The organism is Gelidibacter algens (assembly GCF_001678675.1).
GTDB lineage: Bacteria > Bacteroidota > Bacteroidia > Flavobacteriales > Flavobacteriaceae > Gelidibacter > Gelidibacter algens.
In genome coordinates this window covers 1-57,671 of sequence record NZ_LZRN01000003.1, presented here as the reverse complement: position 1 = coordinate 57,671, position 57,671 = coordinate 1, and the positions used below count along the sequence as shown (strand labels likewise).

51 protein-coding genes and 6 tRNA genes (1 of these 57 running past the window's edge) are annotated in these 57,671 nt (G+C 37.4%); 17 read left to right on the top strand and 40 right to left on the bottom strand.

Annotation, left to right across the window (positions count from 1 at the left end; genetic code table 11):
* Positions 1 to 2,421: the 5' portion of an ABC transporter permease/M1 family aminopeptidase gene (locus A9996_RS02075; RefSeq protein ID WP_066430343.1), read on the bottom strand. It extends 1,185 nt beyond the left edge of the window; 2,421 of the gene's 3,606 nt are visible here — the first part of the coding sequence; its start codon is at positions 2,419 to 2,421; its stop codon lies beyond the left edge, outside the window.
* Between the two features lie 2 nt (positions 2,422 to 2,423).
* The gene (locus tag A9996_RS02070; RefSeq protein WP_066430339.1) at positions 2,424 to 3,299 is read right to left on the bottom strand and encodes an ABC transporter ATP-binding protein; all 876 of its coding nucleotides are present in this window, start codon (positions 3,297 to 3,299) and stop codon (positions 2,424 to 2,426) included.
* Between the two features lie 709 nt (positions 3,300 to 4,008).
* Here A9996_RS02070 and A9996_RS02065 point away from each other — a divergent pair.
* Positions 4,009 to 7,257 carry a T9SS type B sorting domain-containing protein gene (locus A9996_RS02065; protein WP_245905252.1) on the top strand — a complete coding sequence of 1,083 codons (3,249 nt, stop codon included), beginning with the start codon at positions 4,009 to 4,011 and terminating at the stop codon, positions 7,255 to 7,257.
* Between the two features lie 278 nt (positions 7,258 to 7,535).
* Here A9996_RS02065 and A9996_RS20800 read toward each other — a convergent pair whose 3' ends face one another.
* The 10 genes from A9996_RS20800 to A9996_RS02030 all read right to left on the bottom strand — a co-directional run bounded on the left by A9996_RS20800 (position 7,536) and on the right by A9996_RS02030 (position 17,460).
* A complete protein-coding gene (locus A9996_RS20800; RefSeq protein ID WP_262510699.1) occupies positions 7,536 to 7,667 on the bottom strand; it encodes a hypothetical protein in 132 nt (43 codons plus the stop codon).
* 54 nt (positions 7,668 to 7,721) lie between these two features.
* Positions 7,722 to 7,874 carry a glycoside hydrolase family 130 protein gene (locus A9996_RS20795; RefSeq protein WP_282955920.1) on the bottom strand — a complete coding sequence of 51 codons (153 nt, stop codon included), beginning with the start codon at positions 7,872 to 7,874 and terminating at the stop codon, positions 7,722 to 7,724.
* The gene (locus A9996_RS02060) at positions 7,819 to 8,772 is read right to left on the bottom strand and encodes a glycoside hydrolase family 130 protein (protein WP_282955919.1); all 954 of its coding nucleotides are present in this window, start codon (positions 8,770 to 8,772) and stop codon (positions 7,819 to 7,821) included. The genes A9996_RS20795 and A9996_RS02060 overlap by 56 nt, the downstream gene beginning before the upstream one ends.
* A 437-nt stretch (positions 8,773 to 9,209) precedes the next feature.
* Positions 9,210 to 10,325, bottom strand: a complete 1,116-nt coding sequence (locus tag A9996_RS02055; RefSeq protein WP_066430336.1) for a GTP-binding protein — start codon at positions 10,323 to 10,325, stop codon at positions 9,210 to 9,212.
* 174 nt (positions 10,326 to 10,499) lie between these two features.
* Entirely contained in the window at positions 10,500 to 11,720 is a 1,221-nt protein-coding gene (locus A9996_RS02050) for an exo-beta-N-acetylmuramidase NamZ family protein (RefSeq protein WP_111625770.1), read from the bottom strand.
* Positions 11,721 to 11,904: 184 nt separating this feature from the next.
* A complete protein-coding gene (locus A9996_RS02045) occupies positions 11,905 to 13,593 on the bottom strand; it encodes a glycoside hydrolase family 3 protein (protein ID WP_066430332.1) in 1,689 nt (562 codons plus the stop codon).
* Positions 13,590 to 14,411, bottom strand: a complete 822-nt coding sequence (gene murQ / locus A9996_RS02040) for an N-acetylmuramic acid 6-phosphate etherase (protein WP_066430329.1) — start codon at positions 14,409 to 14,411, stop codon at positions 13,590 to 13,592. Before murQ ends, A9996_RS02045 begins: the two co-directional genes overlap by 4 nt.
* A gap of 20 nt (positions 14,412 to 14,431) precedes the next feature.
* The gene (locus A9996_RS02035; protein WP_346210581.1) at positions 14,432 to 15,544 is read right to left on the bottom strand and encodes a sodium:solute symporter family transporter; all 1,113 of its coding nucleotides are present in this window, start codon (positions 15,542 to 15,544) and stop codon (positions 14,432 to 14,434) included.
* Positions 15,495 to 15,914, bottom strand: coding sequence for a sodium:solute symporter family transporter (locus A9996_RS20910; protein WP_346210580.1), 420 nt, complete (start codon positions 15,912 to 15,914; stop codon positions 15,495 to 15,497). The genes A9996_RS02035 and A9996_RS20910 overlap by 50 nt, the downstream gene beginning before the upstream one ends.
* Before the next feature lie 436 nt (positions 15,915 to 16,350).
* A complete protein-coding gene (locus A9996_RS02030) occupies positions 16,351 to 17,460 on the bottom strand; it encodes an acyltransferase family protein (protein WP_066430528.1) in 1,110 nt (369 codons plus the stop codon).
* Positions 17,461 to 17,617: 157 nt separating this feature from the next.
* Here A9996_RS02030 and A9996_RS02025 point away from each other — a divergent pair, with 157 nt between their 5' ends.
* Together A9996_RS02025 and A9996_RS02020 are read left to right on the top strand one after the other, a co-directional pair.
* On the top strand, positions 17,618 to 18,367 hold the full coding sequence (locus A9996_RS02025) for a DeoR/GlpR family DNA-binding transcription regulator (protein WP_066430327.1): 750 nt from the start codon (positions 17,618 to 17,620) through the stop codon (positions 18,365 to 18,367).
* A 69-nt stretch (positions 18,368 to 18,436) separates the two neighbouring features.
* Complete coding sequence (locus A9996_RS02020; protein WP_066430325.1) at positions 18,437 to 19,378, top strand: N-acetylmuramoyl-L-alanine amidase; 942 nt, start codon at positions 18,437 to 18,439, stop codon at positions 19,376 to 19,378.
* Positions 19,379 to 19,691: 313 nt separating this feature from the next.
* Here the strand turns inward: A9996_RS02020 and A9996_RS02015 are convergent, their stop codons facing one another.
* Positions 19,692 to 21,323, bottom strand: a complete 1,632-nt coding sequence (locus A9996_RS02015) for a glycoside hydrolase family 10-like protein (RefSeq protein ID WP_066430324.1) — start codon at positions 21,321 to 21,323, stop codon at positions 19,692 to 19,694.
* Positions 21,324 to 22,143: 820 nt separating this feature from the next.
* Between A9996_RS02015 and A9996_RS02010 the strand changes: the two genes are divergently transcribed.
* Both A9996_RS02010 and A9996_RS02005 read left to right on the top strand, forming a co-directional pair.
* Positions 22,144 to 23,046: an IS1595-like element ISGal1 family transposase gene (locus A9996_RS02010; protein ID WP_066430526.1), complete on the top strand. Its 903-nt coding sequence runs from the start codon at positions 22,144 to 22,146 to the stop codon at positions 23,044 to 23,046.
* A 27-nt stretch (positions 23,047 to 23,073) separates the two neighbouring features.
* Entirely contained in the window at positions 23,074 to 23,400 is a 327-nt protein-coding gene (locus A9996_RS02005; protein ID WP_066430323.1) for a DMT family transporter, read from the top strand.
* Here A9996_RS02005 and A9996_RS02000 read toward each other — a convergent pair.
* Together A9996_RS02000 and A9996_RS01995 are read right to left on the bottom strand one after the other, a co-directional pair.
* Entirely contained in the window at positions 23,397 to 23,810 is a 414-nt protein-coding gene (locus A9996_RS02000; RefSeq protein WP_066430322.1) for a hypothetical protein, read from the bottom strand. The two genes, A9996_RS02005 and A9996_RS02000, sit on opposite strands and share 4 nt — an antisense overlap.
* Positions 23,791 to 24,381 carry an RNA polymerase sigma factor gene (locus A9996_RS01995; protein WP_066430321.1) on the bottom strand — a complete coding sequence of 197 codons (591 nt, stop codon included), beginning with the start codon at positions 24,379 to 24,381 and terminating at the stop codon, positions 23,791 to 23,793. Before A9996_RS01995 ends, A9996_RS02000 begins: the two co-directional genes overlap by 20 nt.
* 322 nt (positions 24,382 to 24,703) lie before the next feature.
* Between A9996_RS01995 and A9996_RS01990 the strand changes: the two genes are divergently transcribed.
* The 4 genes from A9996_RS01990 to A9996_RS01975 all read left to right on the top strand — a co-directional run bounded on the left by A9996_RS01990 (position 24,704) and on the right by A9996_RS01975 (position 28,510).
* Positions 24,704 to 25,048, top strand: coding sequence for a DUF6249 domain-containing protein (locus A9996_RS01990; RefSeq protein WP_066430320.1), 345 nt, complete (start codon positions 24,704 to 24,706; stop codon positions 25,046 to 25,048).
* Between the two features lie 192 nt (positions 25,049 to 25,240).
* The gene (locus tag A9996_RS01985; RefSeq protein WP_066430319.1) at positions 25,241 to 26,224 is read left to right on the top strand and encodes a hypothetical protein; all 984 of its coding nucleotides are present in this window, start codon (positions 25,241 to 25,243) and stop codon (positions 26,222 to 26,224) included.
* A gap of 5 nt (positions 26,225 to 26,229) precedes the next feature.
* Positions 26,230 to 26,589 (top strand): DoxX family protein, encoded by a 360-nt coding sequence (locus A9996_RS01980; RefSeq protein ID WP_066430318.1) that lies wholly within the window; start codon positions 26,230 to 26,232, stop codon positions 26,587 to 26,589.
* 49 nt (positions 26,590 to 26,638) lie between these two features.
* Entirely contained in the window at positions 26,639 to 28,510 is a 1,872-nt protein-coding gene (locus A9996_RS01975) for a M1 family metallopeptidase (RefSeq protein ID WP_066430316.1), read from the top strand.
* A 14-nt stretch (positions 28,511 to 28,524) separates the two neighbouring features.
* Here A9996_RS01975 and A9996_RS01970 read toward each other — a convergent pair whose 3' ends face one another.
* Complete coding sequence (locus A9996_RS01970; protein WP_083993815.1) at positions 28,525 to 29,208, bottom strand: M15 family metallopeptidase; 684 nt, start codon at positions 29,206 to 29,208, stop codon at positions 28,525 to 28,527.
* A gap of 30 nt (positions 29,209 to 29,238) precedes the next feature.
* Here A9996_RS01970 and A9996_RS01965 point away from each other — a divergent pair, with 30 nt between their 5' ends.
* The 6 genes from A9996_RS01965 (at position 29,239) to A9996_RS01940 (ending at position 36,267) form a co-directional block, all read left to right on the top strand.
* Positions 29,239 to 29,835 carry an alpha-ketoglutarate-dependent dioxygenase AlkB family protein gene (locus A9996_RS01965; RefSeq protein ID WP_066430314.1) on the top strand — a complete coding sequence of 199 codons (597 nt, stop codon included), beginning with the start codon at positions 29,239 to 29,241 and terminating at the stop codon, positions 29,833 to 29,835.
* Between the two features lie 366 nt (positions 29,836 to 30,201).
* Positions 30,202 to 31,122, top strand: a complete 921-nt coding sequence (locus A9996_RS01960) for an alpha/beta hydrolase (RefSeq protein WP_066430312.1) — start codon at positions 30,202 to 30,204, stop codon at positions 31,120 to 31,122.
* A 213-nt stretch (positions 31,123 to 31,335) separates the two neighbouring features.
* Positions 31,336 to 31,803, top strand: a complete 468-nt coding sequence (locus A9996_RS01955; protein ID WP_066430308.1) for a hypothetical protein — start codon at positions 31,336 to 31,338, stop codon at positions 31,801 to 31,803.
* Between the two features lie 28 nt (positions 31,804 to 31,831).
* Positions 31,832 to 33,046, top strand: a complete 1,215-nt coding sequence (locus A9996_RS01950) for a DUF819 family protein (protein WP_066430306.1) — start codon at positions 31,832 to 31,834, stop codon at positions 33,044 to 33,046.
* A gap of 100 nt (positions 33,047 to 33,146) precedes the next feature.
* A complete protein-coding gene (locus A9996_RS01945; RefSeq protein ID WP_066430516.1) occupies positions 33,147 to 33,839 on the top strand; it encodes a DUF4369 domain-containing protein in 693 nt (230 codons plus the stop codon).
* Positions 33,840 to 33,945: 106 nt separating this feature from the next.
* Entirely contained in the window at positions 33,946 to 36,267 is a 2,322-nt protein-coding gene (locus A9996_RS01940; protein WP_066430305.1) for a transglycosylase domain-containing protein, read from the top strand.
* 239 nt (positions 36,268 to 36,506) lie between these two features.
* On the opposite strand, the gene A9996_RS01935 is transcribed toward A9996_RS01940, so the two are convergent.
* From A9996_RS01935 to idi, 5 genes are all read right to left on the bottom strand, one after another.
* Positions 36,507 to 36,580, bottom strand: a tRNA-Thr gene (locus A9996_RS01935).
* A 58-nt stretch (positions 36,581 to 36,638) separates the two neighbouring features.
* On the bottom strand, positions 36,639 to 36,908 hold the full coding sequence (locus A9996_RS01930) for a hypothetical protein (RefSeq protein ID WP_066430514.1): 270 nt from the start codon (positions 36,906 to 36,908) through the stop codon (positions 36,639 to 36,641).
* A gap of 75 nt (positions 36,909 to 36,983) precedes the next feature.
* Positions 36,984 to 37,955 carry a type I phosphomannose isomerase catalytic subunit gene (locus A9996_RS01925; RefSeq protein WP_066430304.1) on the bottom strand — a complete coding sequence of 324 codons (972 nt, stop codon included), beginning with the start codon at positions 37,953 to 37,955 and terminating at the stop codon, positions 36,984 to 36,986.
* A 25-nt stretch (positions 37,956 to 37,980) separates the two neighbouring features.
* On the bottom strand, positions 37,981 to 38,391 hold the full coding sequence (locus A9996_RS01920) for a 6-pyruvoyl trahydropterin synthase family protein (protein WP_066430303.1): 411 nt from the start codon (positions 38,389 to 38,391) through the stop codon (positions 37,981 to 37,983).
* Complete coding sequence (gene idi, locus A9996_RS01915; protein WP_066430302.1) at positions 38,388 to 38,915, bottom strand: isopentenyl-diphosphate Delta-isomerase; 528 nt, start codon at positions 38,913 to 38,915, stop codon at positions 38,388 to 38,390. The genes A9996_RS01920 and idi overlap by 4 nt, the downstream gene beginning before the upstream one ends.
* Positions 38,916 to 39,042: 127 nt before the next feature.
* Here idi and A9996_RS01910 point away from each other — a divergent pair, with 127 nt between their 5' ends.
* Positions 39,043 to 40,632, top strand: a complete 1,590-nt coding sequence (locus A9996_RS01910; protein ID WP_066430300.1) for a peptide chain release factor 3 — start codon at positions 39,043 to 39,045, stop codon at positions 40,630 to 40,632.
* Positions 40,633 to 40,834: 202 nt separating this feature from the next.
* Positions 40,835 to 41,062: a (4Fe-4S)-binding protein gene (locus A9996_RS01905; RefSeq protein WP_066430512.1), complete on the top strand. Its 228-nt coding sequence runs from the start codon at positions 40,835 to 40,837 to the stop codon at positions 41,060 to 41,062.
* Positions 41,063 to 41,307: 245 nt separating this feature from the next.
* On the opposite strand, the gene A9996_RS01900 is transcribed toward A9996_RS01905, so the two are convergent.
* The 19 genes from A9996_RS01900 to A9996_RS20190 form a co-directional block, all read right to left on the bottom strand.
* Positions 41,308 to 41,625: a DUF3467 domain-containing protein gene (locus A9996_RS01900; protein WP_066430295.1), complete on the bottom strand. Its 318-nt coding sequence runs from the start codon at positions 41,623 to 41,625 to the stop codon at positions 41,308 to 41,310.
* 78 nt (positions 41,626 to 41,703) lie between these two features.
* Positions 41,704 to 46,005 carry a DNA-directed RNA polymerase subunit beta' gene (gene rpoC / locus A9996_RS01895; protein ID WP_066430293.1) on the bottom strand — a complete coding sequence of 1,434 codons (4,302 nt, stop codon included), beginning with the start codon at positions 46,003 to 46,005 and terminating at the stop codon, positions 41,704 to 41,706.
* Between the two features lie 112 nt (positions 46,006 to 46,117).
* Entirely contained in the window at positions 46,118 to 49,930 is a 3,813-nt protein-coding gene (gene rpoB, locus A9996_RS01890) for a DNA-directed RNA polymerase subunit beta (protein ID WP_066430291.1), read from the bottom strand.
* Between the two features lie 126 nt (positions 49,931 to 50,056).
* Positions 50,057 to 50,431 (bottom strand): 50S ribosomal protein L7/L12, encoded by a 375-nt coding sequence (gene rplL / locus A9996_RS01885; protein WP_066430290.1) that lies wholly within the window; start codon positions 50,429 to 50,431, stop codon positions 50,057 to 50,059.
* A 59-nt stretch (positions 50,432 to 50,490) separates the two neighbouring features.
* Positions 50,491 to 51,012, bottom strand: coding sequence for a 50S ribosomal protein L10 (gene rplJ, locus A9996_RS01880; RefSeq protein WP_066430288.1), 522 nt, complete (start codon positions 51,010 to 51,012; stop codon positions 50,491 to 50,493).
* An 18-nt stretch (positions 51,013 to 51,030) separates the two neighbouring features.
* Positions 51,031 to 51,720 (bottom strand): 50S ribosomal protein L1, encoded by a 690-nt coding sequence (gene rplA, locus A9996_RS01875; RefSeq protein ID WP_066430286.1) that lies wholly within the window; start codon positions 51,718 to 51,720, stop codon positions 51,031 to 51,033.
* 12 nt (positions 51,721 to 51,732) lie between these two features.
* Positions 51,733 to 52,170, bottom strand: a complete 438-nt coding sequence (rplK, locus tag A9996_RS01870) for a 50S ribosomal protein L11 (RefSeq protein WP_066430510.1) — start codon at positions 52,168 to 52,170, stop codon at positions 51,733 to 51,735.
* A gap of 68 nt (positions 52,171 to 52,238) precedes the next feature.
* Positions 52,239 to 52,796 (bottom strand): transcription termination/antitermination protein NusG, encoded by a 558-nt coding sequence (gene nusG, locus A9996_RS01865; RefSeq protein ID WP_066430284.1) that lies wholly within the window; start codon positions 52,794 to 52,796, stop codon positions 52,239 to 52,241.
* Positions 52,797 to 52,811: 15 nt separating this feature from the next.
* Positions 52,812 to 53,006 carry a preprotein translocase subunit SecE gene (gene secE / locus A9996_RS01860; RefSeq protein WP_066430282.1) on the bottom strand — a complete coding sequence of 65 codons (195 nt, stop codon included), beginning with the start codon at positions 53,004 to 53,006 and terminating at the stop codon, positions 52,812 to 52,814.
* A gap of 87 nt (positions 53,007 to 53,093) precedes the next feature.
* Positions 53,094 to 53,166 (bottom strand) — tRNA-Trp (locus A9996_RS01855).
* A gap of 60 nt (positions 53,167 to 53,226) precedes the next feature.
* Complete coding sequence (gene tuf, locus A9996_RS01850; protein WP_066430280.1) at positions 53,227 to 54,414, bottom strand: elongation factor Tu; 1,188 nt, start codon at positions 54,412 to 54,414, stop codon at positions 53,227 to 53,229.
* Positions 54,415 to 54,481: 67 nt separating this feature from the next.
* Positions 54,482 to 54,553: transfer RNA gene (locus A9996_RS01845), tRNA-Thr, on the bottom strand.
* Between the two features lie 203 nt (positions 54,554 to 54,756).
* Positions 54,757 to 54,829, bottom strand: a tRNA-Gly gene (locus A9996_RS01840).
* A 269-nt stretch (positions 54,830 to 55,098) separates the two neighbouring features.
* Positions 55,099 to 55,180: transfer RNA gene (locus tag A9996_RS01835), tRNA-Tyr, on the bottom strand.
* Between the two features lie 108 nt (positions 55,181 to 55,288).
* A tRNA-Thr gene (locus A9996_RS01830) sits at positions 55,289 to 55,362 on the bottom strand.
* 102 nt (positions 55,363 to 55,464) lie between these two features.
* Positions 55,465 to 55,767: a ribosome hibernation-promoting factor, HPF/YfiA family gene (gene hpf / locus A9996_RS01825; RefSeq protein WP_066430277.1), complete on the bottom strand. Its 303-nt coding sequence runs from the start codon at positions 55,765 to 55,767 to the stop codon at positions 55,465 to 55,467.
* An 84-nt stretch (positions 55,768 to 55,851) separates the two neighbouring features.
* Positions 55,852 to 56,763: a tyrosine-type recombinase/integrase gene (locus A9996_RS01820; RefSeq protein WP_066430275.1), complete on the bottom strand. Its 912-nt coding sequence runs from the start codon at positions 56,761 to 56,763 to the stop codon at positions 55,852 to 55,854.
* A 93-nt stretch (positions 56,764 to 56,856) separates the two neighbouring features.
* Entirely contained in the window at positions 56,857 to 57,051 is a 195-nt protein-coding gene (rpsU, locus tag A9996_RS01815) for a 30S ribosomal protein S21 (protein ID WP_066430273.1), read from the bottom strand.
* Between the two features lie 439 nt (positions 57,052 to 57,490).
* The coding region (locus tag A9996_RS20190; RefSeq protein WP_211272622.1) for a hypothetical protein at positions 57,491 to 57,671 on the bottom strand (181 nt) is incomplete at its 5' end.

The window sequence follows — 57,671 nt, the reverse complement described above, 5'->3', positions numbered from 1 at the left end:
CTTAATTAATGTTCCTGGGGCTATTGCTGTTTGTCCTTTGGATGTACTTACCGTGGCTTCAAAATGTAGATAGTCGCCATCCTCATTAAATAGATTTTTCTTTAAAGCGGTACTATCTGTTCTTGGTGGGAACAAATAATCAAGCTCCTCTAACCCATATTTTTTACGCACCCCGTTATCAAACAAAACCCGTTCATAATGGAAAGACGGAAAAATAGCGTCTCTGAAAAAGGTACCGTTGGTCAATATGGCGGTTTCAGTATCTGAAGAGAAGCCATGCGTCGTGGCCTTTGTTTCAATCACTAAAGACGCGGTTTCTTCTGGCTGTAGACTTGTTGGCAATTGGTAGATGAACATCCGATAAGCATCATCTGCTAAAAAAGGTTTTAATTCCGTTCCGTTATAGATGACTTTGGTGATTTCGGTATCGGCTATCGGAAAGCCTACGTTCAATAAAAGCGTATCAATGGGCACCTCAAAGTTATTGACCACCTTAAATTCGCCTTTTGCAGCAACACGCCTATCTTCAGGAAAAATATCAACAAATGCTTTTAGATCAATGACTTGCACATGTGGCTTATCAATATATTTACTGTATTTTTTTTCAGCATCAGCATTGAGTTTTTCACTGTAATTACTGTTTTCCAACTGATTCAAAACTTTTAAATTGTAGTAACTATAGGCGCCCACAGAGACAAATGCCACTATAAAAAACAGCATCATGCCTAGCGTTTTTCCACTAAAACGTTGTTTTGCAATGGTCAAGCGTTCCTTCCCCGAAGCAATGAAACCACGGTTCCAAAACACGATCCCGATGGTTGCCAGAATACAGGTGAGTAAAATCCAATACAGATTCAACCAAAATTGACCGTATAGATAATGTCCAAAGCCATTCAAATCACTTAAAAATGATCCAGGAGTGCCACCAAGAATAATCAATGGATTGGATGTTTTTAGAACTAACACTGAAAGAATAGGCAAGCCCACATAAAGGAGAATGACCATAAAATGACCTAAGAATTTATTATTGACCAACACATGAATAAAAAATGCCAACAGCACAGTCATCAGAAAGCTAGGGAAGATCGTCGTGAAATTATAGGTCAGGTACATACCCAGTTCATAGTTGAAATAGCCATTAAAGGTTTGATACAAGATACCGACCACAACATTGAGCAAGGTCAACACCACCGCAACGCCAATTAAAGCAATTATTTTTGAAAGGTACAAGGTGCTATTGCTAACAGGCAAAGCATCATAAAACTCGAAAGTTTTATTTTGTCTGGTTCTGTGCACAGCTTCCCCTGCATAAATGACCAAAATGATGATAGAGAATAAGGAGATGCCACCTGAAATTTGGGTCACCATATAGCGTGTTAACGGTAGTGATGGTGTGCCAAAAGTTTGATTGGATTGGTAGGTTGCAAACGCTGCCACCATGATTCCAAGAACGATCAAAATCGCAAAAGCATTTTCCTTTACAATAGACAGAAATTCAATTTTACTTAACGATAACAGGTTTTCTCTACGTGCTTTTGAGTTGAACTGCTGTACAACTTTCGGAACAAATGCAGCGGGCACATACGCCTCTTTTGATTCTTTGGCCGATTTCTTTTTTGAGGACATTAAAAAGCCCTTATAAGAGAATTTAAATAACGTAAAAAAGAAAATGAGAAAGGAAACACCAAGCCACAATAAGCGGTTGAGCGCGAATTTTCCAGAAAGCGCTAATTGGGTAGTATTTAATTCGTTAACGGTCCAATACTTTGTTATAAAACTATGGGCTGTTTCACCGAATGGATCCACATAAACACTCAACCACTCGGTATCTAAATTAGCTAACAATTGCCCAGAAACGCTGGTTAAAATAAGAATGACGATACCGCCCAAATACAAGATGGACATGCGTTTGAAAAAAGTCATCACACAAAAGAACAAGCTGCCAATAAAAAACGAATTGAATGTCAATAAATAGATAAATGGTAAGGCATAGGACGTGAAATTAAAGGAGGTATATGTTCCGTAATCAGGCCTGTCCAGGAAAGCGCCAATACCAAAACCGATCATAGCACCAATAACCGCTGCAATATTCATCACGGTAACAATGGTGAAACTGCCAAAAAACCGACCTAGAATGTAATTTTTTTCAGTAATAGGAAACGTAAAATAGGTCTGTGCTGTTTTATGCTCCTCATCCCTATAGACTGCAACGCCCATAATAGCGGCATAAAAAAACAAACTTATAACACTCATCCCACCCAAAATACCAACAATGGCGTTTGGACTATTGGTATATTGCGCCGTTGCTGAATCTGCAAAAACACTCAATAAAAGGGGAATGATAAACATCAAGAAAATATAGATGTAGGTTACTGGGCGTCTTAAACGGTATTTCAGTTCAAATAAGAAAATCTCCTTCATAATTATACGGTTTGAGGTTGGTTAATACTATAGAAGTAAAAATCTTCCAAGGTGTTGTTCACAACCTCAAAGCCCTCCTCAGGATGGGTATCACTAAATACATTGACGTTCATATTGCCACTACGTAAGTAGGTGGAAAGCACGGTATATTCAGCTTGGTATCTTTCAATGTCATCCTTTTCAATCCGTTTGCGAAATATTCTGTTGTTTAAAGAGTTGGTCAATTCTTGGGGATGGCCTTGTACAACGACGCCTCCATCATTAAATACTGCCATATTTGTGCATAAATTCACCACATCATCAACAATATGCGTTGATAAAATAACCACGGCATCTTCACCCAATTCACTTAACAAATTATGAAAACGATTTCGCTCTAATGGATCTAAACCCGCGGTAGGTTCATCTACTATTATCAATTTAGGATTGCCTATTAAGGCTTGTGCAATACCAAAGCGTTGGCGCATCCCACCGGAATAATCACCCAAATTCCGTTTTCTGAATTGGTATAAATTCACTTGATTCAAAAGATCCGCCACGTAAGCCTTTCGGTCATTGACACTGTGGATGCCTTTAATTTTTGCGATGTGGTTGAGCATCATTTCTGCAGAAACTTTAGGATAAACCCCAAAATCCTGAGGTAAATAACCCAATACTTTTCGTAATTCTTCAGGTTGATTGAACACATCTATCCCATTAAAGTCAATGGTGCCACTATCAGCAATTTGTAGGGTTGCAATGGTGCGCATTAAGGTAGATTTACCAGCACCATTGGGTCCCAGCAGTCCGAACATACCTTTATCGATTTCGAGATTTACATTGTTTAAGGCCTTTGTGCCGTTGGGATAGGTTTTATTCAGGTTTTGGATAGAAAGCATAGATATAGTTTAGAAGGTTGTTGGTTTCATAGCATTAGTAGCAGCTTTTTGGATATTGTTACAATCGTAATACTAGATATTTTAAACAAATAGTACTAAACAAAAATCCGATGCAGTAAATAACACCACACTAGATAACCGCCTTTTAGATGTTCGAGGTGTAATTAAGGACTAAGGCTAATTATAACTTACCAATTCACTTATTTCTGGGATTCTTCGCTTTAGACAGGAATCATAATATCAATAGGATTTTCAACGATTTTTGATCCGTTTGTACGTCAATTCGTAAATATTCCACTCGGCCATTCTACACAAGATGCTCACGCTCGCATCTCTCATTATATAACGTTCTCCAAATTTTATTATAAATTTCTACTGAATTTCCAGGTCTACTTTCATCATGTTTCTTCTCTGTGAAATGGTGAACGGAAATTTGGGAGGACGAAAGTGTTTCGTTTTCTGACCAAGAGCAATTATAATATAAATTTTGGTGTCATAACAAACAAGTTCATAAGTTCATTACTATTAATGATCAAATCAATCATTCGGAAATCTTCCTTAAAATCTCAATCATAAAAAATATAGTAGAATCCTCTCAAGAATATTTTATTATATTTAAAAACGATTAGATTTACAGAAATATAAAGCAGCTCCTACGCTGGTTTACATACCTGTATATTGATCAAAGCTCCAAACCCGACAGCTAAGTATGACGAAAAACTACTCAAAAATTATAATTAAATACCTTGCTTTTCTTCTATTTATTCTAAGTTTTCAATACGTAAAAGCTCAAATTACACTTACCCACAATGTAGGAAATACGCCCATTGCGACAGACATGTTCTCTTGTGATGTTTCAGAATCCTGGGCAAGAACATTTACGCTTTCTGATTTCGGAATATCAAATAATGATAAATTTGTTATTAACTCAGGACAGGTTGCTCTTTATAACGCTTTAGGAGGATCAAGTTTACGGTTTGACATTTATAAAATAGATTCCAATTTCCCAACGTCCTCCTCAATTACACACCTTATCGGAAGTAGTCAGATCGTTCCCATTCCGATTATAGGAGCAACACCGGAAATAATAAATGTAGTTTTTGATATTCCTGTTGTCGTCCCAGAAGGCACGCAGCAGATTTTGGTTCAGGTCAGAAAATTGTTTGATATCAATACTATGGATACGGCTATTGCTTATATAGCAGGAACCGAAGAAGACACTGATATGTCATGGTATTGGGGCTGTCATGTGGTCTATAATCATACACCCACAGTTGCTCTTGACCCTCCCGTAAATGATGCTAATTTTTTTATTAATGTGACTGGAGAATTACGCACCACAGCTGATTTGGGCGCCCCCACCCTTTTAACCCATAATGTGTGTGATGACGTTATAAAAGTCAACCAATATAGTTGTAAATGGGGCGGATTAAAATATGCGAGAACATTCGTTCTAGACGATTTTGGAGTTTCTAACAATGAGGAATTTATAATTGACAGAGGTCAAGTAGCCTTTGCCAGCGTTGGTGTTTATGACGTCAAAATTCAGTTCAATATCTATAAGATTGATGCTAATTTTCCGAGCTCGTATTCAAATGCCGATTTAATTGGCAGCAGCCAAATTATTGGGGTGCCATACTTCGGTTCGGCAAGACCACAAGTTTTTGAAATTATATTTGGAACTCCTATTGTCATTCCCCCCGATGTTGATAGAATATTGGTTGAAGTTAATAGCGCAGGTCTAGCGTTTATAGCGGGTGGCGCACAGAGCAGTGATGTCTCTTGGATACGGTCAGAAAATGGCGGCTGCCCTCCTTTTCAGGAATACAAAGCGGTTACAAACCCAAATATTAATTTCTTTATCAATGTCACCGGAAGAACGAATCATGTCACCAATAATTTTGAAATGAATATTTCAAATAATTGTTCTGAGTTTTTAAAGGAGTTTCGGGTAGAAAATAGTGCCAATGTCGCTTCGGTGCTATGGGATTTTGGGGATCCTGCCTCAGGGACTGACAACAATTCTACGGACATATCACCCTTTCACGATTTTTCAGCAGATGGCAGTCATACAATTACTGCAACAATTACGTCTAAAGATGGCAGTATTGTGGTGATCAGCAAAACCATTGATGTTAAGGAGCCCCCAAATGCCTATGGCATTAATAACGTTTATGCTTGTGAAACCGTTTACAATACTGGAATTTCATCCAGTTTTGATCTCTCAACAGTTACCCAGCAAGTTTTAGGTGGACAGACAAATAAAGTGGTGACCTTTGTGGATGGTAGGGGCCAAAAATACACTACACTGCCTATGCCATTTACAAACAGCGTTAAGAATAAGGAAACCATTACAGTAAGAGTAGCGCATGCTAATAATACGTGTTGCTATTCTGAAACCACTTTCGATGTCATTGTGAATCCTCTGCCGAAATTAAGCCCTATTCCAAATTTTACCAACTGTGAAACTAACTCCAATGGCTTTGCCAATTTTGATTTAAGCACTGTTGAAAACATCGTACTTGGGGGTCAAACCGGGATGTCAGTGACGTATTTTGATGGCGATGGGAATCAGCTCCAAAGTCCGCTGCCAAACCCTTATGTCAACCAAATTCCAAACGAAGAAATCATTACGGTGAGAGTCACGAATGATGCGACAGAATGTTATAACGAAACCAAATTTACCTTATTTGTCAATGAACAACCCATGGCAAATCCATTGGACACCTTAGTAGGTTGTGACACTAACGCCGACGGTTTTTCAGAATATTTTGATACTTCAACTATTGAAAGTCAAGTTGTAGGTTCTCAGACTGGAATGGCAGTTACATATTTTGATGCCTCAGGAAATACATTGCCAAATCCTTTGCCAAATCCTTTTACCAATACCGAAGCTTACACACAGCAAATTACAGTCAGGGTTACAACTCAACAAACTGAGTGTTACGCGGAGACCCTATTAAATCTAGAAACAGCAACCCAACCTCATATTAATCAACCGGACAATTTGTATGCTTGTGATGCAGGTGATGGTTTTGCATATTTTAACACCTCTTCCGTTGCGTCAACGCTTCTAGGCGCTCAATCAGGATTGGAAGTGTTCTATTCTGATGGTGAAGGAAATAGTCTGCCAAGTCCATTACCAACGTCTCTATTAAATACGATGGCCTACAGTCAAACCATAAATGTTAGGGTTGAAAACAGATTGAATCGTCTTTGTTATTCTGAGACTTCTTTTGACCTTATCGTAAACCGTTTACCAGAAATTAATTTAGAAGCCGCTTATTTCATTTGTAATTTAGAGCCTTCCATGAATTTAGCTGTCAATCCAAATTTCCTCAGTTATGAATGGATTTCGCAAGATGGTGCTTTAATTTCATCAACACCAAATGCCGAAATAGTAAACGAAGGAACCTATCTGTTAACCGTCACCCAAGTAGAAAATGGGATCATTTGTGAAAACACCTTTTCATTTGATTTAATTCGGTCTGTCTTACCGCAAATAGAGCAGGTCAACTATGGCCAATTAGGGGCTAATTTTATTGAGATCATAGCTTCGGGTGATGGTCATTTTGCATATTCGACAGATGGCATAAACTATCAAGACAGCAACTATTTTTCAAATGTACAAGGCGGCATTTATACGGTGTACGTAAGAGATAAAGATGGCTGTGGCGAAGATTCGCGAAACGTTATAATTGTAGACTACCCAAGATTCTTTACACCAAATAATGATGGTTATCATGACTATTGGCACATAAAAGGAATCACTGCATTTCCAAATGCCACAATAATGATATTTGACCGATATGGGAAATTATTGAGCCAATTGGCATCAAATGATGTTGGTTGGAACGGACTTTATAACGGCAATCCCTTAATAGCAAATGATTATTGGTTTACTGCTGATCTTGGCAATGGGACTCATTTCTCGGGGCACTTTACGCTGAAACGTTGAAAAAATTGTTAAACAAGACTAAATACAATGTGGTTACTAAATTATAAAGTTTGTAAAGCGGAAACTGCTATTTTCATAAACTACTTATTAGAAAAACCGTCCTGATGGGTAAAGCTAATCTACACAGTCTTACTCCCGATGCTGCCGATACTATTTTCATTTCGAAGGATAGCATCATGCTCAAATGGCTTATGAGCTACTTCTTAAATACCACCTTAACGCCACTGGATCTCTAAGAAAAGATCGGCTTTGTCGTTTATGTTTTGACCAATGTTATGCTATTTCAAGCCGCTGGAAATGGCAATAATATCCCCAAAAGCATTTTTAAAAATTGCGTGTGGATAGCCAATGGTTACCCCTGTGCGGGCTGGCATGGTCAGTTCATTATAGATAACCGCTGTGATTATCATTACTATTTGCAATACTTGTAAAATCCTTTAGTCTTACCCTAATTGAATTTATTGTTATTGTCCTAATGTTTGTAAGATGTCCTCAATTGAAAACTCGGCCATGCAAACATATTGGTCAGACGCGCCATAATACATCGTAATGGTGTCACCATCAACCCTGTGACCATTTGTGAAAACAACATTTCCAAAAAAACCATTTTTCTTCATAGGCAGCGATTGGTTCCATAATAGGGGCTTCTGAACGGGCAATTAGTTTTGTGGGATCATCTAAATCCAAAAGTAGCGCCCCTAAACAATATCTATTTTTTTCTGTGGCACCGTGGTAGATTTCCAACCAGCCCTTTTTTGTTTTTATAGGCGCTGCCCCAGCTCCCAAACGTTTACTGTCAAACTTCCCTTGACGTGTTTTGGCAATACACTTATGATTCCCCCAATGGACGGCATCCGGCGATTCTGCAAGCCAGATATAATTGCCCCCTAATTGGGGACTACTAGGGCGGTGAAGCGCGTAATATTTGCCATTGATTTTCTCTTCAAAAATAGCGCAGTCTTTATTGTGAGGGCTGAAAATCATTCCTTTCCGCTCAAAAGTCTTCCAATCTTTGGTAGTTCTAAGCCCAACGCCCACACCGTTTGGCGAGACCATGGTATAGGTTAGATAGTAGATATCGTCAATTTGTGCGACCCTGCAATCTTCAATTCCGTAAGATTCATAGGCGCCTTCACCAAAAAGGGAAGGATAGGATTCGTCCTCTGAAAAATGTATGCCGTCAGTACTAGAAACCAGCCTCAAATGTGATATGGTAGTGAGATAATCAACGCCATCATAAGTAATTACTCTGGCATCTGAAGCCTCCAGACTAGGATCTTTTAAATCAAAATTTAAAATTTCCACCTTTCCGTTCTCGTTGTAAATAGGTACTGAAAGCGATCCTTCGTCCTGAACCGTGCGCTCAGCCACACGGACAAGCAACCAGGTTTTTCCATTGAATTTGAAGACACCAGGATTCAGGAGACACTCAATGATCATAAGTGCATCGCTAGACTTCAACATTTCTGTAGAAAGTATAGGGTTTTGTTTATTTCGAACTGCAATGTCGCTCATACGTATATTGGAATTAATCACTGTCTGATAAGATACTTAAAACCGTCTTGCTATTAGCTTCAAGAACTAAGACTGGTTTTTATCTAACATTCACATTTTTACTAACATATAACATATTAATTGTATGGTCTATTTCCAAAAAATGTTTATGTTGAAAAAGCAAGGTGACCCAAAAAACTTGGTATGCCATTGCGAGTCCCCCTGGGCGGTGCGTTATTGAGAGGACGAAGGACGAAGCAATCTGTAAGTTGCATAATTTTTTTTTTTCTTTAATCCCTGGTAAGATTTCTTCGTTCGTCTATTCCCTCATCAGATTGCTTCGTCGTGCCTCCTCGCAATGACGCTTTGGGAAAGGGTATATTTTTTATATCGACTATTTATCGCAACGATAAAAGATCATCACAAATTGAGATCTTCAATTATTAGGGAAGCGACTCTTACATCGCATCGCGTTTTATTTTGATAGATTTTAGTGCCTCATAATTTTCTGTAGCAATTGACTCAGCATCTGTCACCATCTCTTTCCCTATGGAAGAGGTCAGAAAAAAACCCACCGTTGATGAAATGGCCAGCCCAATAAAGGGGAAATATTTAGAAGCAGATTTTGCGGCTACCGTCGCCCCTGCCCTTTTTAAAAGTAGAATCACGGCTTCTTTTCCCAGATACTTGGAGCCAAATTGCACTGCTTTTGCAGCCAATACTTTTGAGTTCTTTTTATCGAGAAGTTCCGTGATAAAATTCTGTTGCTCTTCTCCCAAACAGTAAATATCCCTGACATGAACCCCCATTCGCATTAACAGGGAGATATCTACCCCAATATCAAGTCCGGGTATTGGGTTGACTCCATTGACCGCTGCAAGGGCGGCGTGCATGCCTACAATTTTATTGGCGAGTTCTTTTTTTTTTGCTAAGATTTTGTTGCTCGTGATATTGATATCCGCTATAAACCGTTCCTGTTTAATTTTACCCAGACTGGAATAAATGTCATCCAAAAGTTGACTTAAGTCGTATTCTTGGGGATAATCGGCAGAGGTTAAATAAATACCTTTCAGACTGTAGCCTTCGAGATTTTTTTTGAGGTTATCGAGAACCGTGTTATAGGTTTCTTCTTCGGAGATATTCCGTTTTAAAGCTCTGTCAATTGAAAAGTCTATTTTAGATCTGACCGCAAAAACAGGCATTTTTATTTTTAAAAGTTCGTTGATTAAGTATAAGTCATCTTCATAAAACCGATCCGAGGTCACTAAAATGACGCAATCAAAATTGCTGATATGAAATTCTTCTAGATATTTTTCCTTTGGAAAATTTATGGTAGAGCATCCCGGAAGATCATAAAAGTTTAAGCCGCGATGTTCGATTGGTTTACCCACTTCCATGGTGGTTTCTACTTCGCCAACTTCTGCAATATACTCGCCAACAATGGCATTGATCAATGACGATTTCCCAACACCGCTACGACCAATGATGCCGCATTTTATTTTTGCAGATTCAAAGGTATCGAGATCAGCTTTAAGTTTTTTCTCGAGATTCGTAATGTCTTGGTTCTTGCTCATTTTTAGTTAAGGGTACTTGGAGTGATTTCGTCTGGAATTATTCGTATCGTTCAAGGTACTAATTTAAGACATTAAAACCGAGTGACAAATCTGAGCTCCTGCTCTTTTTAGCTTGAAGAAAATACTTGGGCGAAAGCTTTTCCATTTGAAGAAATAGCGCCGCCTTTCTTGTTTCTATTCGTTATACAACAAATACTTTTCTCTGGTTTTGCTAAAGGATTCCAATCCAGGTTTCCAGGATTCTTTAATGGCTGCCTCAGACATCCCTTTTTCTATCTGTTTCTGTAATTTTTTAGTTCCCGCCAGTTTTGGAAAAAAGTCATTGAAAAACGATTTTTGATCCGGTGCTGAATTGTAAGCTTCTATCAACCAATCCAACCGCACTTCACTAAGGCGTTCCACAGCTCTTAAATCTCTTCCATAACAAACTTCTCCTTGATGCTTTGGAGTTTTAGCTCCAAAATTTGGTTGTGGTGTAAAGCTGAAATCGAATGTTTCTTTTGGTAAAAAAGGCGCACCAAACACCTGAAATTGCATTTCTGTACCCCGCCCACAACTTAACGTCGTGCCTTCAAAAAAGCAGACACTAGGATATAAATTAATTGACTGGGCATTGGGAAGGTTTGGGGAGGGTTTTATGGGCAGATCATATGCTGAATTATAGGTATAATTCTTAAGAGGCACTACCGTAAGGTCATTTTGAATACCATTTTCCAACCATTTTTCGCCATTGATCATCTTGCCATATTCTCCAATAGTCATCCCATAAACAATAGGCACCGGATGCATGCCTACAAAACTTTTAACATCGTTTTCCAAAATAGGGCCATCGATATAATGTCCGTTAGGATTTGGACGATCTAAAATAATGAGGGGAATATTAAGTTCTGCCGCAGTTTCCATCACATAATGAAGCGTGGAGATATAGGTATAAAAACGAACGCCAACATCCTGAATATCAAAAAGCATAACGTCAATGTCCTTTAAAATTTCTTTTGGTGGTTTTCTATTTTTCCCATAAAGAGAAAAAATTGGCAGACCTGTTTTTTCATCAATACCATTCTCTATATGTTCGCCAGCATCTGCAGTACCACGGAAACCATGCTCAGGTGAAAAGACTTTGGTAACCTTGATGTTTAACGCCAGTAACGAATCAACAAGATGGGTGTAGCTCTGTTCGCTTTCATCTTTAAAAATGACGCTGGTTTGATTGGCCACTACGCCCACGTTTTTACCTTTCAGAAGATTAAGATACGCCTCTGTTCGATTGGCGCCTACAACAATCTCTGGCTTTTCAACAGTAGGTTCTGTTCCAATGTTTTCGCTAATTTGGTTGTTCTTAGGATTGGAGTTACAAGCTAAGAAAGTCATAAAGCATACTAAAACGTATTTCATAAGTCCTAATTTTTTTAATTGATTAATAATAGCCACTGTTGTATTCTATAGAATCAAGACCGCTGCGCTAATAGAATCAAGAACAAAGACTTGATTGTAACTAACTATTTAGACTTTTTTTTATTTAGTCTTGTGTGAATTCATCGGTTTTTGAACTATCCTCTCATCTTTTACAGCGTCAATATTAGGGTTTCAAAACCCCAAAATGCACTGGATAGCTTTTTGAAATTGAAGCGGGTAAGGTGCCCTTCGCTTCTACTTCACCAAAAATGATTTCAGCAGAAATTCTGTTTGCAACGTCCGTATTTTCATAGGAAATGATGATGCTTTCAAGGCTTTTTAAATCGGTTTCCTTCAAACTATATTGGCTTGCAAATACAGTCAGTATCGTTTTATTGTCTTTTGCGATGGTTTCAATGATTTTTTTATCCTCCTCTGAAATGGCGTTCGTGATCCGACTATTTTTACGATGATAGCCTATAATAATCCGATCGTATTGTTTTAGCTCTTTGATAAGTTTTTCTTTTGAAAGATTGGAAATATCAGTAATCGCACCTCTCAATTGCAGAGCCTTCAAAAATGGATCAGCAGAACCATCCCCCAACTTCAAAAAAGCCAACTTTTCTTTCGTATTTTTATTTAAAGGCAATTGGGAATCAAGATTTTGAATGACCGTTATGGCATTCTGAATGGCCTCCTTATACAAAACAGCATTCTCATTTTTATTTAGGTCCTCCAAAAGATTTTCCGTTTCAATAGGTTTATAGTCGTTTAGGCCCGCATCAAATTTTGCCATAAGGATTTTCTTTACAGAATGTGACAAACGTGCCTCTGTAACATCATTTTTATCATAAGATTCCATAATTTTTGAAATGGCTCTGGGGGCATCTTCAGTAAAAAGAAGCACGTCATTACCAGCCTTGAATGCTGCCAAATCAATATCGCCAGGTTGTCCATAATTTGAGGCACCTTTCATATTTAAAGCATCTGTAAAAATGAGGCCATCATAGCCTAATTTTTCTTTAAGGAGTTCTGTCACTATTTTGTAAGACAGCGACGACGGTAGACCTTCCTGACTTTCTAAATTGGGCACGTTTAAATGCGCCACCATAACACCTGCAATCCCTTTGCGGAAGAGTTCTTTATAAGGATAGAGTTCTACCGAGTCAATTCTTTCTTTTGAAAATGAAACCGTTGGCAGTGTTTTGTGCGAATCTGAATCTGTGTCTCCATGTCCCGGAAAGTGTTTTGCACAAGCTAAAACCCCTGTACTTTGCAGGCCTTCTGTAAATGCCCATGCTTTTTCCGTAACGTTCACTTTATCCTCCCCATAAGAGCGGACCCCAATGACAGGATTTTTGGAATTTGTATTGATATCCACAACAGGCGCAAAATTGATATGGATGCCCATGCGGTTGCAATCTTCACCAATTTGTTTTCCGATGTTTTCAATGATCTCATTATCACTAATGGCACCAAGCGTCATATTATACGGATATCTTGCAGTGCTATCCAACCTCATGTTCAGTCCCCATTCGCCATCCACCCCTATAAACAAAGGGATTTTGGAAATGGAATGGTACTGATTGGTTTGCTGTGCTTGACGCATAGGTCCGCCTTGAAAAAATATAAGGCCTCCTATGTGAAATTCCTTGATAAGATTTTGAATGGAATCTGAATGGGCAGCATCCCGGTTGGAATATGTACTTACCATAAACAACTGTCCAACTTTTTCGTTGAGCGACATGGTGTTGTAAATACTATCAACCCATACCGTTCGCTCATCCACTGGAATGGGGCGCTTGGTTGTAATTTTGGCACAAGATCCTAGGGTAAGAATCACAATAATGATTAGCGTTAAACTTTTTTTCATTTCTTATTCGAATTATAAGTGTCAATAGCCTTTCGGATGCTTTTGTGCTCCATTAGGAGTTTTTCGGCCATAGCTTCATCCACGTGGGTTTCGTTCATGATCATTTGAACGCCTCTCGTGACCAACTTTTTGTTTGACAGTTGCATGTCTACCATTTTATTGCCTCTTACCCTTCCCAGTTTAATCATAACCGTGGTTGAAATCATATTCAAGGCTAGTTTTTGGGCGGTTCCCGCTTTCATTCTGGTGCTTCCGGTAACAAATTCAGGCCCCACGACCAATTCTATGGGATGATCAACTACCAATGACAATGGCGAGTTCTTGTTACACGTAATGCAACCGGTTATAATCCCTTGTTTCCTTGCTTCCTTAACGCCACCAATCACATAGGGCGTGGTCCCAGAAGCCGCAATCCCAATAAGAACGTCATTTTTGGTAATGTTATGTTTTTTTAAATCTTCCCAGGCCAGTTCGGTATTATCTTCGGCATTTTCAACCGCCTTTCTAAGTGCGGTATCGCCTCCTGCAATAATCCCAACCACTAAAGTGTCTGGTACCCCATAAGTTGGTGGACATTCTGACGCATCCAACACTCCCAAACGGCCACTGGTTCCTGCACCTATATAAAACAGCCGTCCACCATCTTTCATTTTAGAATATAGGGCTTCTATTAATTTTTCAATTTGAGGAATGGCTTTTTCAATGGCTAGAGGCACCGATTTATCTTCGGTATTCATATTTGACAGCAGCTCTAAAGTGTCCATTTTTTCTAAATCATTATAATCTGAGGCTTGTTCGGTAGTCAATTTATGTTTCATACGATTAAAATTTTTATTGGCTATTTTGAAATAGTGTTAGGATTAAGAGCAGTATCTTTCTTTTTAACAAGTAAAAGACAAATTATGGTAAGCAACGCGTTCACAAAGATATTCATGAATCCGAAATCAAAGTTATACCAATTAATAAAAGAGTAATTTAAAATATAAGTAACTAAGGGCGTTAAAATACAGATGTACGGAACAGCGCTGTCATAAATTTTTATTTTGGTGAAAATACCTAATAGAAACAAACCCAACAACGGTCCGTACGTGTATCCCGCCACTTTGAATATGGTTGAAATCACGTCGCCCTTACTTTCTGAAAAAAGCATGATAATCAGAAAAATGAATGCTGAAAACCCAAATAAGGTACGATTTTTTAATTTTACTTTTTCCTTCGAAGTTTTTGATTGAATGTTTAAAAAATCATATGTAAACGAGGTAGTTAAGGCAGTTAAGGCAGAATCCGCACTTGAAAAAGATGCTGCCGTTATCCCTAAAATAAAGCTGATTCCTGCAATGATACCGAAATGGTTTAAAGAAAGCATTGGGAATAAATTATCTGTGTTGATAAAATTTCCATTTTCCATATCCAGTTGAATACCAAATTTTTCAGCATATAAATAAAGCATGACTCCCAAACCTAAAAACAAAAATTGGGCAACTGCCAAAAAAACACTAAACGTTAGGATGTTTTTCTGAGCTTCTTTTTTACTCTTGCAGGTCAAGGTTTTTTGCATCATATTTTGATCTAGGCCAATCATTGCCACTGCAATTAGAATTCCTGAAATAAATTGTTTAAAGAAGTTGTTCCCAGAATTAAAATCCCAATCAAAAATTTTGAAATACTCATGATTGGTGACTGAGGTAATGGTTTCTGAAACACTAAAACTCAAAGAATCCTTTACCACATATATAGAAACCATAACGGCCAAGAGCAAAAAGAACGTCTGCAAAGTATCTGTCCAGACAATGGTTTTAATACCTGATTTATGTGTGTATAGCCAAATGAGTGCCAGTATAATAATAACCGTAGCAAAAAACGGAATTTGGAACGCATCAAAAACGGCATATTGTAAAATTTTAGCAGCGAGCAGCAGTCTTAAAGCAGCGCCAAAGGATTGTGAAATCAAGAAAAAACATAGAACCGGTTTTATATGTTTTGATACCAAAACGGGTTTCTAGATAATTGTAAATTGAAACCAATTTTAAATCATAATAAATAGGAACAAGAACATAAGTTATAAAAACGTACCCTACAATATTTCCAAAAACGAACTGTAAATAGTAAAAATAATTATTACTGACCATGCCAGGGATAGATACGAAAGTGACCCCTGATAACACGGCACCAATCATCCCGAAGGCAACAATTTGCCATGGGGATTTTCTATCACCAGTATAATAGGATTCTTCACTTGAATTTTTGGAAACGATGTGTGAGATCAGCATCAATATTCCAAAATAGATGGCTATGATTATTAGAATTAAAGTAGCACTCATTTGTGTAGTTAGGTTTTATGTAAATCTTTCGATCTGGTTTTTTTTATATTTTTCAAATATAACGCCACTAGTCAATCCATGGAACTATAATTGATCAAAAATTCTTTAGTAGATTTTAATAGCTTCAAGCTGTAACTTAAACGTTTTAAAGTCCTCAAAGGTATCCCACATTTCTAGAGAAATATGTAGAATGCCCCTATTCATATTGTAGTTACAGCCATTCAAAATCATCGCCAAGCTAATGATAAAAGGCCCTTAACAAGAATTGGCCAACACGCCACGGCTTGTATTTTGATCGATCTATAATTTTTCATAGCGTTGAGATTGTTGGTTTTAGTTATCGTTTATAAAAGACGCACTTTTTTGCAATATATTGCATTCTTAAGGCTAATACTTAGAAAATGCAGAATGAATTGACCGACACGTGCTTCATCGTCTATATTTTTATAAAGATTTTTTTCTTATACAGCACATAGCATAGCAGCCAAAACATAATGATATGACTTATAGCGAACAGCAAGGAACCATTCATGTTACCAAATATAGGAGCGAATCCCTTAACAAAGAGATACTTATATAAAGAAATTTTATCTAGATTTCCCTCAACTGGAATTTTGATCAGATAGCTGATTGTTTTTGCATACAAGCCGGAAAACACAAAAATGAACAACGGATTCGATCCGAAATGGACAAATGGTTTTGACCACACTGCATACTTTTTATAATCGATGATAAAAATCAGAACAGCCAAAAATAGAGTCCCCAAACCTGCCGTAAAAAGCACATAAGAACTCGTCCATAAAGGCTTGTTAATAGGGAAGACGAGTGCCCAGATGCTGCCCAATACAACCATCAATACACCATAAAGCAACAATTTTCTAATTTTTAATACAATGGAGTTTTCGGTGCTCATCACCTGGCCAATGAGATACCCAATAATCACGGTTCCAATTGCAGGGATGGAAGACAGCAAGCCCTCTGGGTCAAAAGGAATCCCAAATCCTTTGTAGATGTGATGCTCACCAAAAAGAAACAAGTCAAAACGTCTTACCAGGTTCTGCTCCAAAGAATAAGGATCAGAATGGGCCCCATAAAATAGCAACGCCCAGTATCCTAATAAGATAGCTGCCAGCACGATCAACAACCTGTACCCTTTAAATATGAAACACAGCAAGGCACCGGCGCCGTAGGCTAAAGCTATTCTTTGTAGAACGCCCATAACTCGCACTTCCGAAAAATTAAAAAACGGATATAAATTCAGACAAAAACCTATTAAAAATATAATTAACGTCCGCTTAAGGATTTTGATCACTATTTTTTGTGACGATTCACCACTATTTTTTTTAAAGGAAAAATATACGGAGAGTCCAACAATAAAAAGAAAGAAAGGGAACACTAAGTCTGTTGGAGTGCAGCCGTGCCATGCCGCATGTTTCAGTGGTGCATAAATATAACTCCAGCTGCCAGGTGTATTGACTAGAATCATCAACGCTATGGTCAAACCTCTTAAAACATCCAACGAAATTAATCTCTTTGAAGTATCCATAATTTCATATTTTAGCCGAGATTTAAAACAATCTTCTTCAAATGTATAATAATTTGTCTGATTATGCGACATTGAAATATTAAACATGCAGAATTTTGCATATATTTAAACAAATATTGCATTCAGATTTTAAGTCAGTTGGGAAAATTAAATTGATATGAAGAAAAAAGAGCGTCAGAAAAAAATAATTGACGAAGTGAGCATCAACAGAAAAGTCAGTTCGAGTTATTTATCTGAAAAACTTAACGTTTCTGAAGACACCATAAGAAGAGATATAAAGGAATTGGATGACCAGGCTTTATTGGCCAAAGTACATGGCGGTGCTATTTCAACCATTCAAAAACTATATCATTATAATGAAGATGTTATTTACAACAGGGAAAACAAAGTGCGCATAGCTTTAAAAGCCATCACCTTAATAGAGGATGGCATGGTGATCATTATGAGTGGAGGAACCACCAATTTGATGCTCGCCAAATTGTTGCCCAAAAATTTAAAAGCAACGATCTATACTTATAGTTTACCGATAGCCATGCAACTAACCGAGCATTCGTTAATTGAAACTATTTTTATTGGCGGTAAAATCCACAGGAGCTCCATGGTGACTACTGGTATTGATGTTATTCAATATTTATCAAATATTAGGGCGAATATCTGCTTTATCGGCGTGAGCGCCTTAAGCGTTGATCACGGCATCACTGATGAAGGATATGAAGTTTCCCTAATTAAAAAAGCGATGATCAATGCCTCACAGCACACGGTTTATTTAACAACTTCCAACAAATTGAACTCCATACTTAACTACGATGTTTGCAGTTTCAAGGAAATTGGTACCGTTGTAACTGATTATGACCCTGAAGATCCCAACCTAAAAAATTACAAAGATGCTGGGTTAAATTTGGTATAGGCGTGAGGCAGGCAGATTATGAAGCTATCGATGTCTTTGTACGCTGGAAAAATTTAAAATATCACATCCATGAAAAAAATACCTTCAGTTATTGCGATAATCTTTATAGCATGCCTCATCGTGTCATGCGCGCGCAACCCCTACGCGCCCACCAATAGAGTTTATAAAAAACAGAGCAGAGCACTTACTCAAGAATTAAAAGAGATACCGCCTCCTAAGCGCGGAATAGCAAATACTCTAAACTATGCTGAACATTGGGTGGGCACCACTAATTTCAACCTTAGAAAGCCCAATATTGTGGTTATTCATCATACCGCGCAAGACTCTGTTGGACAAACGCTCAAAACATTTACTTTAGAAAGAACCCAGGTAAGTTCGCATTATGTCATTGGTGAAAATGGAGAGATCTACCAGATGCTTAATGATCTTTATCGTGCTTGGCATGGCGGAAGTGGTCAATGGGGCTCCAATACAGATTTAAATTCCTCATCTATTGGTATAGAACTGGACAATAATGGCATTGACGGTTTTTCGCCACTACAGATTGCGAGTCTGATGGAATTATTGAAAGATCTGAAAGAGAAGTATAAGATTCCGACCGCTAATTTTATTGGGCATTCTGATATTGCGCCCACCAGAAAAAATGATCCCAACAAAACGTTTCCATGGAAAGCATTGGCAAAAGAAGGTTACGGATTATGGTATGACGACATCCCTGATGAAGACTTTCCGTTTTTTGAAATTGACAGCATTAAGAACACCGAAATGCCTCAAGAAATAAAAATAGAGGTCAACGACTCTGTTATTGTAGACATTATACAGACCCTATATGTAGCTCCACTCTTAGATGTTTCCCCAAAGGTTGCTCTTAAGATTATTGGGTATGACGTCAGTGACATGCCTGCGGCCATCAAAGCTTTCAAACTGCATTTTATTCAAACTGAGGTAAATTCTACCCTCACAGATTATGATTTGAAAGTGCTGAACAATCTCTATAAGAAGTATTTATAGGACACGCTGTTGTCCGGCAAAGAATCAAGACCGCTGCGCTAACAGAATCAAGTACAAAGACTTGATGGTAATTAATAGATAAGGAGACGTACTGCGGAAGGACAATTGCCTGCCCTATCTCCATGACATTATTTCGAAAAAGCTAATTTTCATTTTTAAAAACTAGTAAAAGCCTTTGTTACCATTGGGTTTATGAAACTAAATAATAGTTTAATAGGTCACTACTTAACTATAACATAGAAATCAAATAAAAAAAATACCCAGCTATCATGTCAAAAATCAATAGTGGATTTTTTGTGCTAAAATCTTTCGACTATTTAGCCCCAATCCTGATTTCGTTGAAGCTACTCTGATTTCCGGTTTTGTCTACGGCGGTAACACCTATAACCGTTAACGGATTCTTTTTCTCGTTTACTTCTAGATTGAGGGATAATGCTATTGCATTTTTTGTTCTGTCTAAAATCTTGTAATCCCATCCGTTTTCATAGTTGTAGAACACCACCCAATTATAAACCTCATCTAATGCCGGATGATCCCAAGAAACAATCACTTTGTTGCCATCAATTTTTGTTGACACTAAAGGCGCTTCAGGCAATAATTTATCCAGCCACGGACTTGCAGGAACTAGGGCCTGCTTTTTATATGGACCGTCTATTAAGGCCTTAGAAAGCTTTGGATATTTCAACAACGGACTTATACTCCAATGCACGGTACCCTTACTTTCTGGAACCATCCCACGGGTTAACATGATTTGATTGACGGTTTCATCTTTATTGGCGTCGTCTCCACCATAATCTATCCTAAGACCTGGCCACAAGTGGCGCTTCTGTGTGTTTTCACTTTCCCACCATCCCAATAATACAGGGAAACTTTGGGCAGTTTGATTGATTTTCCAATATAGTTGAGGAGTAAAATAATCGATCCAACCTTTATTCAGCCAAAGCTTAGCATCTGCATACAACTCATTGTACTGGTCCATACCTGAAATTGATGCTGGATAACCAGGTCTCCAGATCCCAAAAGGACTAATGCCAAATTTAACTTCTGGCTTTTCAGCTTTAATTTCTTCATAAATGCGTTTTACAAATCCATTTACTGCGGCTCTTCTCCAATCTGGTTTAGCAAGCTTCCCTCCTGCTTTTAAATAGGCCTGGTAACTTTCTGAATCTGGAAAATCCTGTCCATTATTATATGAAGCATACGGATAAAAATAATCGTCAAAATGGATTCCATCCACATCATAGCGCTTCACGATATCCATAACTACAGCTGAAGAATGGTCTTGTGTTGCTTTTTTGGAAGGATCCATCCACCACATGCCATTCATTAAACTCGCCATGAGTTCTGGGTTTTTCTTCACAATAGATTTTGGTGATACTTCTCCGCCCATAGTATGATGCGCTCGATACGGATTTAACCATACGTGCAATTCCAGACCTCTATCATGTGCTGCGTTTATCCAAAAATTAAGCGGATCATAATAAGGCTCTGGCGCTTGCCCTACCTCTCCCGACAAAAAGAAAGACCAGGGCTCCAAATTACTTTCATATAAAGCATCAGCCTGAGGTCTTGCTTGAAAAATTACCGCATTGTAATTATGAGCTTTTAAAAAGTCCAACAATTTTATGGCCTCATCCTGCTGTTGTTGTGTAGATAAACCAATCTTACTTGGCCAGTTGATATTGCCTACGGTGGCAATCCATGCGGCACGGAATTCTCGCATGACATAGGGGCTCGTCTTAAACGGTTGAACCGCTGGGGTCTTTACCTCTACTTCAACTTCTTTTTTAATTTCAGGACTTATAGGTTCAGGCTTCTTTATAACCTGTCGCACCTCCTTTTTTGGAGGGTTAGGTTTTGATAGTACTGGTTTTGTGGATTTACAAGAATAGAGTGCTGCTGTACAGAGCAATACTAACAAAACCGATTTAATTTTTAGCGACATATACGTAATGATAATTAGTAAACAAATTTTAGATTTTAAATCCAATAACCAACTATATCTTTAAAAAAAAAGAGACACAACATGTGCCTCTTTTTATAGCTCGCAAACCATTCCAAAGCTTCTTTATAGCTTCTAACATCTTTGGTAGCAAGATTATCATACTTTTTATCTGCAACTATGGATATGTATCAATTATAAAGTTCTAATATTCTCTATTGCAGAACGCGCACTTGCTGCTTGCAAGTAGATGATGTCCAAAAAATAAGGTAGGATTAGACAAATTAGTTAGCATATCATTCAGTCGTGCCAATGCCCTACTTGCTTCGATTGTTTTACGCAATACCTTTGTTGTTTCTATACTTGCCTTTGGTGGCAGTAGAGGAAGCCTGTTGTAGGTTATATTTCTATCAAATTATAGCATTTTAAACACGAGTAATGAATTCTTTCGTTCTATTAACGAGGGTAAATATGCTGAAAATCACCCTCGTTCTCTTTTTAGGGGTAGATATCACAGTCGTTGTGTAGTTTGAAATAGGCAATTTTTCACAAATTACAGATTGCATTTTAGAAAGCTGTAATGAGTAACAGATCCGAAATAAGTTTGGAGTCAATAAAATTACACCAAGCTTTTTGGGATGGTTATTTTACTCATTTGCCGATGCAGTATTTTAAAAGTCAGCGTTTATAGGGGTTTGCAGAGGTTATGTGGTACATATGTAGCACAAAGTGGGATTTTCATGAGAAACTAAGGGATAATAAAAAAATTTGATTGAGTTAATCATTTAAGTTCTGTATCTTGCGCCCAATAAATATAATGATTATGGATGTGTTTAAGGGTCAAAATATACTGAACTTTGTAAAAGAATTGCCGGATGATGATTCCTGCAAGGCTTATTTGGCTAAAATAAAATGGCAGGATGGTTTTAAATGTATGAAATGTGGACACACCAAAGGATGTGCAAAAGCGGGATACACCTATCAATGTTATAACTGTCAGCATGTGGAGAGCTCCACGGCAAATACATTGTTCCACAAAGTTAAGTTCGGGCTCCATAAGGCATTCTGCATCGTGTTCGAGATGGCCACCAGCACGAAGAGCGTGTCAAGTGTCCAGATGGGGAAGCGCTTCGATGTCCGACAGGGAACTGCCTGGTATTTTATGCAGAAGGTGAGGATAGCCATGCAGAGCAGCCAGCAATATCCATTGTCGGAAATTGTCCATGTGGATGAATTCACGGTTGGTGGAAAAGAAGAGGGCAAACAGGGCCGGAGCTATGACTCCAAGAAGAAAAAGGCAGTGATAGCGGTGGAGCTAGACAAAAAGCACAAAATCAAAAGGGTCTACGTAAGATCGATCGAGGATTATTCAGCGAGATCCCTGACGCCAATCTTCGAAGAGCATATCAGTACGACCGCCAAAGTGGTAACAGATAAATGGCGAGGGTATGCACCGTTGATGAAAGACTATAATATTGAACAGAAATACAGTGCAGGCGGCAAGAACTTCAAGGAAATGCATATTGTTATAATGCAGCTGAAATCTTGGTTGAGGGCAATTCCAACACATGTAAGCAAATGGCATGTACAGAGATATTTCGATGAGTTCTGTTTTAGGATAAACAGGTCACAGTTCAAAGAAACCATTTTTCACAAAACCATTGAAAGAATGGTCGCCAAAAAACCGATATATCAACAAGTAATAAAACAGCACGTAAGTGTGTAACTCAATAAAGAATAAAGTATATAATTTATGAATTGGATCATTTTGATCATTGCGGGGTTGTTTGAAGTAGGGTTTGCCGCCTGTTTGGGGAAAGCAAAACACGCTACTGGAACGACAGCAACATGGTGGTATATTGGCTTTATGGTATGCTTAACCATCAGCATGTTGCTTTTGATAAAAGCCACACAAACATTGCCTATTGGTACTGCCTATGCGGTTTGGACAGGCATTGGAGCGGTCGGAACCGTGCTTGTTGGTATTTTTGTCTTCAAGGAAGCCGCTGATTTCTGGCGGGTCTTCTTTTTGGCTACTCTTATCCTTTCTGTTGTGGGGTTAAAATTTGTATCCAACTAATAGGAGCCTTGCTGTCTTTTGGTTATAAAATATTTTAAGATGGGAACTTGCGCACAGAGCATCAATCCGCAAACCACCATTGCATATGTGGTGATACGCGCCAATTTTAATTCAGAAAAAAAGTTCATAATCTCGTTGTTTGAAACCGTACTAAAATCAACAGCTTTAAACCAATCATTAGGTTCGCCCGCCGAAATTACATATAAGTAGACCACGTAAGCTATCCCAGTAGTAAGAATTAGCATCCATCCCATTTTTGAAATCAATGGTTGATAAACCGTTGTAGTACTTTTAACATTGATACGCGCCATAATATTACTTGTAAAATCACTTGGAGGGGCTTCCAAAGGAGATGATTTCATCGTTTTTTTTACAAGATTTTCCAAAAATTCATCTGCGTTCTCTTTCATAATTGGCTATTATTTCTGGTTCTAATCGTTCTTTTAAAATGGTCATTAATTTTTTTCGGCTTCTAAAAAGCTTCACTTTAATGTTATTTGCTTCTAAATTCACCACGGCGGCTATTTCATCTAAAGACAACTCTTCAAAGTAAAATAAAGTCAACAAAAAGCCATCCATTTCTGGCAGTAAGTCGATGCACTTTTTAATAGACTGTTGGTACTCTGCCTCGGTCAAATCATTTAATGCATTATCAATCGTTTTGACATGATGTTCCGTAAGTTCATCGATTGCGACGTCCTTAAGGTATTTTTTATTCTTTTTAATGCTATCCAGACACGTGTTATATGCCACTTTATATACATAGGTGGAAAACTTGGAATCTCCTTTAAAACTCTTCAGGGACTTATAAATCTTTATAAAGGTGTCCTGGGCAGCTTCTTCTGCTTCTTCCCTATTTTTGAGCATTCTCAACGTTAAAGTAAACACCAAATTTTTATAATTGTCAACCAAAACGGAAAATGCATTGGCATCACCATTCAAAATCTTGGTTATATAAAATTGATCGTCGTTAGTAGTCATTACGGTGTAAGACGAATAAAGATAGATTTAGGTTACATCTTTTTTCGAAAATAAAATACAATCAGTTGCAATTTTATACCAACCGATGAGCGTAGTTATGGCTTTCTAAAATATCCAATGATTAATGTATTATATGTAGAATGCCAATAACTCCATACCTGATCTGGCTTAACATTCATAGACACTCAAATAGGTCTAAGACTAATTCAGTTCTTAAACACCTTAGTTACTAATAAAAAATTCGTTTTGTGTAACCTAAACTCCAAATCCATCGTCATAGGTAATAAATAAATTAAAATTAATCAATTAAAAACGAACAACTATGGGATCAGAATTCATCATCATGCCCCTTTTTATTGCCGCTATTTTCGGTATTTTCTATCTTTACTTTTCAACACGCAATAAAGAACGTTTAGCACTTATTGAAAAGGGTGCTGACGCTAGTATCTTCATGAGAGGCAAACAAACCACGGCGCCTATCTGGAAAGTCCTTATACTTAATTTGGCATTGCTTTTAATGGGAATTGGCATAGGGATTTTTGTAGCATCATCACTAGAGACATTTACAACTTTAGACAGTGATGCCATTTATCCTGCCTGTATTTTTTTAATGGCTGGACTAGGTCTTTTTATTGGTTTCAATATGACCAAAAACTTGGACAAATAACAAATATAAATTTCAAATACGGCCTTCAATTAAACGGTTAACTATTTTGTTAGCCGTTTTTTTATTAATAAATGTATCTTTAAAGTCTTATTTTGAGAAAACTTTCTATTAAAAAATTTATATTTAGTCTTGTTTGACTAAGCTCTACTGCTTTCAAAAAAGACAAACAGCTGATTGAGAACACAAACGCCCATGAATTTCAAATCTATTCCTACTTACTTTCTATTATGTTGTGTGAACTTCGGATTTTCTCAAACCACTATAAAAGACGCACAGTCAGATTATCCCGTGTCTTATGCAACCGTTTCTTTTAACAATGGCAATGGTTTGTTTGCAAATGATGAAGGTGAGTTTGTCTTTACAAAAAAACTGTATCCAGACATTGACACGCTCTATATCTCTGCTTTAGGTTATAAGGATCTAAAAATAGCTACCCTAAACCTACCTAAAATTATCATGATGGACACTGAGGTTAATGCCTTGGATGAAGTGTTGATCACTTCAAATATGGATCGTAAATTCAAGGAAGAAGCGATCAAACCTTATTTAGATGATGATTATTACCATTGCTGGCTGCCTACTATTGAATCTGAAATTGCTGTTTATTTCAGCAATCCTGATGAAGGTTTAAAAAAGATCACCAAAGTGCACTTTCCCATTACTTTAGAATCTAAGGATTGGGAAAAAAGAAAACGCTCAAATGCTGACAAGAAACCTTTTTCGACATTGTTTAAGGTGAAATTTTACAACAATAACGGTGGCTATCCCGGGAAAGAACTAGTGTATCGAACCATTGTTTTTAGAGCAACAGAAAAAGATGGTGACGAATTTATTCTCGATGTTTCGGATGAAGATATTTATTATCCAAAAACGGGTGTCTTTGTATCCCTGCAAGTTTTAGGTTATACTGATGATAACGGCAAACTACTCACCAACAAAAAATATAAGGAAATCACCTCTAGAGATGGCAGTGTGATTAAAATTCCAACTAATTTTAGACCACTTCTCCCTTTTACAAATCAAATTTCAGAAAATAAAACCTACATCAAACGTGTTTTTGTCAATGAAAACAAATGGACCAAATTTGAAAAAGGCAGCAGTTTTCAATCCACATTATTACAAACAGGACTCAATAATTACGGCATTGGATTAACCTTTAATGTCTATAAAGATTAAATTTTATGATATACCCATGGCACCTTTACCTAATGGCAACAATTTACACTTTTGCCGGATTGATGCATTTTATAAAACCCAAAGCTTATTTACGCATCATGCCAAGATATCTTCCCAATCCTAAGCTCTTAGTCACCCTAAGTGGGATAGTTGAAATTATGTTAGGCATTGGTTTGTGTTTTCCTTCCACAAAAGACCTAGCCATATCAGGTCTTATTGCCATGCTTGCTGTGTTTTTATTGGTCCATTTTTATATGCTTTCCAGTAAAAAAGCGGGTGCCGGGATTCCGCAGTGGGTCTTGCTCTTGCGGATTCCCCTGCAATTTGGGTTGATGTATTGGGCCTATTGGTATTTGCAATTTTAATCTCATTTGTTATTACAGTATCTTCGAAAACTTAATTGTATAAATTGACATGAAAACGCCAAAAGCCATATTTTATCTCGTACTCCTAATAATGACAAGCTGTGCCCAAACTAAAGAAGAGCAAATTGTAGTTTATAGCTATGTGGAGGAGCCACACTCATATGCCAAACCAAACAATGCGTTCATCAAACATCTGAAGCTGGATATTACTGTCGATTTTGAAACCGAAATCATTAGTGGTAAGGCCACCTATGACATTGAAAACAACAACAGCACACAAATAATATTAGATTCAAAATATCTAGAAATTGAATCTGTGACCGCTAATGGTAAAGAAACTGATTTCTCATTGGGCGTTAATGACAAACAGTTGGGACAACCATTAACCATCACCATAGAAAAAAACACCAAACAGATTGAAATCACCTATAAAACTACAAAAGATACAGAAGCACTACAATGGTTAAAACCACAACAAACCGCTGATAAAACCAATCCATTCTTATTCACTCAAGGCCAAGCTATTTTGACAAGAACGTGGATTCCCATTCAAGATAGTCCACAAATACGGATCTCCTACGAAGCCAATGTCCAGGTTCCAAAAGGGCTGATGGCAGTTATGAGTGCTGAAAATCCGAAGGAGAAAAATGAAAGCGGGTTATATCACTTTCAAATGGAACAAGCCATTCCAGCTTACCTTATTGCACTGGCCGTTGGTGATTTTGAATATAAAGCCATCAGTGAGCGCACTGGCGTGTATGCTGAAAAATCAATGCTGAACAAAGTGCAGGAGGAATTTTCAGACATGGAAAAAATGGTATCGGCCGCTGAAGATCTTTATGGACCTTATGCTTGGGAGCAATTTGATGTGATCGTGCTCCCTCCAAGTTTTCCGTTTGGTGGCATGGAGAACCCACGATTAACCTTTGCCACACCAACGGTTATTGCTGGAGATAAAAGCTTAACCTCTTTGGTGGCGCATGAATTGGCTCATTCTTGGTCTGGAAATTTAGTGACCAATGCCACTTGGAATGACTTTTGGCTCAATGAAGGTTTTACGGTCTATTTTGAAATGCGTATCATGGAAGCGCTTTATGGGAAGGAACGCGCAGATATGCTGGCTTTGATGAGTCGTCAGGATTTGGATGATGAACTGGAAAATTTAAAGGAGACACCAAATGACACCAAACTTAAATTAGACTTAAAAGGAAAAAATCCGGATGATGGCATGAACAGTATTGCTTATGATAAAGGCTATCTCTTTTTAAGAACTTTGGAGGAAGCTGTGGGTCGTGAAAAATTTGACGCATTTTTGAAACAGTATTTTAAAGAACATGCATTTTCAAGCATGACTACCGAAAAATTTGTGACCTACCTCAACACCAATCTGCTAGAAAAAAATAAGGTAACATTTAATACCGAAGAATGGATCAATCAACCCGGAGTTCCCAAAAATCAAGCCGTCATCTCCTCTGACAAATTTAAAAATGTTGAATTAACGCTGCAAGATTTTATCCTTACCGGAAAAATTGATAAAGAGACTACTAAAGATTGGACCTCTCAAGAGTGGGTGCATTTCATCAGAAATTTCCCTAAAACAATGACTGCCGACCAAATGAAAGATCTGGATACGGCCTTAAATTTGACCAATTCAACAAATTCCTATATTCAGATGGTGTGGTATGAGCAGGCTTTAAACCATGACTATCACGGCAAAAATATAGATTCAAAAATTGAGGACTTTTTGATTTCTGTGGGCCGTCGCTGGTATGTGGAAACTATTTTTAAAGCTTTCAAAAGAAATAACAGGATGGAAGAGGCTCTGAAAATTTATGAGAAATCACGTCCAAATTATCATTCTGTTACTGCAAAAACGATTGATGATTTATTGGGATTTGAGCCTACGAAAGAAGTTGAATAAAACTCTAGCACTCTTTACTCTATAGGAAAATCAAAATAGGTATCAGGAAAAGGCTCCCATCTTAAGGTAAAATGCCACCATTCTTTGGGATAATTTCTAAAGTTATGTTCTAACATCACCGTTTGCAACACATCTCTATTTTTTTGCTGGACTTCTGAGATATGCGTATAATCCAACCAGGATTGTTCACCAAAAAAATCATAAGCTCCGCCCATATCCAAAGGTTCACCAGTACTGCCATCAGTAATGGTCAAATCGATCGTGCTGCCTCTGCTATGTCCAGATTTAGAAGCGATATAGCCTTCGCTGAATAAAGATTGCTTTTCAACTTCCGGATAAAACTCATGTTTATTAATCGTATCTCCCAAATCTTTAGCCCAAGAAACAAAGTGATCTACAGCGCGCTGCGGCCTGTATCCATCATAGACTTTCAGGCATAAATTTTGGTACCGGAGCGCATCCTGGACTTGTTTCAATGCTTCCGTGGCATCTAACGTCAAGATTAATTTATTGGAATGATACCCGTTAATAGGCATGCCCACAAAGTTATGATCTGTATAATAACGCAATTCTACATCCAAATCAGGAATATGATCCTTAACATATACAAATCCTTCTGGTAGTTGTCCTGATGGCGATTTTGTAAATGCAAAACCCAGAATAATCAGTACTAAAAGCAATCCTTTGTTTTTCCACATAGTTGTGCTAATTTAGATAAAATTTAAACTATGGACTTATTTTCTGCTGAAAAAAGACATCTCCACCTTCCCAATGCAGAGGTCATTTACATTCCCGATTTTTACGATCCGCAAAAAGCAGATGGTTATTTTGAACACTTAATAAGTAGGGTTCCGTGGCAACAGGACGACATTAAGATTTTTGGCAAAGTCTACGCACAGCCACGTTTAACGGCCTTATTTGCTACCAATGAAAAACCTTATTCATACTCCAATATCACCATGACGCCCAATAAATTGACTGCTGAGCTTGGGCAAATTAAAACAGATATTGAAGCGGTATGCCAACATCAATTTACAACCGTATTACTCAACTATTATAGAACAGGAGCTGATAGCAATGGTTGGCACGCCGATAATGAAAAGGAATTGGGGGAAAATCCGGTGATTGCCTCTTTGAGTTTTGGTGCTTCTAGAACATTTCACTTTAAACACCGCACTATTAAGGAAGAGCACTATAAACTCAATTTAGAACACGGTAGTTTACTGATCATGAGGGGAGAAATGCAACACTTTTGGTTGCACCAAATTCCGAAAACAAAAAAAAGAGTGGAGGCACGTATCAACCTCACATTTAGAACTTTATAAAATAGAAAGAACCGAGGTCCCTCAACCTCGGTTCTCCTAATTTGCGTTTAATATATTGGTAGATTTAGGGTTACTAAGTCAACAACATATGCAAATATTAATTAATTAATCCATTGTACTAAAACCGAAATTCCAGTACACTTCAAATATATAACTATAATCCATACGCTCTGTTCAAATACATAAAAAATCGACGAAATACATATAAATTTAACAAAATAAGATTAAAAGTTGCATTTAATCGATGAAAAGCAATATCATAATGTCGAAATATTACAGATAGCCCCTATCAGTTTTTTGATATTATGACGTTAATTATATAAATTGAATGACCTGATGTATCTTAGTTGTTCTAAAATTGAATCTATGAAAAACTTATTTCTTTTTTTCAGCCTCGTTTCTACGCTAGCATTTTGTCAAGACAGTACGTATTCGGAAACATACCTCAGCGTTTCAAAATGGATTGATGGCAGTTTAATTGTTCCAAACTCAGGCTCAGACCAACTTGCTATTATTATTGGTGGCTCCGGACCAACAGATAGAGATGGCAATCAGAATTTCATGAAAACAAACAATCTCAAAAAACTGGCGCAACAACTTGCCCAAAACGGTATTGCAACTTTTAGATATGACAAGCGTATCGTAAAACAGATTAAAACGAATGCTGTTGACCCAAATATAAAATTTGATGATTTTGTTTCAGACGCAATTGACGTCGTACAATATTTTAAGACAGAACAGAAATTTGAACACCTCTATATCATTGGTCACAGTCAAGGTAGTTTAATTGGAATGCTTGCTGCTCAGCAAAACGTGGATGGCTTCATTTCATTGGCAGGGGCAGGACAATCTATTGATGCGGTTATTATAGACCAGGTTCAAAAAACAGCACCTATGTTTTTTGAAGACACCAAACGCGCCTTTGAAGTTTTAAAATCTGGCCAAACAACCACCGATTACCCTCCCGCCCTCGCTTCAATATTTGACAGCAGCGTACAAGAGTTTATGATGAGCTGGATGATACACGATCCCGCCGCGGTCATCACAAAGTTAGACATTCCTATTTTACTCATCAATGGTACCAAAGATCTACAGGTTAATATTGCTGAAGCTGAACTATTGCACGACGCTTCAGAACAATCAGAGCTAAAACTTATTGACAACATGAACCATGTCTTGTTTATTATTTCAGGTGATGACCAAGAGAACGCAAAATCTTACAACGATCAAAGTGGAAAAATTTCAGAAACTTTGGTTCAGGATATTGTTGAGTTTATAAAAAGATAGATCCTTAATGGACCAAAAAAAGCACCTTTTTCAAGGTGCCTTTTTACTAACTAACCAACCAAAATGTAATATTAACGTCTCTAAAGGTTAACTACTCCTTTTTTGTTAATGTAGAGCATAATTATTTACAACATAAGCTTTTCAAATTCCGTGCCATATTTAAGTTTGTCGTCATAATAATTATCCTTATTTTGCGGCTCAAACACACTCATTATGCGTCCATTTTATAAAATCCTACTGCTTTTTGGTTTAATGATCTTATCTACCACCACGGTCAAGGCCCAAACCTTGATTGTTGATAAAGCAAATGAGAACTATTCCGAAAATTTTGATGTTCCTATAACTATTGATTCCATTACCTTCAACAGTTTTAAGATCAAACTTTCAACGCTTGACCCTTCATTAGTAATCAACCAAGTCATCCTAAACAAAAAATTCTCAAAAGGAACTTTAAAATTTTCATCAGATGGCTCTATCTATACTATTGACTATACCAGCGAATCTCCTATTGCCATAGTAAAAAAGGAAAAAATATTCGATTTAAAAATGGGTGCTTCCGATCGTTTTTTAGATAAAAATCTAATAACGATCACTCAAAGTGATTTCTATAATACTGAAAAAGTGCTTTCCGTAACGGAAAAAGTAAAGCCATCAACAGTCAATCAATTTGTTACTTTTTAAGAATGATGCTATTGTTTTTGGATTGCTAATGCTGGCCCTTGGTTTTGTTTTTTATACAGAATCTATAAAACAAGGGTTTTGGCCAAAATTTTATAAATACATACCCGGATTGTTGATGTGCTACATGATTCCTGCTATTTTCAACTCCCTTGGTTTGATCTCTGCAGAGGTTTCAGAAACATATTACATTGCGAGTCGCTACCTCTTGCCAGCGTCTTTGGTGTTATTGACCATTAGTATTGACCTAAAGGCTGTTTTCAACTTAGGCTGGAAAGCCTTGGTCATGTTTTTTACAGGAACCATCGGGATTATTATTGGTGGACCAATTGCCATTTTGATCATCTCAACATTTTCTCCTGAAACTGTTGGTGGTGCTGGTTTTGATGCTGTTTGGAGAGGATTGGCCACTTTGGCGGGAAGTTGGATTGGTGGCGGTGCCAATCAAGCAGCAATGTTAGAAATTTATGGCTTTAACCAAGAACTCTATGGAGGTATGGTTTTAGTGGATATTGTAGTGGCCAATATTTGGTTGGCTGTGCTTTTACTAGGGATTGGAAAACGTGAAAAAATAGATAATTGGTTAAAAGCAGATAACACGGCAATTAATGAATTGCAACAAAAAGTACAAAACTTTAGTGAAAAAACTATCCGTATTCCATCATTGTCAGATTTGCTCATCATTTTAATGTTTGCCTTTGCTGCGGTCGGTATAGCCCATTTTGGTGCTGATGTTATTTCAACCTACCTCTCTGACAATTTTGAAGCAGTGAGCAATCCGAGAAGTGCATTGTCATCATTTGGAAGCCAATTCTTTTGGTTGATTTCAATTGCAACTTTAATTGGTATTCTTCTCTCGTTTACTAAAGCTAAAAATTATGAAGGCGCTGGTGCCAGTAAAATTGGTAGTGTCTTTATCTATATTCTAGTAGCTACCATTGGAATGAAAATGGATTTAGGTAAAATATTCGAAAATCCAGGCCTTATTTTAATAGGCTTGGTATGGATGGCTATTCACGCAGGACTTCTTATTCTTATTGCCAAACTTATTAAAGCACCTTATTTTTTCTTGGCTGTTGGAAGTCAGGCCAACGTAGGTGGCGCAGCTTCTGCACCTGTTGTAGCAGCAGCCTTCCACCCTTCATTGGCAACGGTTGGTGCACTTTTAGCGGTGTTTGGTTATGTGGTGGGAACTTATGGTGCACTTTTGTGTGCAGAACTCATGAGAATAGTTGCTGTAGGTTAGTTTTTAAAGGAATTTAATAAGATATTTGCCCACGAAAAAACTACCTCAGGCCATAGCCCACGAGGTGTTCAAATCTCAAAAAATCAAACCCCAAATTTCAATGAAAAGATTTGCGTTTATCATCAGTTTACTTATTGTTTCGTCTTGTGCTAAAGACAATTCAAATTTTACACTTAAAGGGTCTATCAAAGACTTGAAAAAAGGCACCGTGTATCTCCAAAAGATTGACGACACGTTGCTCATATCGATTGATTCCCTAATAATAAATGGCGAATCGCAATTTGAGCTTCACACGTATTTGGAAGGTCCGGAAGTACTTTATTTAAAGCTCGATAAAAATGGTCAAGATAGTGGCATCATCCCTTTCTTTGCCGATAAAGGCGTTACAGAAATCAACACCACCCTTAAAAATTTCTTTATGGATGCCAAGATCAAAGGCTCTGTGCAACATGACAAATTAGAAGAATACCAAATGATGATGTCCAAGTTTAAAGACAAAAACCTTGATCTTATCAAAAATAACCTGGAAGCCCAAAGAAGTCAGGATTCCATTTTAATGGCGTCGAGCTTAAAGGAATACAATAATTTGATCATCAGAAAATACTTATATACCATCAATTTCGCAATCAACAATAAAGATAGTGAGGTGGCACCTTATTTGGCAGTATCAGAAATTCCTGATGCCAATTTGAGATATTTGGATACCATCAATAACGCGTTGACTCCAGAAATCAAATCTTCCAAATACGGGAAGGCCTTACAAGATCTTATTGCACAACGAAAAAAACAATAAGCGTTTTATTTGAGGTTAGTGGTACTTCGACTTATCGTATTATCAATCTCAAAATTGAAATACTTCACTAGGATATCCGTTACTTTGTAAAGACACCTTTTAAATAATGAATTTTACCAAAGTTAAAGCTATCAAATGGGCTAAGAGAACAGGCTACGTCGTAAGTATTCTCTTAGCTCTTTTTATTTGTTTTTATATGAGTATTTATGCCGGACTCTGGGGGAAAATTCCAGATTCTGAAGAATTAGCGCTCCTAAAGCAAAGCCAGGCCACTCAGATTTTGGATGCCAATAACGATTTGATTGGCAAGATTTATGTCTACGACAGGCAGTCCATCACATATTCAGATTTTCCGCAACACTTAATAGATGCCCTCATAGCCACAGAAGATACACGATTTTATGAACACAACGGCATAGACAACAAAAGTTTGCTTCGGGTGTTTTTCAAAAGCATTTTGATGTCTAATGAATCTTCTGGCGGCGGAAGTACCATTACCTTACAATTGGCTAAAAATCTCTTTGGAAGAAAAGATTATGGTGCCATTGGGATTGTGGTCAATAAAATAAGAGAAAGCATTGTGGCCAGACGCATTGAAGACCTCTATTCAAAGGAAGAGATTCTTACCTTGTATCTCAATACAGTCCCCTTCCCAGATAATACTTATGGTATTGAAAGTGCTTCAGAAAAATTTTTCAACGTACATACCAAAGATTTGACATTGGTACAATCAGCAACCTTAGTGGGATCATTGAAAGCAAACACGAGTTACAATCCGCGACGGTATCCTGAAAAATCAGCAGCAAGAAAAAATGTGGTCATCCATCAAATGGAGAAATATGGGTGCCTCTCAGAAGCACAAGCCACCAAAGCCAAAACAGATAGCATTGTTGTAGACTATCAAAACTATTCTCCCAATGAAGGTTTGGCCCCGTATTTTAGGGCAGAAATTAAAAAACAACTGGACAGTTTGCTGAATCAAAAAAAGTATCTCAAACCCGATGGTGAACCTTACAACATTTATCATGACGGTTTAAAGATTCATACCACCCTTGATAACACCATGCAGCGTTATGCCGAAGCGGCCATGACAGAGCATATGAGCGACTTGCAACGACAGTTTGAAAAAGCTTACGGACAAAATGCACCATGGTTAAAGGGAAAGGCGGTTTTTGAAGCTGCAAAAAAGCAATTAAAAGCGTACAAAAAACTGAAAGCACAAGGGTTGGATGAAAAAGCTATTGGAGACTCTTTAAAGCGCACACATCAAATTGATCTCTTCTCATGGGATGCGTCCACTGTAAAATCGATGTCAACCTTAGACAGTTTGGAATACTATTCAAAGTTCCTCAATGCAGGTCTCGTGTCTTTAGACCCTTCAAATGGTGCTATAAAGGCTTATGTTGGAGGGATTGATTATAGTTTTTTTCAGTTTGACCATATTGTTCAAAGTAAGCGCCAGGTAGGTTCTACCTTTAAACCGATTGTATATACCGCTGCTTTGGAGAGTGGCATGGACCCATGCACTTACTTTCCATTAAAAGCTATTACTTATACTGATGTCGACAATTGGCGCCCTACTAATGCAGGCATCTCTGAAGACGAAGATTTGAATTATTCCCTTCAAGAAGCATTGAGCAACTCTGTAAATACCATCGCTGTTAAGGTCCTTTACGAAACCGGAATTGACAAAGTGATTGCACAAGCAAAACAAATGGGGATTAAAAGCGAGATAGAAGCCGTACCTTCCATTGCGTTAGGTTCTTCCAACCTTACGGTATTAGAATTGGCAAAGGCCTATACCACGTACGTGAACGGCAGCAAGACTTCAAACCCTGTTTTTATCACTAAAATTGAAGATAAAGACGGTAATATTATTGCATCCTATAATGATTTGTATCCGGATCAAGCTGAGCAAACTATGGCATTTAGTGATGATACCAGGCAGGTGATGCTCGAGTTTATGAAAGCTACAGTTAATGCAGGTACTGCCGCAAGGTTGCGGTCCACTTACCAGTTATCCAATGCCATTGCTGGCAAAACAGGTACGACACAGGACAATAAAGATGGTTGGTTTGTGGCGATAATGCCAAAGTTGGTGACCGTAACTTGGGTGGGCAATGATAATCAGCAGATAGGATTCAGCTCTACAGGACTTGGACAAGGTGCCAATTCTGCGCTTCCAATTTTCGCTAAATATCTTCAGAGATTAAATGCAGATTCCAATTATAATAGCATCACCAAGGCCTCTTTTGAGAGTACACCTGAATCTGTATTGAATGCTTTAAACTGTGAACCGACAAAAGCTGATGGTTTTTTTAAACGTTTGTTTGGTGGCAATAAGGTTGAACGCAAATTTGAAAAGAAAGAAAAAAAGGAAGATGGTGGCATCTTTGGGTGGTTGAAGAAGAAGGATAAAGATAACTAATGGAACACTGATGCCGCTGATAAAGCAGATTGTCACTGATGTGATTATTATTTAAAAATAAAGTAGGCGCTCATAAAAATTATTGGTGAATAAGATCCCGCTGAATAATACTTAAGCCTGCATATTTGAGAGATATCTCTTTGCGCCCTTTGCGCAACCTTCGCGACCCTTGCGTTTAACAACAAATTGTAGGCTGTTATTTTAAACAAAAAAAACCTCTCGAAGGAGAGGTTTTTTTGAGCCGATAGAGGGACTCGAACCCACGACCTGCTGATTACAAATCAGCTGCTCTAGCCAGCTGAGCTACATCGGCTTAATAGACTGCAAATATAATCTCGAAAACCATATTTGCAAATCTTTTGAAAAAAAAATTAATCTAACGCATTGATTTTTTCTATCAACGCACGGCCTTTAGTTTCTAACTCTGCGTTAACCGCTTTAAAGTGTGCTTTTTTGTTCTCAACACTCTTGTCGTTCACTTTGGTAATCAACTCATCAAACGTGAGGATAGCCTCATCAACGATCGCTTCAGTCTTTTTAGTGTCTTTCCCAGTATGCGTATATTCCCAAACATAAGCCGCTTCAATAATATCTCCTAAAACATAGTTAATATCTTTTTTTAGGTCTCTAACATTTGCCATTTTCTTGATTTTTAAAATTTTTACAAAAGTAGTCAAATTAAAGATGTTTCTCATAATGGATCGCGTATAATTTAACTACACGTAAACTTCCAATAATGTGGCATCTTTTGCGATGATCTGATACGTTGAAATAGCCGCAGGGATCAATAGTGTTTCGCCTTTTTTGATGACTTCAACATGGTTTTCTGTCTTAATTTCAGCTTCTCCCTCCACACAAATATAAATCATGAAAGAATCATAAGTATTGTTCTTCTGAAGTTCTGTATCAACCTTTAAATAGTTGGTGGTGAAATATGGACAATTGACCATTACGTTGGACTGATTTGAAGTCGTCTCATAAGACACTCTGAAATTGTCTTCCATATCAAAGCCAATAGCGTCAATAGCCAACTCAGTATGAAGTTCACGCGCATTGCCCTGATCATCTTTTCGGTCCCAATCATAGATCCGGTAGGTAATATCACTGGTTTGTTGAATTTCAGCCAATAATACGCCGGCTCCTATCGCATGTACACGTCCCACTTCAATAAAATAGGTGTCGCCAGTTTTCACCTCATCAAAATTTAAAATCTTTGGTAGCGTTTTGTTCTCCAAATGCTCAAGATAAAGTTCTGGAGTCATTTTCTGATTAAAATCTACAATCAAGTTGGCACCTTCATCTGCTTGCATCACATACCACATTTCAGTTTTCCCAAAAGAGTTGTGACGTTTCGCTGCCAATTCATCATTTGGATGCAATTGAATGGACAAGTCTTGTTTGGCATCAATAAACTTGATCAACAATGGAAATTTATTCCCGAATTTCTTGTAGTTCTTCCCTCCTATTAAATCGGCTTTATACGTGCTCAATAAATGCTTTAAAGATTGGTTTTCCAAACTTCCATTAGAGACTATTGAAGTATCTCCATCAACATCACTGATTTCCCAGCTCTCACCCACATTAGGTAACCCGGAATCCTTATGCAATAACGATTTTAATTTTTGTCCGCCCCAAATTTTATCTTTTAAAATAGGCGTAAATTTTAAGGGATATAAGGTGTTTTTCAAAATTTGTAGTTTTTACCTTTAAGGGTTAAGCTCCTGAATAGGTTACGAAATTGCGCGGTGTTTCATACAACGTGATTTCTAGAGCAAGTGATTGCTTGAGCTTAGGTTTTATTTTATTGTAGATGACTACTGCAATATTTTCAGCGGTAGGGTTTAAGTCTTTAAATTCGTCAACCTCAATATTCAAATTCTTGTGGTCAAAAGCATCTTCTACTTCTTCCTTTATAATGTCTTTCAACACTTTCACGTCCATCACAAAACCAGTTTCTTGATCAATATGTCCGGTAACACTTACAACCAGGTCATAGTTATGACCATGATAATTTGGATTGTTACATTTCCCAAAAACCTTCTCATTTTTCTCATCGCTCCAGTCTTTTCTAAAAAGTCGGTGTGCGGCATTAAAATGTGCCTTTCTGCTTACGGTTACAATCATGAGTGTATTCTGTTTATATGTTGGTAAAACTTATCAAAAATAATCTTAAACCATTCAGTGTAGAGCGCAGGATGATTTATCATATCGGCCTTCACCTCCTGTAACGGCATCCATTTCCAAGCGGCCACTTCATCAGGATTAATGTTGGGGGCGTTTTCAAAATTTCCAACAAGAATATGGTCAAACTCATGCTCTGTCAATCCATTATCAAACGGTGCTTTGTAAATAAAGGAGATGGTATCTTCCAGTTCTGTAGCAAAACCCATTTCTTCTTGCAGCCTGCGCTTGCCAGCTTCAATATTAGTTTCCCCCTCTCGCTGGTGGCTGCAACAGGTGTTGGTCCATAATAATGGTGAGTGGTATTTATGTGATGCCCGTTGCTGTAACATCAGCTCGTTTTTTTTATTAAAAACGAACACGGAAAAAGCGCGATGCAGTAGTGCCTTTTCATGCGCTTCCATCTTTGGCATTAAGCCAATCTGCTCATCTTTTTCGTTGACGAGTATTACGTTTTCTTCTGTCATAGCTTACAAAGTTACCAACAAAAGTTATAAAAAACAGCAATGTTTTCTTAAAATAAAAATCGGTCTAAATCTTCTATTAAATTTGCCTTCAATAATAGTATCTTTGCATCCCATTTTAATGCAGAATATGAGTTTCACAACAGAGATAAACAGACGACGTACCTTTGGTATTATTGCCCATCCAGATGCTGGAAAAACCACACTCACTGAAAAGTTGCTCCTTTTTGGAGGGGCCATTCAAGAAGCTGGTGCGGTCAAAAGCAACAAGATTAAAAAAGGCGCTACCAGTGACTTTATGGAAATAGAGCGCCAGCGTGGAATTTCTGTTGCTACGTCTGTATTGGCTTTTGAATATGAAGGCATAAAAATAAATATCCTTGATACGCCAGGTCACAAGGATTTTGCCGAAGACACTTTTAGAACCTTAACTGCCGTAGATAGCGTTATTGTTGTGGTTGACGTTGCAAAAGGTGTGGAAGAGCAGACCGAAAAATTGGTTGAAGTTTGTAGAATGCGCAACATTCCGATGATTGTGTTTATCAATAAACTGGATCGTGAAGGAAAGGACGCTTTTGATTTGTTGGACGAAATTGAACAGAAATTAGGATTGACCGTGGTGCCTATGAGTTTCCCTATCGGAATGGGTTATGATTTTAAAGGTATTTATAATCTTTGGGAAAAAAACATCAACTTGTTCAGTGGCAATAGTCGCAAGAACATTGAGGAAACTATTGAAATTTCCGACTTGCAATCTAAAGAGATAGATCAATTAATTGGAGCAAAAGCAGCTGCAACGCTTCGTGAAGAAGTAGAGCTTGTGGAAGGCATTTACCCCACGTTTGATAGAGACGCCTACTTAAATGGAGCGCAACAACCTGTGTTTTTTGGGTCGGCCTTAAATAATTTTGGCGTGCGCGAATTGTTGGATTGCTTTGTAGATATTGCACCCAAACCAAGACCTAAACACAGTGAAGAACGCTTAGTGAAGCCCGATGAAAAGGAATTTACGGGTTTTGTATTTAAAATTCATGCCAACATGGATCCTAACCATCGGGACCGTTTGGCGTTTATAAAAATTGTTTCTGGAACTTTTGAACGCAATAAACCCTACCTCCACGTTAGAAATAACAAAAAGATGAAGTTCTCGAGTCCGAATGCTTTTTTTGCTGAGAAAAAGGAAATTGTGGACATCTCCTACCCTGGCGATATTGTGGGACTGCATGATACTGGGAATTTCAAGATCGGCGACACCCTTAGTGAAGGCGAGAATATCAACTATAAGGGCATCCCAAGTTTCTCTCCTGAGCACTTTAGATATATCAATAATGCCGATCCGTTAAAATCAAAGCAATTATTTAAAGGAATTGACCAATTGATGGATGAAGGAGTGGCGCAATTATTCACCTTGGAGCTTAACGGCAGAAAGGTGATTGGAACGGTTGGTGCCTTACAATATGAAGTGATCCAATACCGATTGGAGCATGAATACGGTGCCAAATGCACTTATGAAAATCTAAACGTCTATAAAGCGTGTTGGGTAGAACCCTCTGATCCTAAAAATGAAGAATTCAAAGAATTTTTAAGGGTAAAACAACGCTATTTGGCTAAAGACAAACAAGACCAATTGGTGTTTTTGGCTGACTCCCAGTTTTCTTTGCAAATGACGCAGCAAAAATATCCAAGCATTAAATTCCATTTTACTTCAGAATATAAGTAAAATTCCATTCTACAAAAACCAAATTCCAAAGGATATCTTGGAATTTGGTACTTAATTTGTTGATTCTTAAACAGGTAGTTCATCGATATTCAGCTTTAAAATTTGCTTTTAATAGTAACTTTTCTATCTTTAATAGGCAGTCAAAACCGTGGCTCAAAAATTTTCTAATTTAAATAGATTCAAATCCCAAATTGATCTACTTATGGAAACACCTGCCAATCAGTTTAGTAATAGCGTTATGACGCTAACTTACGACCCTACTATTTGCATCAACGCAGGACGTTGTGCAAGAGAACTTTCCGATGTTTTTCGAACTTCAGTCATCCCGTGGATTGACTTAGATGGCGCGCCATCACAACAAATTATTGAACAAGTCAAAAGATGTCCCTCTGGAGCTCTGAGATTTCGATTGAATCAGAAAGTAGCCTGAGTATTTAAAAAGAAGCATCCCTTTGCCTAATAGGCTTGGGATAAAGGGATTTTTATTTGTTGGTGGAAAACACCAACAAAGGCATTTTATTTGTTGGTGGAAAACACCAACAAAGGCATTTATTTGTTGGTGGGAAACACCAACAAAGGCATCTATTTGTTGGTGGGAAACACCAACAAAGGCATCAAAAATTCAATATTGCTAGAAACAAAAAATCCTCTGAATTTCAGAGGATTTTTATTGTTTTAGGCTTGGCCAGTCGGTCCAAAATTCAATGGAATTGGTGGCTGCTCATAATCTTTAATTTCACCATGGGCATTTTCAAAGCGCTTTACGTTTTCTCCCAGTGCTTTCAGCAAACGTTTAGCGTGCTGTGGTGTCAGTATAATACGTGACTTTACTTTACTCTTTGGAGTTCCAGGCATAATGCTCACAAAATCAACAACAAATTCAGAGACCGAATGGTTGATTATAGCCAAGTTGGAATAGATTCCTTCTGCAACTGTCTCGTCCAATTCAATATTGATCTGTCCTTGGTTTGGGGCTTCTTTTTTATCGCTCATATGATAAATATTATACAAAATTAAAACGCTTCACCTTTAGTCTTATGTCTAAAAGCGAAGCGTTCTCAATTCTATTTACTAGTTATAATTAAACTCTTCTTTAGCTTTCATCATTTGGTTGAATTCTTCCTTAGAACCGACGATGATATTTTCATATCTTCTAACACCAGTTCCAGCAGGAATTCTATGACCAACAATTACATTTTCTTTCAAGCCTTCTAATTCATCAACTTTAGCGCTTACTGCAGCTTCGTTAAGTACTTTGGTCGTTTCTTGGAACGATGCTGCTGAAATGAATGATTTTGTCTGTAATGACGCTCTTGTAATACCCTGTAATATTGGAGTCGCGGTAGCTGGTTGTGCTTCTCTTGCAACAGCCAACTGACCATCTGCTCTCCTAATAACAGAGTTTTCATCTCTTAACTGACGCATCGTTACAATTTGTCCTGGTTTAAGAGTTTTAGAGTCTCCAGCATCTTCAATGACTTTCATTCCAAAGATTTTATCGTTTTCTTCGATGAAATCTGATTTGTGGGCCAATTGGTCTTCTAAGAAAATAGTATCACCAGAATCAATGATTCTAACTTTACGCATCATTTGTCTTACAACAACTTCAAAATGCTTATCGTTGATCTTCACACCTTGTAAACGATATACTTCTTGTACTTCATTTACCAAGTATTGTTGAACCGCTGACGGGCCTTTGATATCTAAAATATCGTTTGGAGTGATAGAACCATCGGATAGTGGCATACCTGCTTTAACATAATCATTTTCTTGAACAAGAATTTGATTGGATAGTTTCACCAAGTACTTTTTGACGTCGCCTAATTTAGATTCAATGATTATCTCACGGTTACCTCTTTTGATTTTTCCGAAAGAAACAACACCATCAATCTCACTTACAACAGCAGGATTTGAAGGGTTACGTGCCTCAAACAACTCAGTCACACGTGGAAGACCACCCGTGATATCACCAGCTTTAGCTGATTTACGAGGGATTTTCACCAAGACCTTACCAACATTAATCTTCTCACCATCATTGATCATCAAGTGGGCACCTACAGGCAAGTTATAAGAACGCATAGCGTTACCTTTAGAATCTTCAATATGCAAGGTTGGAATCAATTTCTTATTTCTAGATTCAGAGATTACTTTCTCTTGGAATCCTGTTTGCTCATCAATTTCAACTTGGTAAGTAACACCTTGCTCAATATTTTCATAAGACACCTTACCGGCAAACTCAGAAATAATAACACCGTTATATGGATCCCAAGAACAGATGACTTCACCTTTCTTCACTTTATCTCCCGGCTTGCAGTAGATGAAGGAACCATAAGGAATGTTATTTGTACTTAGAGTGATTCCGGTTTTGGCATCGACCAATTTGAATTCTGACGTACGAGAAATCACAACATCAACAGCTTTGCCATTGTTATCCGTTCCTTTTACGACTTTTAAATCTTCAATTTCAGCAATACCATCAAACTTAACGGTCAATTTATTTTCTTCAGAAATGTTACCTGCAATACCACCAACGTGGAAGGTACGCAATGTTAACTGTGTTCCTGGCTCTCCAATAGATTGTGCGGCAACTACACCAACAGCTTCACCTCTTTGAACCATTTTACCGGTAGCAAGGTTACGTCCGTAACATTTAGAACAAATCCCTTTAGTAGCTTCACAAGTTAATGCGGAACGTACCTCAATAGATTCTAATGCTGAATTTTGAATACGTTTGGCAACTGAATCATGGATATGCTCTCCTGCGCTTACAATAAGTTCTTGAGTTAATGGATCATAAACATCATTCAATGACGTTCTACCAACAACTCTATCTTGAAGCGTTTCAATAATTTCCTCATTTTTCTTCAATGCAGAAACTTCAATACCTCTTAATGTGCCACAGTCTTCACTGTAGATAATAACGTCTTGCGATACATCCACCAAACGACGTGTTAAGTAACCAGCATCTGCTGTTTTAAGAGCCGTATCTGCAAGTCCTTTACGAGCACCGTGAGTAGAGATAAAGTATTCCAAAATTGAAAGACCTTCCTTAAAGTTGGAAAGAATTGGATTTTCAATAATCTCTCCACCACCTGCGTTAGATTTTTTAGGTTTCGCCATCAATCCACGCATCCCTGTCAACTGACGGATCTGTTCTTTAGATCCACGAGCTCCAGAATCAAGCATCATATATACTGAGTTGAAACCTTGTTGATCTTCACGAATACGTTTCATTGACAACTCAGTCAATTCCGCATTGGTAGATGTCCAGATATCAATAACTTGGTTATAACGTTCGTTATTGGTTATCAATCCCATGTTGTAGTTGGCCATAATGCCATCAACTTGCTTATTGGCACTATCAATCATGCCTTGTTTTTCAGCAGGGATAATAATATCTCCTAAACTGAACGACAATCCACCTTGGAAGGCAAACTTATATCCTAAATCTTTTATTTCATCCAAAAACTCAGCTGTTTCAGGAACAGAAGTAGCTTTCAAAATGTTACCAATAATATCACGTAAAGACTTTTTAGTCAATACTTGATTGATATATCCTGCGGCAGCTGGTACTGTTTCATTAAATAGTACACGTCCTACTGTAGTTTCAATAATTTGTTTTGTTAAAACACCTTCTTCGTTGAAATCTTCAGTTCTAACTTTGATAGTAGCGTTTAATTCTACCTGCTTTTCATTGTAGGCAATATTCACTTCTTCAGCAGAATAGAACGTCAATCCTTCACCTTTTACCTTAACTTCATCTGTAGACGTACGTCGCTTGGTCATATAGTAAAGTCCAAGAACCATATCTTGAGAAGGAACAGTAACTGGAGATCCGTTAGCAGGATTCAAAATATTGTGAGATGCCAACATCAATAATTGACATTCCAAAATCGCTTCAGGGCCCAATGGTAAATGCACCGCCATTTGATCACCATCAAAATCGGCATTAAACGCCGTACATACTAATGGGTGCAATTGGATTGCTTTACCTTCAATCAACTTAGGTTGAAAGGCTTGAATACCTAGTCTGTGCAATGTTGGAGCACGGTTTAAAAGCACTGGATGTCCTTTTAAAACATTCTCTAAAATATCCCAAACTACAGGTTCTTTACGATCTATAATTTTCTTCGCAGATTTTACAGTTTTTACAATCCCACGCTCTATCAGTTTTCTGATGATGAATGGTTTGTAAAGTTCTGCCGCCATATTTTTAGGCAACCCACATTCAAATAATTTTAATTCCGGTCCAACGACGATTACCGAACGTGCTGAATAATCCACACGTTTACCAAGTAAATTTTGACGGAAACGTCCTTGCTTTCCTTTTAGGGAATCAGATAATGATTTCAACGGTCTGTTAGAATCTGTTTTTACTGCAGATGCTTTACGTGTGTTGTCAAATAATGAATCTACTGATTCTTGCAACATACGTTTCTCATTACGCAAAATCACTTCTGGAGCTTTGATCTCAACCAAACGCTTCAAACGGTTGTTACGAATAATCACACGACGGTATAAATCATTCAAATCTGAAGTCGCAAAACGACCACCATCTAAAGGCACCAACGGACGTAATTCTGGTGGAATTACTGGAATGGCCTTCATGATCATCCATTCTGGAAGATTTTCACGATTAGCGTTAGAATCACGGAAAGCTTCAACAACTTGAAGACGTTTTAACGCTTCAGTTTTACGTTGCTTGGAAGTTTCAGTATTTGCCTTGTGACGTAGTTCAAAAGATAAATCGTTCAAATCAATTCTTGCAAGCAAATCAATCAAGCATTCCGCTCCCATTTTTGCAATGAATTTATTTGGATCATTTTCATCTAAATATTGGTTGTCTTGTGGAAGTGATTCAAGAATGTTTAAGTATTCTTCTTCAGTCAAGAAATCCATTTTCTTTAAAGGTTCACCATCAACGTTTTTAGCATTACCCGGTTGGATGACTACGTAACGTTCATAATAAATGATCATATCCAATTTCTTGGAAGGCAATCCTAATAAGTATCCAATTTTGTTTGGTAACGAACGGAAATACCAAATATGAGCCACAGGAACCACCAAATTGATGTGTCCAACACGGTCACGACGTACTTTCTTTTCAGTTACTTCAACACCACAACGGTCACAAACGATTCCTTTGTAGCGTATTCTTTTATATTTACCACAAGCACATTCAAAATCCTTTACAGGACCAAAAATACGCTCACAGAACAAACCGTCTCTTTCTGGTTTGTGGGTTCGATAATTAATAGTTTCAGGTTTAAGGACCTCACCACGAGATGCTGCTAAAACAGACTCTGGAGACGCTAAACCGATTGAGATTTTATTAAATCTCTGTACTGTATTCCTATCTTGTCTTCTTGCCATTTTTTATGGTACTAACAAATTAAAATTTAATTTTTTCGATTGGGTAGAGACAGATGATCATCTGTCTCTACCTACGGATTATAAAAACAGATAATTATCTGTCTCTACGAAATTATTCCTCCAATCTAATATCTAATCCTAATCCTTTCAATTCGTGCATAAGTACGTTGAAAGATTCAGGTAGTCCTGGTTCTGGCATTGGCTCTCCCTTAACGATTGCTTCGTAAGTTTTAGCTCTACCTATAACATCATCAGATTTTACTGTTAAGATCTCACGTAAGGTTGCAGATGCGCCATAAGCCTCAAGTGCCCAAACCTCCATCTCACCAAAACGCTGACCACCAAATTGTGCTTTACCACCAAGAGGTTGTTGTGTAATTAATGAGTACGGTCCGATAGAACGTGCGTGCATCTTATCATCAACCATGTGCCCAAGTTTCAACATATAAATAATACCAACAGTTGCAGGTTGATCAAAACGATCTCCAGTACCACCATCATACAAATAGGTATGTCCAAAACGTGGAATTCCAGCTTCATCTGTCAATTCATTGATTTGATCCAATGTTGCACCATCAAAGATTGGTGTTGCATAGGTACGTCCTAATTTTTGACCTGCCCATCCAAGAACAGTTTCATAAATTTGACCAATGTTCATACGAGAAGGTACACCAAGCGGATTCAATACGATATCTACCGGAGTTCCATCTTCTAAGAACGGCATATCTTCCTGACGGACGATACGGGCAACAATACCTTTATTACCGTGACGACCTGCCATTTTATCACCAACTTTAAGTTTACGTTTCTTAGCGATATAAACTTTAGCTAATTTGATAATACCTGCTGGCAACTCATCTCCTACAGAAATAGTAAACTTCTCACGACGCAATGATCCTTGAAGATCATTTTCCTTAATCTTATAATTGTGAATTAAATCCGCAACTAAAGTATTGGTTTGGTCATCAGTTGTCCATACTCCTGAAGTTAAATGCGTATAATCATCCACAGAGTTTAACATTTTTAAGGTATACTTTTTACCTTTTGGAATGATTTCCTCTCCAAGATCATTAAAGATACCTTGCGCTGTTTTTCCGTTTACAATTAGGAATAATTTATCAACCAAAACTGCTTTTAAGTCATCAAATTTTCTAAAGTAAACTGATTCCAATGCATCAATATCCTCTTTATCTTTAGCTCTCTTACGTTTGTCTTTTACTGCTCTTGAGAATAATTTTTTCTCAATTACAACACCGTGCAATGAAGGAGAAGCTTTCAAAGAAGCATCCTTAACATCACCAGCTTTATCACCGAAGATTGCTCTCAATAATTTCTCTTCTGGTGTTGGATCAGACTCACCTTTTGGCGTAATCTTACCAATAAGAATATCACCAGGTTTAATCTCAGCACCAATACGGATCATACCGTTTTCATCCAAGTCTTTAGTAGCCTCTTCAGAAACGTTAGGAATATCATTGGTCAATTCTTCATTACCCAATTTGGTATCACGAACTTCCAATGAATACTCATCAATATGGATAGACGTAAAGATATCATCACGAACCACTTTTTCAGAAATTACAATCGCATCCTCAAAGTTGTAACCTTTCCATGGCATAAAGGCCACTTTCATGTTACGACCAAGAGCAAGCTCCCCGTTTTGGGTTGCATAACCTTCACAAAGTACTTGTCCTTTTCTAACTTTATCACCTTTGGTTACAATAGGTTTTAAGTTAATAGAGGTACCTTGATTGGTTTTTCTAAACTTAACTAACGGATAGGTTTTGGTATCGCTATCAAAACTAACCATAGCTTGTTCTTCAGTACGTGCGTATTTTATAGTAATTTCATTAGCATCAACATACTCAACAGTTCCTTCGCCTTCTGCATTGATCAATACTCTAGAATCTGAAGCCACTTGACGCTCTAAACCAGTTCCAACAATTGGTGCATCAACACGCAATAACGGTACTGCTTGACGCATCATGTTAGATCCCATCAAGGCTCTGTTGGCATCATCATGTTCCAAGAATGGAATCAACGATGCTGAAATAGAAGCTACTTGATTAGGTGCAACGTCTGTATAGTTGGCTTTAGCTGGGTCAATAACAGGGAAATCACCTTCTTGACGTGCAATAATTTTGTCTTCAAGAATTTTACCTTTGTCATCAACTCTAATATTTGCTTGAGCGATCAGTTGATCTTCTTCTTCTTCAGCACTCAAATATATAGGTGTGTTTTTAATATCAACAACACCATTTTCAATCTTACGATATGGGGTTTCGATGAAGCCCATTCCATTTACTTTCGCATAAACAGAAAGAGAAGAAATCAAACCAATGTTTGGTCCCTCAGGAGTTTCAATCGGACATAAACGACCATAATGTGTGTAGTGAACATCACGAACCTCGAAACCTGCACGCTCTCTGGATAAACCTCCAGGTCCTAATGCTGATAGACGACGTTTGTGCGTAATCTCAGCCAATGGATTGGTTTGATCCATAAATTGAGATAACTGGTTCGTTCCAAAGAATGAGTTGATCACTGAAGACAAAGTCTTGGCATTGATCAAATCAATTGGTGTAAACACCTCATTGTCACGAACGTTCATACGCTCACGAATGGTACGCGCCATACGTGCTAAACCAACACCGAACTGTTGTGATAGTTGTTCACCCACGGTACGTACACGACGGTTAGAAAGGTGGTCAATATCATCAATCTCAGCTTTAGAGTTGATCAACTCGATTAAATATTTTATAATGGTAATGATATCCAGTTTGGTAAGCACTTGCTTATCCATACCAATATCCAACTGTAACTTTTTGTTCATTCTGTAACGCCCAACTTCACCTAAAGAGTAACGTTGGTCAGAGAAAAACAATTTGTCAATAATACCACGTGCAGTTTCCTCATCTGGCGGCTCTGCATTACGAAGTTGACGGTAAATATGTTCAACAGCTTCTTTTTCCGAGTTTGTTGGATCTTTTTGAAGCGTGTTATGTATGATGGAATAATCTCCTTGCTGCGCACTTTCTTTGTGCAAAAGCACAGTTTTAGCATCAGCTTCAAGGATTTCTTCAATATTGTCTTTATCTAAAACAGTATCACGATCAAGCACAATTTCATTACGCTCAATGGATACTACCTCACCTGTATCTTCATCAACAAAATCTTCATGCCATGTATTAAGCACACGTGCTGCCAATTTACGACCGATGATTTTCTTAAGACCAGATTTAGAAACTTTCACTTCTTCTGCAAGGTCAAAAATTTCAAGAATGTCTTTATCACGTTCAAAACCGATGGCTCTGAACAAGGTCGTTACTGGTAATTTTTTCTTTCTATCAATATAAGCGTACATAACGCTATTGATATCTGTAGCAAATTCAATCCAAGAACCTTTAAAAGGAATTACTCTGGCAGAATATAGCTTAGTTCCATTCGCATGGAAGGATTGACTGAAGAACACCCCTGGAGATCTGTGCAATTGTGAAACGACAACACGCTCAGCACCATTAATACAAAAGGTTCCACTTGGCGTCATGTAAGGAATTGTACCTAAATACACATCTTGAACAATGGTCTCAAAGTCCTCATGTTCAGGGTCTGTACAATACAACTTCAAACGCGCTTTTAGCGGCACACTGTATGTTAATCCTCTTTCAATACATTCTTCAATGGAATATCTTGGTGGATCAATGAAATAATCCAAAAACTCCAAGACAAATTGATTGCGAGTGTCGGTGATTGGGAAGTTTTCCATGAAGGTATTGTAGAGACCTTCATTCCCTCTTTCTTCAGATTTAGTCTCTAATTGGAAAAAATCCTGGAAGGATTTTATCTGGATATCCAGAAAGTCAGGATAATCCGTTCTATTTACAATAGAAGAGAAATTTAATCTTTCAGCTTTTTGTGCTAACATCGATGAACGAGATTTTGATTAAAAATAATAATTGTTTTTTTATGTACATTTAATATACACAAAAGGGTTTAGGTCATTCCGAATAATTCGGAAGACCTAAACCAAAATTTGTAGTTTGGGTTAAGCTTATTTAAGCTCAACTTCTGCTCCAGCTTCTTCTAATTGAGCTTTCAAAGCTTCTGCTTCATCTTTAGAAACAGCTTCTTTAACGTTGCTTGGTGCATTGTCAACTAATTCTTTAGCTTCTTTCAAACCTAAACCAGTCAATTCTTTTACCAATTTAACAACTGCCAATTTTGAAGCACCTGCTGCTTTAAGAACTACGTTAAACTCTGACTGCTCTTCAGCCGCTTCAGCAGCACCACCGCCACCTGCAGCAACTGCAACAGCAGCAGCAGCTGGTTCGATACCATACTCATCTTTTAATATTGTAGCTAATTCGTTAACTTCTTTTACTGTTAAATTAACTAATTTTTCTGCGAAATCTTTTAAATCTGCCATTTTCTATCGTTTTAATAATTTTAATAAAATATAATTTGTTTAAGTGCGTACTGTGTTGATTACCCTTCTTTTTCAGATAATGTTTTTAAGATGCCTGCTAATTTACCACCACTTGATTTAAGTGCAGAGATAACGTTTTTAGCTGGAGATTGTAACAATCCTACGATGTCTCCAATCAACTCTTCTCTTGACTTGATGTCAACAAGTGCATCTAATTGCTCATCACCAATGTAAATTGCTTCTTCAATAAAAGCTCCTTTAAGCAATGGCCTATCAGATTTTTTACGGAATGCTTTAATTACCTTAGCTGGAGCGTTTCCAGTTTCTGAATACATTATTGAAGTGTTTCCTTTTAAAGTACTTGGAAGATCTCCAAAGTCTCTATCAGAAGCTGACATAGCTTTATTCAATAATGTGTTTTTTACGACCGCCATTTTAATATCTGCTTTAAAGCAGGCGCGACGTAATTCTGAAGTGTTTTTTGCGTTTAATCCAGATATATCAGTTAAATAGATATGTGTATTATCCGCTAATTGAGCAGTCAACTCTTCAATAACTTGTGATTTTTCTTCTCTTGTCATAATATTAAAGTTTAACTACTAACCTATTTTAGTATCAATTGATATACTTGGACTCATGGTACTTGAGAGAAAGATGCTCTTTACATACACACCTTTAGCCGCCACAGGTTTCATTTTTATTAGAGTTGTTAAAAGTTCGTTTGCGTTATCCAATAATTTGTCAGCACTAAATGATGCTTTTCCAATTGGAGCGTGAACGATACCTGTTTTGTCTACTCTAAAGTCAATTTTACCAGCTTTTACTTCTGCAACTGCTTTAGCTACATCCATAGTTACTGTACCTGTTTTAGGATTTGGCATTAAACCTCTTGGGCCTAATACTCTACCTAAAGGACCTAATTTACCCATGATTGCTGGCATGGTAACGATAACGTCAACATCTGTCCAACCATTTTTGATTTTCTCAAGGTATTCATCCAATCCTACATAATCAGCACCTGCATCTTTAGCTTCCTGCTCTTTGTCAGGTGTCACCAATGCAAGAACTTTCATGTCCTTTCCAGTTCCGTGAGGTAAAGAAACAACACCTCTTACCATTTGGTTTGCTTTACGAGGATCAACTCCCAGTCTTACAGCGATATCCACTGAAGCATCAAATTTTGTATAGGTGATTTCTTTTAATAAAGCCGAAGCCTCTTCAAGAGAATAAAGTTTGTTTTTGTCAACTTTAGCTCTTGCCTCTTTTTGCTTTTTTGTTACTCTTGCCATTTCAGAAATTTTTTAATTAGGTTTTTTACCTGTTACAGTAATACCCATTGATCTTGCTGTTCCAGCAATCATATCCATAGCTTTTGCAGATGTAAATGCATTTAAATCTTGCATTTTGTCTTCAGCAATTGCTTTAATTTGATCCCAGGTTACTTTTGCTATCTTCTTTCTGTTCGGTTCTCCAGATCCTTTTTTCAATTTGGCCGCTTCCAATAATTGTACCGCAGCTGGTGGAGTCTTAATAACGAAATCAAACGATTTATCCTTGAAAACAGAAATTACAACAGGTAATACTTTACCCGCCTTATCCTGAGTTCTAGCATTAAATTGCTTACAGAATTCCATAATATTAACTCCAGCAGCTCCTAAAGCGGGTCCTACCGGTGGCGATGGATTCGCTGCACCTCCCCGAACTTGTAGCTTAACTACTTTACTTAATTCTTTTGCCATTTTTAAAATTTTAGTTGTACCTCTTTCCATTGGAAGCTGAAAGACATACGATCTATATGTAACAATTATTAAACTTTTTCAACTTGCATATAACTCAACTCCAACGGTGTCTTTCTTCCGAAAATTTTCACCATCACTTCAAGTTTACGCTTTTCTTCATTTATTTTTTCAATGGTTCCATCAAAGCCATTAAATGGCCCGTCAATTACTTTTACAGTCTCACCAATGGTGAAAGGAATGGCCATATTTGAATCTGCATCAACTGTAAGTTCATCTACTTTACCTAACATTCTATTCACTTCAGATTGTCTTAAAGGCACAGGATCTCCACCTTTTGTTTCCCCTAAAAACCCAATAACATTTGTAATGGATTTAATAATATGAGGAATCTCACCACTCAAATTGGCTTGGATCATAATGTAACCAGGAAAATAAACTTTCTCTTTGTTTACCTTTTTTCCGTTACGGATTTGTATCACTTTTTCAGTAGGCACCAAAACTTGGTCCACAAAATCTTCAAGACCCAAACGGGTGATTTCATTTTCTATATAAGTTTTGATTTTGTTTTCTTGACCACTTACAGCCCTTACAACGTACCATTTTTTATTTCCACTAGTTTCAGACATTCTCTTATTTGTATTTTACTTGATCCAGCTGAAATAAGCCTCGATAACTCTACTAAAAACGGTATCAACTCCCCAAATTGCCAAAGCAAATATAATTGAGAACACAGCTACAACTATGGTTAAACGTTGAGCTTCAGCCCATGTTGGCCAAGTCACATTGTTTTTTAATTCACCAAATGATTCTGAAATATAATTTACAAATCCTGCCATTACAGTTGTGTTTATTTTAAAATGAGAGCTTCTAATTCTTTATTAACTTCATTTAAACCATTACTTGAAACGATTTAAATTGCTCTGCACGGGTTGAGAGACTCGAACTCACGACACCTGGTTTTGGAGACCAGTGCTCTACCAACTGAGCTAAACCCGTAAATATAAATCAAGGCACCTTGAATAATCAAGACGCCTTAATTGATATTTAACTATATAATTAGTCTAAAATTTCAGTTACCTGACCTGCACCAACTGTACGTCCACCTTCACGTATTGCGAAACGCAAACCTACATTCATTGCAATCTTTTGGATCAATTCAACAGTGATAGTCAAGTTGTCACCTGGCATAACCATTTCAACACCGTCAGGAAGCATGATGTTACCTGTTACATCAGTTGTACGTACGTAAAACTGTGGGCGATAGTTGTTATGGAATGGTGTGTGACGACCACCTTCTTCTTTTTTCAAGACGTAAACCTCAGCCTTAAATTTAGCGTGTGGTGTTACAGAACCTGGCTTAACAATAACCATTCCTCTAGTAATTTGAGATTTTTCAATACCTCTTAATAAGATACCTGCATTATCTCCAGCTTCACCTCTATCAAGAATTTGACGGAACATTTCAATACCAGTAACTGTAGAAGTCAATTTTTCAGCTCCCATACCTATGATTTCAACCGGATCTCCAGTTTTAGCAATACCAGTTTCGATACGACCTGTAGCCACAGTTCCACGACCAGTAATTGAGAATACATCTTCAATAGGCATTAAGAAAGGCTTATCAATTTCTCTTAAAGGCTCTTCAATCCATACATCAACTGACGCCATTAATTCTAAAACTGTATCAACCCATTTTTGCTCACCGTTAAGTGCGCCTAAAGCTGAACCTTGAATAACAGGACCATTATCACCATCATAATCATAGAAAGATAATAGGTCACGGATTTCCATCTCAACCAATTCCAATAATTCTTCGTCATCAACCATATCCACTTTATTCATGAATACAACCATACGAGGAATACCTACCTGACGTCCTAAAAGGATGTGCTCACGAGTTTGTGGCATTGGGCCATCTGTCGCTGCAACTACCAGAATAGCACCATCCATTTGAGCAGCACCAGTAACCATGTTCTTTACGTAATCCGCGTGACCTGGACAGTCAACGTGTGCGTAATGACGGTTTGCTGTTGCGTATTCTACGTGTGATGTGTTAATTGTAATACCTCTTTCTTTCTCTTCTGGAGCGTTATCAATTTGATCAAATGATCTTGCTTCTGAAAAACCTGCATCAGCTAATACTTTAGTAATAGCAGCAGTTAAAGTTGTTTTACCGTGATCTACGTGTCCAATAGTACCAATGTTTAAATGTGGTTTTGAACGATCGAAAGTTGCCTTTGCCATGTTTAATTTATTTTAATCTTTATTTATATTAGTGTTCAAAAATTTAATTTTGCTTATTCAAAAAAAGAGCCAATGACGAGAATTGAACTCGTGACCTCTTCCTTACCAAGGAAACGCTCTACCCCTGAGCTACACCGGCGGTTCATTTACGATAACCGATTTTCTGATGTACGATTCGCAAATCGCAGTACGTAACTCGTAAATTAATTTAGAGCAGGAAACCACTCGCTAAGTTCTTGCGATGATATCCTCTTTTTAAGTGGGGACTACGCTTTACACGTAACCATTTTCCACTTTTGAGCGGATGATCGCGCCTTTCGGCGTGACGACATTCCACTTTTGAGCGGGAGACCGGGTTCGAACCGGCGACATTCAGCTTGGAAGGCTGACGCTCTACCAACTGAGCTACTCCCGCAATTTTATGAAATTCCATTTAAAGAAATTCCAAATTCCAATATTCAATGAACTTTTTTGATTACCTCCCTGCGGTCGGTGATCCGTAAGGGTGACCCCTTACTAAAACTTTTAAAACACTATTTTACAAAAGCGAGCTTAAAAGCTTTTTCATGTTGATTGGATTACCTCCCTGCGGTCGGTGATCCGTAAGGGTGACCCCTTACTAAAACTTTTAAAACACTACTTTACAAAAGCGAGCTTTTGACAGTAGCTTATTTAAAAGTTTTGTGGGGAGAGCAGGATTCGAACCTGCGAAGACGTAGTCAGCAGATTTACAGTCTGCCCTCGTTGGCCGCTTGAGTATCTCCCCAAAACAATTTAAAATTCCAAATATAAAATTCAAAATTTCACTTCAATCTTTTAATGAACATTTCCCAAAAACTACTACTTTGAGATTCCTACCTTCGCAGGAATTAAGAGCCGATGGAGGGACTCGAACCCACGACCTGCTGATTACAAATCAGCTGCTCTAGCCAGCTGAGCTACATCGGCTTTTTATGATCTTTTCCTTCAATAAAAAAGCCCGCTATTTCTAACGGACTGCAAATGTATAGATTTATTTATTTAATCAAAACATTTTTTTAAAAATTTTTATCAAATATGTGATCTTAATTTCTCTTTTCTCTTTTTCAACTGCCTTTCTAGCGATGAAACGGCCATATCTGCGCCTTCTTCAAAGGTCCTACATTGTTTCTTTACTACAAAGCTATCTCCCGGCACATTCACTCTAGCCTCAAATATTTTGTTCTCTTTATCACTTGTGTTCTCAACTTTGAGGTAGACATCAGACTGGATGACCTTATCATAAAATAAATCTAACTTATCCATTCTTCTTTGAATAAAGTCGATCAACTTCTTGTCCGCACTAAAGTTAACTGATTGCATGTTTACTTTCATCTGTTCGTTTTTTTAAGAAATTCATAGCATAAAATTAATTAAACTTCATGTTTTACAATTTCATGCTTTCATTTGGGTTAGACACTAGGTATTATTTTTACTTCTTGGATGTGCATTTTCATACACTTTTTTTAATTCGGCTATACTATTGTGTGTATAAACCTGGGTCGCCGCTAAACTTGAATGCCCAAGCAATTCCTTAACAGCGTTTAGATCTGCTCCTTCATTAAGCAAGTGAGTCGCAAATGAGTGCCTCAATATATGCGGACTCTTTTTTACTTTTAAAGATGCTTCACTAAAATACTCATTAATAATTCTGTAAACAAGCGTTTCATATATTTTTAACCCTTTTTTGGTTAAAAACAGATATTCTTTATTTTCAATTATTTCCAATTCATTTCTTAACTGCATATAGTTATTTATAGTAACCACTACACTGTTGATTAACGGTATAAACCGCTCTTTGTTTCTCTTCCCGAGAACCTTTAAGGTTTTGTTGGCTAAGTCAATATCTCTAATCCTAATTTGAATGAGTTCTATGCGCCTAATTCCTGTAGCGTAAAAAAGTTCTACAATAAGACGGTTCCTGACCCCTTCAAAGTCAGTTTCCTTTTCTAGGATTTGCATCACATCTTCCATTTCTTTTTGTGAAAATGGTATTTGGATTTTTTTACTGGTTTTTAAAGCTTTGTGTTTTGATAAGGGATTGGCTTGAATGGTTTCTGTCTTTATCAAAAATTTAAAGTAAGAGTTCAAGGATGACACCTTACGGTTCACACTCCTATTGGAAATCTTATGCTCCACAAGAACCACAATCCAGCGCCTAATTTGTGGATAATTCACGTCTTGAAGGCTGGTAGAACCATATGTCTCAGTGACAAATTTTGAAAAGCTCTCAAGATCTGTAAGATACGCCTTGACGGTCAATTCAGAATATTTTTTTTCATAGAGTAAATATTCAGAAAAGGAAGAAAACTGTGGATTTGATATGGACATGGAGAGACCATTTATGAGTTAGATTCTTAAATATAGGGCAAAAAAAATTCCTGCTAGTGCAGGAATCCCTTTTATTTGATTTCAATAGAACGGTTACATGTTTTCTTGATCTCTTAACCGTTGAACATATTGGGCTTTTTGAATCAAAGCTCTATGCTCAACAGAAGGTTTGTTAAACTGCTTACGCGTTTGCAATTGACGCTTCGTACCAGTTTTATCAAACTTACGTTTGTAACGCTTTAGAGCTCTATCTATTTGCTCTCCATCTTTAATTGGTATTATTAACATAGTGTCTTAACCTCCTCTCTTTTAGAATTTCAGGTTGCAAATATAAAAAGTAAATTTTATTGTACAATTAAATAACAAAATAATTACTTTGAGCTTAAAATATTTTAATAGTTACAAAAATTACAAAAAATACAAGTACACCGAGCTTTGCATATTTGTTGGGAACAGGCTCATCACTTTTTTTGAATCTGATAATCTGATATATAAAACTTGGTAAAGCCAATAACAAGATTAACCACCAGTACTTAATTATAAGTGTAGGATTTATAATTGCCAATGAAATTACAATCAATAAAAATAACATGTTGTAGATTCCCAGCAACAAAATCTTTCCATCCTTCAAAAAACTTTTATTCATATACAAATCATACAGAAAGTAGAGTGACAAGACAGCAATTATAAGATAATTTGAATTTTCCATGTCCTTTATTATTAAGAATTAATTCCCCATACATTGATTATATTGATCTTCAGCGACTGCTAATTTATGAAATGTGCTATAAACATTTGTAGCATTACATGGAATTAGACCAGCTCCAAAAGTTGCAATTCCCACAATAAGACAAGAGACTACACCATTGTCATATTCAGAATGTATTCTCCGAAAAGAAGTTTCATAA

What these genes read in the sequence shown, in the direction of transcription:
- A9996_RS02070 (WP_066430339.1), bottom strand. Translation starts at nt 3,299, where the DNA reads ATGCTTTCTATCCAAAACCTGAATAAAACCTATCCCAACGGCACAAAG.
- A9996_RS02065 (WP_245905252.1), top strand. Translation starts at nt 4,009, where the DNA reads ATGACGAAAAACTACTCAAAAATTATAATTAAATACCTTGCTTTTCTT.
- A9996_RS20800 (WP_262510699.1), bottom strand. Translation starts at nt 7,667, where the DNA reads ATGATAATCACAGCGGTTATCTATAATGAACTGACCATGCCAGCCCGC.
- A9996_RS20795 (WP_282955920.1), bottom strand. Translation starts at nt 7,874, where the DNA reads ATGAAGAAAAATGGTTTTTTTGGAAATGTTGTTTTCACAAATGGTCAC.
- A9996_RS02060 (WP_282955919.1), bottom strand. Translation starts at nt 8,772, where the DNA reads ATGAGCGACATTGCAGTTCGAAATAAACAAAACCCTATACTTTCTACA.
- A9996_RS02055 (WP_066430336.1), bottom strand. Translation starts at nt 10,325, where the DNA reads ATGAGCAAGAACCAAGACATTACGAATCTCGAGAAAAAACTTAAAGCT.
- A9996_RS02050 (WP_111625770.1), bottom strand. Translation starts at nt 11,720, where the DNA reads ATGAAATACGTTTTAGTATGCTTTATGACTTTCTTAGCTTGTAACTCC.
- A9996_RS02045 (WP_066430332.1), bottom strand. Translation starts at nt 13,593, where the DNA reads ATGAAAAAAAGTTTAACGCTAATCATTATTGTGATTCTTACCCTAGGA.
- murQ (WP_066430329.1), bottom strand. Translation starts at nt 14,411, where the DNA reads ATGAAACATAAATTGACTACCGAACAAGCCTCAGATTATAATGATTTA.
- A9996_RS20910 (WP_346210580.1), bottom strand. Translation starts at nt 15,914, where the DNA reads ATGAGTGCTACTTTAATTCTAATAATCATAGCCATCTATTTTGGAATA.
- A9996_RS02030 (WP_066430528.1), bottom strand. Translation starts at nt 17,460, where the DNA reads ATGGATACTTCAAAGAGATTAATTTCGTTGGATGTTTTAAGAGGTTTG.
- A9996_RS02025 (WP_066430327.1), top strand. Translation starts at nt 17,618, where the DNA reads ATGAAGAAAAAAGAGCGTCAGAAAAAAATAATTGACGAAGTGAGCATC.
- A9996_RS02020 (WP_066430325.1), top strand. Translation starts at nt 18,437, where the DNA reads ATGAAAAAAATACCTTCAGTTATTGCGATAATCTTTATAGCATGCCTC.
- A9996_RS02015 (WP_066430324.1), bottom strand. Translation starts at nt 21,323, where the DNA reads ATGTCGCTAAAAATTAAATCGGTTTTGTTAGTATTGCTCTGTACAGCA.
- A9996_RS02010 (WP_066430526.1), top strand. Translation starts at nt 22,144, where the DNA reads ATGGATGTGTTTAAGGGTCAAAATATACTGAACTTTGTAAAAGAATTG.
- A9996_RS02005 (WP_066430323.1), top strand. Translation starts at nt 23,074, where the DNA reads ATGAATTGGATCATTTTGATCATTGCGGGGTTGTTTGAAGTAGGGTTT.
- A9996_RS02000 (WP_066430322.1), bottom strand. Translation starts at nt 23,810, where the DNA reads ATGAAAGAGAACGCAGATGAATTTTTGGAAAATCTTGTAAAAAAAACG.
- A9996_RS01995 (WP_066430321.1), bottom strand. Translation starts at nt 24,381, where the DNA reads ATGACTACTAACGACGATCAATTTTATATAACCAAGATTTTGAATGGT.
- A9996_RS01990 (WP_066430320.1), top strand. Translation starts at nt 24,704, where the DNA reads ATGGGATCAGAATTCATCATCATGCCCCTTTTTATTGCCGCTATTTTC.
- A9996_RS01985 (WP_066430319.1), top strand. Translation starts at nt 25,241, where the DNA reads ATGAATTTCAAATCTATTCCTACTTACTTTCTATTATGTTGTGTGAAC.
- A9996_RS01980 (WP_066430318.1), top strand. Translation starts at nt 26,230, where the DNA reads ATGATATACCCATGGCACCTTTACCTAATGGCAACAATTTACACTTTT.
- A9996_RS01975 (WP_066430316.1), top strand. Translation starts at nt 26,639, where the DNA reads ATGAAAACGCCAAAAGCCATATTTTATCTCGTACTCCTAATAATGACA.
- A9996_RS01970 (WP_083993815.1), bottom strand. Translation starts at nt 29,208, where the DNA reads ATGTGGAAAAACAAAGGATTGCTTTTAGTACTGATTATTCTGGGTTTT.
- A9996_RS01965 (WP_066430314.1), top strand. Translation starts at nt 29,239, where the DNA reads ATGGACTTATTTTCTGCTGAAAAAAGACATCTCCACCTTCCCAATGCA.
- A9996_RS01960 (WP_066430312.1), top strand. Translation starts at nt 30,202, where the DNA reads ATGAAAAACTTATTTCTTTTTTTCAGCCTCGTTTCTACGCTAGCATTT.
- A9996_RS01955 (WP_066430308.1), top strand. Translation starts at nt 31,336, where the DNA reads ATGCGTCCATTTTATAAAATCCTACTGCTTTTTGGTTTAATGATCTTA.
- A9996_RS01950 (WP_066430306.1), top strand. Translation starts at nt 31,832, where the DNA reads ATGCTGGCCCTTGGTTTTGTTTTTTATACAGAATCTATAAAACAAGGG.
- A9996_RS01945 (WP_066430516.1), top strand. Translation starts at nt 33,147, where the DNA reads ATGAAAAGATTTGCGTTTATCATCAGTTTACTTATTGTTTCGTCTTGT.
- A9996_RS01940 (WP_066430305.1), top strand. Translation starts at nt 33,946, where the DNA reads ATGAATTTTACCAAAGTTAAAGCTATCAAATGGGCTAAGAGAACAGGC.
- A9996_RS01930 (WP_066430514.1), bottom strand. Translation starts at nt 36,908, where the DNA reads ATGGCAAATGTTAGAGACCTAAAAAAAGATATTAACTATGTTTTAGGA.
- A9996_RS01920 (WP_066430303.1), bottom strand. Translation starts at nt 38,391, where the DNA reads ATGATTGTAACCGTAAGCAGAAAGGCACATTTTAATGCCGCACACCGA.
- idi (WP_066430302.1), bottom strand. Translation starts at nt 38,915, where the DNA reads ATGACAGAAGAAAACGTAATACTCGTCAACGAAAAAGATGAGCAGATT.
- A9996_RS01910 (WP_066430300.1), top strand. Translation starts at nt 39,043, where the DNA reads ATGAGTTTCACAACAGAGATAAACAGACGACGTACCTTTGGTATTATT.
- A9996_RS01905 (WP_066430512.1), top strand. Translation starts at nt 40,835, where the DNA reads ATGGAAACACCTGCCAATCAGTTTAGTAATAGCGTTATGACGCTAACT.
- A9996_RS01900 (WP_066430295.1), bottom strand. Translation starts at nt 41,625, where the DNA reads ATGAGCGATAAAAAAGAAGCCCCAAACCAAGGACAGATCAATATTGAA.
- rpoC (WP_066430293.1), bottom strand. Translation starts at nt 46,005, where the DNA reads ATGGCAAGAAGACAAGATAGGAATACAGTACAGAGATTTAATAAAATC.
- rpoB (WP_066430291.1), bottom strand. Translation starts at nt 49,930, where the DNA reads ATGTTAGCACAAAAAGCTGAAAGATTAAATTTCTCTTCTATTGTAAAT.
- rplL (WP_066430290.1), bottom strand. Translation starts at nt 50,431, where the DNA reads ATGGCAGATTTAAAAGATTTCGCAGAAAAATTAGTTAATTTAACAGTA.
- rplJ (WP_066430288.1), bottom strand. Translation starts at nt 51,012, where the DNA reads ATGACAAGAGAAGAAAAATCACAAGTTATTGAAGAGTTGACTGCTCAA.
- rplA (WP_066430286.1), bottom strand. Translation starts at nt 51,720, where the DNA reads ATGGCAAGAGTAACAAAAAAGCAAAAAGAGGCAAGAGCTAAAGTTGAC.
- rplK (WP_066430510.1), bottom strand. Translation starts at nt 52,170, where the DNA reads ATGGCAAAAGAATTAAGTAAAGTAGTTAAGCTACAAGTTCGGGGAGGT.
- nusG (WP_066430284.1), bottom strand. Translation starts at nt 52,796, where the DNA reads ATGTCTGAAACTAGTGGAAATAAAAAATGGTACGTTGTAAGGGCTGTA.
- secE (WP_066430282.1), bottom strand. Translation starts at nt 53,006, where the DNA reads ATGGCAGGATTTGTAAATTATATTTCAGAATCATTTGGTGAATTAAAA.
- tuf (WP_066430280.1), bottom strand. Translation starts at nt 54,414, where the DNA reads ATGGCAAAGGCAACTTTCGATCGTTCAAAACCACATTTAAACATTGGT.
- hpf (WP_066430277.1), bottom strand. Translation starts at nt 55,767, where the DNA reads ATGAAAGTAAACATGCAATCAGTTAACTTTAGTGCGGACAAGAAGTTG.
- A9996_RS01820 (WP_066430275.1), bottom strand. Translation starts at nt 56,763, where the DNA reads ATGTCCATATCAAATCCACAGTTTTCTTCCTTTTCTGAATATTTACTC.
- rpsU (WP_066430273.1), bottom strand. Translation starts at nt 57,051, where the DNA reads ATGTTAATAATACCAATTAAAGATGGAGAGCAAATAGATAGAGCTCTA.